The organism is Streptomyces sp. NPDC090032, from assembly GCF_044748025.1.
In the GTDB taxonomy this organism is placed as follows: Bacteria; Actinomycetota; Actinomycetes; order Streptomycetales; family Streptomycetaceae; genus Streptomyces.
In genome coordinates this window covers 338,635-394,481 of the sequence record NZ_JBIVFF010000004.1, presented here as the reverse complement: position 1 = coordinate 394,481, position 55,847 = coordinate 338,635, and the positions used below count along the sequence as shown (strand labels likewise).

At 71.6% G+C, this 55,847-nt stretch carries 52 protein-coding genes and 2 pseudogenes (2 of these 54 only partly in view); 26 read left to right on the top strand and 28 right to left on the bottom strand.

Annotation, left to right across the window (positions count from 1 at the left end):
* On the bottom strand, positions 1-215 hold the start of the coding sequence (locus tag ACIPWY_RS11710) for a hypothetical protein (RefSeq protein ID WP_393701823.1). 337 nt of this gene lie to the left of the window's left edge; the window shows 215 of its 552 coding nt (coding positions 1-215); the start codon lies at positions 213-215; its stop codon lies beyond the left edge, outside the window.
* Positions 216-517: 302 nt separating this feature from the next.
* Here ACIPWY_RS11710 and ACIPWY_RS11705 point away from each other — a divergent pair.
* Both ACIPWY_RS11705 and ACIPWY_RS11700 read left to right on the top strand, forming a co-directional pair.
* Positions 518-945: pseudogene (locus ACIPWY_RS11705) on the top strand (VOC family protein).
* Between the two features lie 214 nt (positions 946-1,159).
* Entirely contained in the window at positions 1,160-1,873 is a 714-nt protein-coding gene (locus tag ACIPWY_RS11700; protein WP_393701821.1) for a M24 family metallopeptidase, read from the top strand.
* 63 nt (positions 1,874-1,936) lie between these two features.
* Here the strand turns inward: ACIPWY_RS11700 and ACIPWY_RS11695 are convergent, their stop codons facing one another.
* Positions 1,937-3,112 (bottom strand): NAD-dependent formate dehydrogenase, encoded by a 1,176-nt coding sequence (locus tag ACIPWY_RS11695; RefSeq protein WP_362902366.1) that lies wholly within the window; start codon positions 3,110-3,112, stop codon positions 1,937-1,939.
* A 109-nt stretch (positions 3,113-3,221) separates the two neighbouring features.
* Complete coding sequence (locus ACIPWY_RS11690; RefSeq protein WP_362902364.1) at positions 3,222-4,145, bottom strand: LysR family transcriptional regulator; 924 nt, start codon at positions 4,143-4,145, stop codon at positions 3,222-3,224.
* A gap of 218 nt (positions 4,146-4,363) precedes the next feature.
* Between ACIPWY_RS11690 and ACIPWY_RS11685 the strand changes: the two genes are divergently transcribed.
* From ACIPWY_RS11685 to ACIPWY_RS11655, 7 genes are all read left to right on the top strand, one after another.
* Complete coding sequence (locus ACIPWY_RS11685) at positions 4,364-4,951, top strand: molybdopterin-dependent oxidoreductase (protein WP_362902362.1); 588 nt, start codon at positions 4,364-4,366, stop codon at positions 4,949-4,951.
* 389 nt (positions 4,952-5,340) lie between these two features.
* Entirely contained in the window at positions 5,341-6,057 is a 717-nt protein-coding gene (locus tag ACIPWY_RS11680) for a MerR family transcriptional regulator (protein ID WP_362902360.1), read from the top strand.
* A 347-nt stretch (positions 6,058-6,404) separates the two neighbouring features.
* Entirely contained in the window at positions 6,405-7,397 is a 993-nt protein-coding gene (locus tag ACIPWY_RS11675; protein ID WP_362902358.1) for an ATP-binding protein, read from the top strand.
* Positions 7,360-8,073: a response regulator gene (locus tag ACIPWY_RS11670; protein ID WP_393701815.1), complete on the top strand. Its 714-nt coding sequence runs from the start codon at positions 7,360-7,362 to the stop codon at positions 8,071-8,073. Before ACIPWY_RS11675 ends, ACIPWY_RS11670 begins: the two co-directional genes overlap by 38 nt.
* Positions 8,074-8,280: 207 nt before the next feature.
* On the top strand, positions 8,281-9,123 hold the full coding sequence (locus ACIPWY_RS11665; RefSeq protein ID WP_401532933.1) for a UbiA family prenyltransferase: 843 nt from the start codon (positions 8,281-8,283) through the stop codon (positions 9,121-9,123).
* Positions 9,124-9,152: 29 nt separating this feature from the next.
* Entirely contained in the window at positions 9,153-9,977 is an 825-nt protein-coding gene (locus ACIPWY_RS11660) for a BTAD domain-containing putative transcriptional regulator (RefSeq protein ID WP_389542467.1), read from the top strand.
* A gap of 94 nt (positions 9,978-10,071) precedes the next feature.
* On the top strand, positions 10,072-10,746 hold the full coding sequence (locus tag ACIPWY_RS11655; RefSeq protein ID WP_401532931.1) for a 4'-phosphopantetheinyl transferase family protein: 675 nt from the start codon (positions 10,072-10,074) through the stop codon (positions 10,744-10,746).
* A gap of 91 nt (positions 10,747-10,837) precedes the next feature.
* Here ACIPWY_RS11655 and ACIPWY_RS11650 read toward each other — a convergent pair whose 3' ends face one another.
* The 4 genes from ACIPWY_RS11650 to ACIPWY_RS11635 form a co-directional block, all read right to left on the bottom strand.
* On the bottom strand, positions 10,838-12,034 hold the full coding sequence (locus tag ACIPWY_RS11650) for a lactonase family protein (protein WP_401532929.1): 1,197 nt from the start codon (positions 12,032-12,034) through the stop codon (positions 10,838-10,840).
* Positions 12,035-12,420: 386 nt separating this feature from the next.
* Positions 12,421-13,317 carry a hypothetical protein gene (locus tag ACIPWY_RS11645; RefSeq protein WP_401532926.1) on the bottom strand — a complete coding sequence of 299 codons (897 nt, stop codon included), beginning with the start codon at positions 13,315-13,317 and terminating at the stop codon, positions 12,421-12,423.
* Positions 13,314-15,509 carry an MMPL family transporter gene (locus ACIPWY_RS11640; RefSeq protein ID WP_401532924.1) on the bottom strand — a complete coding sequence of 732 codons (2,196 nt, stop codon included), beginning with the start codon at positions 15,507-15,509 and terminating at the stop codon, positions 13,314-13,316. Before ACIPWY_RS11640 ends, ACIPWY_RS11645 begins: the two co-directional genes overlap by 4 nt.
* Before the next feature lie 148 nt (positions 15,510-15,657).
* A complete protein-coding gene (locus ACIPWY_RS11635) occupies positions 15,658-16,284 on the bottom strand; it encodes a DedA family protein (RefSeq protein WP_401532922.1) in 627 nt (208 codons plus the stop codon).
* 164 nt (positions 16,285-16,448) lie between these two features.
* Here ACIPWY_RS11635 and ACIPWY_RS11630 point away from each other — a divergent pair, with 164 nt between their 5' ends.
* The gene (locus ACIPWY_RS11630) at positions 16,449-17,096 is read left to right on the top strand and encodes a methyltransferase (protein WP_362902341.1); all 648 of its coding nucleotides are present in this window, start codon (positions 16,449-16,451) and stop codon (positions 17,094-17,096) included.
* An 11-nt stretch (positions 17,097-17,107) separates the two neighbouring features.
* On the opposite strand, the gene ACIPWY_RS11625 is transcribed toward ACIPWY_RS11630, so the two are convergent.
* On the bottom strand, positions 17,108-17,752 hold the full coding sequence (locus ACIPWY_RS11625) for a MerR family transcriptional regulator (protein WP_362902339.1): 645 nt from the start codon (positions 17,750-17,752) through the stop codon (positions 17,108-17,110).
* Between the two features lie 188 nt (positions 17,753-17,940).
* Between ACIPWY_RS11625 and ACIPWY_RS11620 the strand changes: the two genes are divergently transcribed.
* The 5 genes from ACIPWY_RS11620 (at position 17,941) to ACIPWY_RS11600 (ending at position 22,303) form a co-directional block, all read left to right on the top strand.
* Positions 17,941-18,933, top strand: a complete 993-nt coding sequence (locus ACIPWY_RS11620) for an AfsA-related hotdog domain-containing protein (RefSeq protein WP_362902337.1) — start codon at positions 17,941-17,943, stop codon at positions 18,931-18,933.
* Positions 18,930-19,619, top strand: coding sequence for an HAD family hydrolase (locus ACIPWY_RS11615; RefSeq protein ID WP_401532919.1), 690 nt, complete (start codon positions 18,930-18,932; stop codon positions 19,617-19,619). Before ACIPWY_RS11620 ends, ACIPWY_RS11615 begins: the two co-directional genes overlap by 4 nt.
* A 4-nt stretch (positions 19,620-19,623) precedes the next feature.
* On the top strand, positions 19,624-20,328 hold the full coding sequence (gene fabG, locus ACIPWY_RS11610) for a 3-oxoacyl-ACP reductase FabG (protein ID WP_362902333.1): 705 nt from the start codon (positions 19,624-19,626) through the stop codon (positions 20,326-20,328).
* Positions 20,329-20,363: 35 nt separating this feature from the next.
* Positions 20,364-20,807, top strand: a complete 444-nt coding sequence (locus ACIPWY_RS11605) for an ester cyclase (RefSeq protein WP_362902331.1) — start codon at positions 20,364-20,366, stop codon at positions 20,805-20,807.
* 89 nt (positions 20,808-20,896) lie between these two features.
* Positions 20,897-22,303, top strand: coding sequence for an MFS transporter (locus ACIPWY_RS11600; RefSeq protein WP_362902329.1), 1,407 nt, complete (start codon positions 20,897-20,899; stop codon positions 22,301-22,303).
* On the opposite strand, the gene ACIPWY_RS11595 is transcribed toward ACIPWY_RS11600, so the two are convergent.
* From ACIPWY_RS11595 to ACIPWY_RS11575, 5 genes are all read right to left on the bottom strand, one after another.
* Positions 22,206-22,622 (bottom strand): MaoC/PaaZ C-terminal domain-containing protein, encoded by a 417-nt coding sequence (locus tag ACIPWY_RS11595; protein WP_401532916.1) that lies wholly within the window; start codon positions 22,620-22,622, stop codon positions 22,206-22,208. The two genes, ACIPWY_RS11600 and ACIPWY_RS11595, sit on opposite strands and share 98 nt — an antisense overlap.
* Entirely contained in the window at positions 22,619-23,044 is a 426-nt protein-coding gene (locus ACIPWY_RS11590; RefSeq protein ID WP_401532914.1) for a MaoC family dehydratase N-terminal domain-containing protein, read from the bottom strand. Before ACIPWY_RS11590 ends, ACIPWY_RS11595 begins: the two co-directional genes overlap by 4 nt.
* A gap of 90 nt (positions 23,045-23,134) precedes the next feature.
* A complete protein-coding gene (locus ACIPWY_RS11585) occupies positions 23,135-24,256 on the bottom strand; it encodes a beta-ketoacyl synthase N-terminal-like domain-containing protein (RefSeq protein WP_401532912.1) in 1,122 nt (373 codons plus the stop codon).
* Positions 24,253-25,491, bottom strand: a complete 1,239-nt coding sequence (locus ACIPWY_RS11580; RefSeq protein WP_362902321.1) for a beta-ketoacyl-[acyl-carrier-protein] synthase family protein — start codon at positions 25,489-25,491, stop codon at positions 24,253-24,255. The genes ACIPWY_RS11585 and ACIPWY_RS11580 overlap by 4 nt, the downstream gene beginning before the upstream one ends.
* Positions 25,484-25,774, bottom strand: a complete 291-nt coding sequence (locus ACIPWY_RS11575; RefSeq protein WP_326712937.1) for an acyl carrier protein — start codon at positions 25,772-25,774, stop codon at positions 25,484-25,486. Before ACIPWY_RS11575 ends, ACIPWY_RS11580 begins: the two co-directional genes overlap by 8 nt.
* 231 nt (positions 25,775-26,005) lie before the next feature.
* On the opposite strand from ACIPWY_RS11575, the gene ACIPWY_RS11570 reads away from it, so the two are divergent.
* Positions 26,006-26,986 (top strand): ACP S-malonyltransferase, encoded by a 981-nt coding sequence (locus tag ACIPWY_RS11570; RefSeq protein ID WP_393701793.1) that lies wholly within the window; start codon positions 26,006-26,008, stop codon positions 26,984-26,986.
* The gene (locus tag ACIPWY_RS11565) at positions 26,983-28,641 is read left to right on the top strand and encodes a phytoene desaturase family protein (protein ID WP_393701791.1); all 1,659 of its coding nucleotides are present in this window, start codon (positions 26,983-26,985) and stop codon (positions 28,639-28,641) included. The genes ACIPWY_RS11570 and ACIPWY_RS11565 overlap by 4 nt, the downstream gene beginning before the upstream one ends.
* A 450-nt stretch (positions 28,642-29,091) precedes the next feature.
* On the opposite strand, the gene ACIPWY_RS11560 is transcribed toward ACIPWY_RS11565, so the two are convergent.
* Both ACIPWY_RS11560 and ACIPWY_RS11555 read right to left on the bottom strand, forming a co-directional pair.
* Positions 29,092-31,065, bottom strand: coding sequence for an AMP-dependent synthetase/ligase (locus ACIPWY_RS11560; RefSeq protein ID WP_401532908.1), 1,974 nt, complete (start codon positions 31,063-31,065; stop codon positions 29,092-29,094).
* Positions 31,066-31,263: 198 nt separating this feature from the next.
* The gene (locus tag ACIPWY_RS11555) at positions 31,264-31,944 is read right to left on the bottom strand and encodes a TetR/AcrR family transcriptional regulator (RefSeq protein ID WP_362902313.1); all 681 of its coding nucleotides are present in this window, start codon (positions 31,942-31,944) and stop codon (positions 31,264-31,266) included.
* Positions 31,945-32,075: 131 nt separating this feature from the next.
* Here ACIPWY_RS11555 and ACIPWY_RS11550 point away from each other — a divergent pair, with 131 nt between their 5' ends.
* Together ACIPWY_RS11550 and ACIPWY_RS11545 are read left to right on the top strand one after the other, a co-directional pair.
* Complete coding sequence (locus tag ACIPWY_RS11550; protein ID WP_362902311.1) at positions 32,076-32,573, top strand: SCP2 sterol-binding domain-containing protein; 498 nt, start codon at positions 32,076-32,078, stop codon at positions 32,571-32,573.
* Between the two features lie 22 nt (positions 32,574-32,595).
* Positions 32,596-33,570, top strand: coding sequence for an aldo/keto reductase family oxidoreductase (locus ACIPWY_RS11545; protein WP_393701785.1), 975 nt, complete (start codon positions 32,596-32,598; stop codon positions 33,568-33,570).
* A gap of 2 nt (positions 33,571-33,572) precedes the next feature.
* Here the strand turns inward: ACIPWY_RS11545 and ACIPWY_RS11540 are convergent, their stop codons facing one another.
* The 5 genes from ACIPWY_RS11540 to ACIPWY_RS11520 all read right to left on the bottom strand — a co-directional run bounded on the left by ACIPWY_RS11540 (position 33,573) and on the right by ACIPWY_RS11520 (position 41,275).
* A complete protein-coding gene (locus ACIPWY_RS11540; RefSeq protein WP_393701783.1) occupies positions 33,573-35,309 on the bottom strand; it encodes an ABC transporter ATP-binding protein in 1,737 nt (578 codons plus the stop codon).
* 115 nt (positions 35,310-35,424) lie between these two features.
* Positions 35,425-35,565, bottom strand: a complete 141-nt coding sequence (locus ACIPWY_RS11535) for a hypothetical protein (RefSeq protein WP_362902305.1) — start codon at positions 35,563-35,565, stop codon at positions 35,425-35,427.
* Between the two features lie 288 nt (positions 35,566-35,853).
* Complete coding sequence (locus tag ACIPWY_RS11530; protein ID WP_362902303.1) at positions 35,854-37,479, bottom strand: von Willebrand factor type A domain-containing protein; 1,626 nt, start codon at positions 37,477-37,479, stop codon at positions 35,854-35,856.
* A 149-nt stretch (positions 37,480-37,628) separates the two neighbouring features.
* On the bottom strand, positions 37,629-38,492 hold the full coding sequence (locus tag ACIPWY_RS11525) for an ABC transporter permease (RefSeq protein ID WP_401532903.1): 864 nt from the start codon (positions 38,490-38,492) through the stop codon (positions 37,629-37,631).
* Complete coding sequence (locus tag ACIPWY_RS11520; RefSeq protein WP_401532901.1) at positions 38,489-41,275, bottom strand: alpha/beta fold hydrolase; 2,787 nt, start codon at positions 41,273-41,275, stop codon at positions 38,489-38,491. Before ACIPWY_RS11520 ends, ACIPWY_RS11525 begins: the two co-directional genes overlap by 4 nt.
* A gap of 115 nt (positions 41,276-41,390) precedes the next feature.
* Between ACIPWY_RS11520 and ACIPWY_RS11515 the strand changes: the two genes are divergently transcribed.
* The gene (locus ACIPWY_RS11515) at positions 41,391-41,810 is read left to right on the top strand and encodes a GNAT family N-acetyltransferase (protein ID WP_362902297.1); all 420 of its coding nucleotides are present in this window, start codon (positions 41,391-41,393) and stop codon (positions 41,808-41,810) included.
* A 19-nt stretch (positions 41,811-41,829) separates the two neighbouring features.
* On the opposite strand, the gene ACIPWY_RS11510 is transcribed toward ACIPWY_RS11515, so the two are convergent.
* From ACIPWY_RS11510 to iolC, 6 genes are all read right to left on the bottom strand, one after another.
* Positions 41,830-43,248 carry an APC family permease gene (locus ACIPWY_RS11510; RefSeq protein WP_362902295.1) on the bottom strand — a complete coding sequence of 473 codons (1,419 nt, stop codon included), beginning with the start codon at positions 43,246-43,248 and terminating at the stop codon, positions 41,830-41,832.
* A 492-nt stretch (positions 43,249-43,740) separates the two neighbouring features.
* Positions 43,741-45,252, bottom strand: coding sequence for a CoA-acylating methylmalonate-semialdehyde dehydrogenase (gene mmsA / locus ACIPWY_RS11505; RefSeq protein ID WP_362902293.1), 1,512 nt, complete (start codon positions 45,250-45,252; stop codon positions 43,741-43,743).
* Positions 45,253-45,375: 123 nt separating this feature from the next.
* Entirely contained in the window at positions 45,376-47,241 is a 1,866-nt protein-coding gene (gene iolD, locus ACIPWY_RS11500) for a 3D-(3,5/4)-trihydroxycyclohexane-1,2-dione acylhydrolase (decyclizing) (RefSeq protein ID WP_362902291.1), read from the bottom strand.
* Positions 47,238-48,047: a 5-deoxy-glucuronate isomerase gene (iolB, locus tag ACIPWY_RS11495; protein WP_401533083.1), complete on the bottom strand. Its 810-nt coding sequence runs from the start codon at positions 48,045-48,047 to the stop codon at positions 47,238-47,240. Before iolB ends, iolD begins: the two co-directional genes overlap by 4 nt.
* Positions 48,048-48,077: 30 nt before the next feature.
* Positions 48,078-48,965, bottom strand: coding sequence for a deoxyribose-phosphate aldolase (locus ACIPWY_RS11490; RefSeq protein WP_362902692.1), 888 nt, complete (start codon positions 48,963-48,965; stop codon positions 48,078-48,080).
* Positions 48,966-49,036: 71 nt separating this feature from the next.
* Entirely contained in the window at positions 49,037-50,020 is a 984-nt protein-coding gene (gene iolC, locus ACIPWY_RS11485; protein WP_393701773.1) for a 5-dehydro-2-deoxygluconokinase, read from the bottom strand.
* Positions 50,021-50,163: 143 nt separating this feature from the next.
* Between iolC and ACIPWY_RS11480 the strand changes: the two genes are divergently transcribed.
* From ACIPWY_RS11480 to ACIPWY_RS11470, 3 genes are all read left to right on the top strand, one after another.
* Positions 50,164-51,066, top strand: a complete 903-nt coding sequence (locus ACIPWY_RS11480; protein ID WP_401532897.1) for a sugar phosphate isomerase/epimerase family protein — start codon at positions 50,164-50,166, stop codon at positions 51,064-51,066.
* Positions 51,067-51,329: 263 nt separating this feature from the next.
* A complete protein-coding gene (locus ACIPWY_RS11475; RefSeq protein WP_362902283.1) occupies positions 51,330-51,527 on the top strand; it encodes a MerR family transcriptional regulator in 198 nt (65 codons plus the stop codon).
* A 143-nt stretch (positions 51,528-51,670) separates the two neighbouring features.
* Entirely contained in the window at positions 51,671-52,282 is a 612-nt protein-coding gene (locus ACIPWY_RS11470) for a GNAT family N-acetyltransferase (RefSeq protein WP_393701769.1), read from the top strand.
* Here the strand turns inward: ACIPWY_RS11470 and ACIPWY_RS11465 are convergent.
* Both ACIPWY_RS11465 and ACIPWY_RS11460 read right to left on the bottom strand, forming a co-directional pair.
* On the bottom strand, positions 52,269-53,297 hold the full coding sequence (locus tag ACIPWY_RS11465) for a zinc-dependent alcohol dehydrogenase family protein (RefSeq protein ID WP_362902279.1): 1,029 nt from the start codon (positions 53,295-53,297) through the stop codon (positions 52,269-52,271). The genes ACIPWY_RS11470 and ACIPWY_RS11465 overlap by 14 nt on opposite strands.
* Positions 53,298-53,404: 107 nt before the next feature.
* Positions 53,405-53,610: pseudogene (locus ACIPWY_RS11460) on the bottom strand (cation:proton antiporter); the annotation flags it as partial.
* 234 nt (positions 53,611-53,844) lie between these two features.
* On the opposite strand from ACIPWY_RS11460, the gene ACIPWY_RS11455 reads away from it, so the two are divergent.
* The 3 genes from ACIPWY_RS11455 to ACIPWY_RS11445 all read left to right on the top strand — a co-directional run.
* A complete protein-coding gene (locus ACIPWY_RS11455) occupies positions 53,845-54,111 on the top strand; it encodes a hypothetical protein (protein WP_362902277.1) in 267 nt (88 codons plus the stop codon).
* 114 nt (positions 54,112-54,225) lie between these two features.
* Complete coding sequence (locus ACIPWY_RS11450) at positions 54,226-54,543, top strand: heavy-metal-associated domain-containing protein (RefSeq protein ID WP_362902275.1); 318 nt, start codon at positions 54,226-54,228, stop codon at positions 54,541-54,543.
* A gap of 115 nt (positions 54,544-54,658) precedes the next feature.
* Positions 54,659-55,847, top strand: the 5' portion of a protein-coding gene (locus ACIPWY_RS11445) for a heavy metal translocating P-type ATPase (protein ID WP_401532893.1). Its footprint extends 1,154 nt past the window's final position; 1,189 of the gene's 2,343 nt are visible here — the first part of the coding sequence; its start codon is at positions 54,659-54,661; the stop codon falls past the right edge of the window.

The window sequence follows — 55,847 nt, the reverse complement described above, 5'->3', positions numbered from 1 at the left end:
TTGAGCTGGTCCGTGCACTTCGTGTCGGTCCTGGCGGGCGTGCCCGACGACTTGCCGTCCCCAGTGCCGGACCGCGGGGCGCTCGTGGCCGCCGATGCCGATGAGCCGCTCGCGGAAGAGGACGCGTTGTCGGCGCCTTCGCTGTTGCATGCCGTCAGCGCCAGGCCGAGGGCCACTGCGGTCATGGTCAGTACCGAGATCTTCCGAGTGCGCATGCTGGTGCCTGTCCTCTGCGTGGGGCTGCCGCTCAGGGGAGCGGGAGGGTGGATGAGCTGGTGCGGGTGAGGGAGTTGCGGGCGATGTGACTGTTCGTCCGTGTGGCTTTCTGTCCTCCCAGACAGTCGTGTGGCTGCCCCAGTTTCGTCTTGATCGTTCTCAGGACACGTTCGTGACACGACAGTGGTCGCGTCGTGAAGTCCACGTCCGGCGTGCGGCCCGCTGAGAGATCACAACGGCAGCCCTGCCCCTTCAGTGGTCGGGGGTTTCGGTGAGGAGTACGCGCCCATACGGTGACCGGATGACGTCGATCAAGAAGTTCCAAGTCACCTTCGACTGCGCTGAACCCGAGCGCCTCGCTCGGTTCTGGTGCGAGGTGCTGGGGTACGTCGTGCCGCCGCCACCGGAGGGTTTGCCACTTGGGAGGATTTCAAGCGCTCCCAGCCACCTGAGCAGCGGGATTCGTGGTTCGCCTGCAGTGATCCCTCAGGTGTGGGCCCGCGCCTGTACTTCCAGCGCGTCCCCGAAGGGAAGGCCGTCAAGAACCGAGTGCATCTGGACGTGCGGGTCGGTACCGGCCTCGTGGGCGAAGAGCGCCTCGCCGCACTTGAGGCCGAATGCGCGCGACTGGTCCCGCTCGGCGCGGAGCACGTGCAAACGCTGTATGACGGCAATGACTCGTGCATCCCGATGCTGGACATCGAGGGCAACGAGTTCTGTATCGACTGAGGGCCCGCGAACGTCTTCTCGTTCTGCCCGGATCCGCTCGCTCCACAGCCGTACGCACCGCGACCTGGGCTCACCCGGGAGCACTTCAAGGTCGGTGTCGGCGTCACCAACCTATGGGAAACCGCCGAGAATCAGGCAGATGCGGGACTAATCGGCTCGATAACATGGCAGATGCGCACGCCGGAGGTCGGCGTGACGTAGGAGCTAGGGGGCCGTGTCAGTGGAAGCAAACCGTGTCCAGACGACGGAGACCGAGCGCGTGGCGGGGCTCGTGGCCGCGCAGGAGAAGGCGGTCGCTCTCTTCTCCGAGGTCGAGGCCCGTGGAATCGTCGTGCCGGGGGTCGGGGAACGCGAGGCCAGTGACCGCATCAGGGATCTGGCGAACGAGATGTTCGGCACGACCAAGCACTGGCACAAGCGCATCATTCGCTCCGGGGTCAACACCCTTGCCCCGTACCGGGAGAACCCGCCGGACCGCGTCATCGAGGCGGACGACGTCGCCTTCGCGGACTTTGGGCCGATCTTCGAGGAGTACGAGGCGGACTTCGGCCGGACGTATGTCTTCGGCGACGATCCGGACAAGCACCGACTGCTGAAGGATCTGCCGCGCATCTTCGATGCCGGGCGGGACGTCTTCGCCGCCGACCGGGACATCACCGGCGGGCAGTTGTACCGCGCGGTGGAGAAGCTCGCGGCGGATGCGGGCTGGGAGATCGGCATCTGGCACGCGGGCCATCTCGTGGGGGAGTTCCCGCACGAGATCATCGACGGCGTGAAGGCCGAGTCGTACATCACGCCGGACAACGACACCCCCTTGCGCCGTACGGACCGGCTCGGCCGGGTTTGTCACTGGATCCTGGAGCTGCATTTCGTGGACCGTCGCCGTGGATTCGGCGGGTTCTACGAGCAGTTGCTCGATCTGGCCTGAGGGAGGGGCGGCCGACCCCGGCGGCCCTGCGCGCCGGGGTCGGCTGGATGAGGGCCGGGTGGTTCAGCTGTTCGCGGCCGAGTCGTTGACCGCGTAGGAGTGGGCGCCGGTGCCCGCGAGGGCGCCACCGGAGACGATGAGGTATTCGTCGCGGATGGGCTTGCCGTCGAACCACGCCTCCAGGATCTCGCGGGTGCCCGCGGCGTAGCGGGCCTGCGCGGACAGGGAGGAGCCGGAGATGTGCGGGGTCATGCCGTGGTGCGGCATGGTGCGCCAGGGGTGGTCGGCGGGAGCCGGCTGCGGGTACCAGACGTCGCCCGCGTACCCCGCCAACTGCCCGCTCTCCAAGGCCTGCCGGACCGCATCGCGGTCGACGATGCGGGCGCGGGCGGTGTTGATGAGATAGGCGCCGCGCTTCATGGTGGCGAGGAGTTCACTGCCGAACAGGCCCTCGGTCTCGGGGTGCAGGGGTGCGTTGACGGTGACGACGTCGCAGTGCGGCACCATCGCGGCGGTCGACTCGTGGAAGACCAGGCCCAGTTCCTCCTCGACACCGGACGGCAGGCGGTGCCGGTCGGTGTAGTGCAGCTTGACGTCGAAGGGCGCGAGGCGGCGCAGCACGGCGAGGCCGATGCGGCCGGCGGCGACCGTGCCGACGTGCATGCCCTCCAGGTCGTAGGAGCGGGCCACGCAGTCGGCGATGTTCCAGCCGCCTTCCCGGGCCACCTGGTGCGAGGGCAGGTAATTGCGTACGAGCGCCAGGATGGACATCACCACGTGTTCGGCGACGCTGATGCTGTTGGAGAAGGTGACTTCGGTGACGGCCACACCGTGGGCGATGGCGGCGTCCAGGTCGACGTGGTCGGAGCCGATGCCGGCGGTGACGGCGAGTTTGAGGTTCTTGGCCGCGGCGATACGGTCGGCCGTGAGGTAGGCGGGCCAGAACGGCTGGGAGATCACCACGTCCGCGTCGGGCAGTTCGCGGTCGAAGACACTGCCCGGGCCTTCCTTGTCGGACGTGACGACGAGGGTGTGGCCGCGGCTTTCCAGGAACGTACGCAGACCGAGTTCGCCGGAGACACTGCCGAGCAGGTGACCGGGCGTGAAGTCGGCGCCCAGGGGCGTGGGCGCCGACTGGCCGTCGGGGTACCGGTCGATGCGGGGCAGATCGTCGCGGGCATAGGTATCGGGGTATCCGTCGGTGGGGTCGTCGTACAGGACGCAGAGCACCTTGGCCATGGTCACGGCTCCTCGTTGGGAGGGGGGCGGACGGGCGGGATGTCCCTCACGATCGGCGCCGGGTGCACCCACGGTCAAAGCGAACTGTCCTATGAGCATGAGGAGTTGACTATGACCGCAGGTGGTGGTGGAGCAGGGCGTCCAGGGACTCACGCACCCCCGCCTCGCGGGCGACGGCCAGCAGGGCGCGGACCGTGGGCGGCTGAGGATGCTGGTCCACGACGGCGAGTCCGACCCGGGGGCCGTGTGCCGGGCCGGTCAGGCGCACGACCTGCTTGCCCTCGGGCACACCGAACATGTGCAGCCAGGCGTGCGAGACGACGCTGGACCAGGAGCCGGCGGCGAGGTGGGCGTACAGGCCGGCGACGGTGTCGGACTCGACGGCGGGGCTCGCCATGGCGCCCTCGGCGGCGAAGTTCTCGTCGAGGATGCGGCGGTTACGCATGCGCGGTGCCAGCAGGCACAGCGGCAGGGACGCGGCCTGCGCCCAGCTCGCCTCGGTGTGGTCGGCGAGCGGCCCGTCGGCCGGCGTCAGCAGCACGTACCGCTCCTCGTAGAGCGGGAGGCGCTGGACGTCGCGCAGGGTGCTGTCGTCGAGATAGGTCAACGCGGCGTCGATCTCCAGGCCGGTGAGGCGACGGATGATGTCGCGCGAGGACAACGACTCCAGGCTCACCTTCGCCCCCGGGTACCGGGCGCAGAACGGAGTGGTGATCAACGAGGCGACGGTGAGTGCGGTGGGGATGGCTCCCAGGCGCAGCGTCCCGGTCAGCTCGCCTTGTCGAGCGGTGAGTTCCTGTCGCAGGGCGGCGTGTTCACCGAGCATGCGGTGCGCCCACACCAGCACGTGCTCGCCCTCGGGGGTCAGACCCTGGTAGCGGGCGCCCCGGCGGATGAGAGGGACGCCGAGCTCACCCTCGAGTTTGCGTATGCCGGCCGACAGGGAGGGCTGGGAGACGAAGCACGCCGCGGCGGCCCGGCCGAAGTGCTGTTCGCGCGCGAGGGCGACCAGGTATTCCAGTTGCCGCAGCACGCTTCCCCCAGGTGGTCGAGGCCGGGCCAGGTTCGGTGGCTGCACCTTATGGCGACCGCCATCGCATATTCCAGCCACTTCGCCCAGAAATGGTCGCGCTTATGGGTGTGACATAGGCTTGGGCCTTGCATTTGCGATCTACGGTTTGCGGTCTGCTGATCCGCGGTCTGCGGTCTGCGGTCTGCGGTCTGCGGTCTATAGAGACGATGGGGCTGGTCATGAAGGAAGGGATGCTGCCGCCGGGCCAACGACTGGCCAGGGGGTGGCCCGTCTCGCACTACGGGCCGGTGCCGCGTTTCCGCCAGGACCGGTGGAACCTGAAGGTCTTCGGCGCGACCGCGAGCGGACAGACCTACTCCTGGACCTTTGACGAGGTCGCCGCTCTGCCGAAGGTCACCGTGCGCGCGGACCTGCACTGCGCATCCGGCACCAGCACCACCGGCCACACCTTCTTCGGTGTACCCGCCCGCATCCTGCTCGACCTCGCCCCGCCCGCCACCGGCGTATCCCATGTCATGGCCTGGGCCGAGTACGGATACAGCGCCAACCTCCGCCTCGCCGACTTCACCGCCGAGACCACCGTCATGGCCAGCCACCACGACGACGAGCCGCTCACCGCCGAACACGGCTTCCCGCTCCGCCTCGTGGTCCCCCACCTGTACGGCTACAAAGGCCCCAAGTGGCTGCGCGGCATCGAATACATGACGCAGGACCGCCGCGGATTCTGGGAAGAGCGTGGCTACCACAAGGTCGCCGACCCCTGGGCAGGCCAGCGCTACTCCTACCAGGAAGACGACGAGCAGTAACGGGCCACCCCACGTCACGTCACTGCGCAGTGCAACGCCGCTCAGGGCGGACTCGCAGCACTCCACTCAAGGCAGACGCACAGCACGCCACTCAAGGCAGACGCACAGCACGCCACTCAGGGCGGACGCACAGCGCGCCGACCGGCCCGCCCGTCACCCCCGCCAGTGACACACCGGCGCGCCCGAGGGGGCCGCGCGGTCCGGCCTCAGGGCGCAGCGCGGCTACTCCCTTGGTTGTAGTGGTGAGCGCGTTCACTCGGAGCGTCTTGTGCCGGTGTTCCGAAGCTGCGTATGGTCCCGCTGATTCCCCTCGCGATTCCGCCCGGACCCGCCCGTACACCCCGAAGTACACGGTTTTTCGGCCGAGTTGGCCCGAAGGTGAGTGAGACGTGCCGCAGCTCTCCGATCTGAGCCGCCGGACCGGCGTCCCCGACCGCATGCTCAGGTTCTATCTGCGCATGAACCTCCTGCCGGCCCTGGACGAGTCCGAGGAGTACGACGAGTCCCATGTCCGCCGGGTGGCGCTCGTGCGGACCCTGCTCGACGTCGGCGGGCTCTCCCCCGCGGCGATCCGGCGGATCGTCGGACGGATCGACACCTCGCCGCCGCTGCACGAGCTGCTCGGCGAGGTCCAGTACGCGCTGCCCGCGCGCGGATCCATGTCGCAGGACCGCGAGTGGGAGCGGGCCAGGGAGCGGACCACGGCGCTCGCCGAGCAGCGCTCGTGGCAGGTCAGCCCGGACAATCCGGCCTGGCAGACGCTCACTCAGGTCCTGGTCACCTGTGAATGGCTGGAACAGCATGATCTGCCGAGGCTCCTCGAGACATACGCGGAAGCGCTCGAACGGGTCGTCGACATCGAGGTGCAGTTGCTGCGCCGGCAGCCCGACCCCGAGAGCGCCGCGGCCAGCATGGTGTCCGGCACCGTGCTCGGCGACGTCGCGCTTTCCGCGCTGCGTCGGTTGATTCACGAACATTTCTCGTGCTCGGCACAGAAGTTGGCCGAAACAGGCGATACGTCCCGTGGCGGGAGCGCGGACGCGACAGGTCGGAAACCTGCGCGTTCCGCTCGTGACGAAGCCGTGGACGGCGCCCGGGAAAGCTGACGACAACGCGTGTATTGAGTTGTTAGCAGGCCCGTAAATAACCACAGTTGGAGGTGGCTCCCCTACGGGGAAGTAACCCCGATGTCGCTTGACACCCCGTCACGGAACGAGGCATGCTCAAACCGATCTTCGAACCGTCTTCCCTCTTGACAACGTAGTCGGGACCTGGAAGCGGCGACGGGTATCGACGGGGGGAAAGACAGGTGCACGACGCATCGCCGCAGGAAATCCGGGGGAGGACTCCGGATCCTGAAGGCGCGACGCTCGCTGCGGAATTACAGGCGCTGGAATCGGAACTGATCGACGCCTACCGGCGTGCTCTGCTCGAGCAGAAGAATCCGCTCGGCATGGATCAAGAAGCCTGGACATCGTGCCGCGAGCAGGCCCAGCACATTCTCGGGGAATGCGTGCACGCCTTGCGGTACGGCACCGAGGCGCCGCTCAACCCCCAGCTCACGAAGAAGACCCGGCGTCTCGGCGGCGCCCGGATCTCACAGGGAATTCCGCCGGTCTACTCGGTCCGCGCGGGATCCATGTTCTTCCAGGTCACCATGGAGTTCCTGGGACGGATCTTCGCGGACCGGCCCGGCTCCGAGCATTCCCTGATGAAGGTGCCGCCGATTCTGCAGTCCGCGATCACGCGGCGCCTGGAGGAAGGGTCGAGCGGATACGACCTCTTCCTGCTCGACGTCGTGCGTGACGCCGCCCAGCAGGGCCGGCACGGCATGGCCCGCGAGATCCACGACCGGATCGGCAGCACCGCCAGCCTCGCCCTGCGCCAGCTCGAACTCTACGAACTCACGCAGCACTCCGCCTCGTCGGACGCCCGGCTCGGCAGCCTCAAGCGGGCGATCCTGGAGACGCTCTACACCACCCGGGACATCGTCTCCGAGCTGCGCACCAGGTCGGACACCTGCCGCTCGCTCCAGCTGGCCCTGTCCGCGTTCGTCAGCGCCATGGCGATCGACGAGCCCGTGGTGGAGATCCACGTCGAAGACCCGGACGACCTGCTGCCCCGCGCCGTCAGCGACGACCTGTTCATCATGCTCCGCGAGTGCCTGCGCAACGCGCTGGCCCACGCCTCGGCCTCCCGCGTCACCATCGACGTGAAGGTCGACGCGCGTCGCGTCCAGGCGTCCGTGCACGACGACGGCATCGGCTTCGTGCCGGGGCAGCGGGAGGGGAACGGGCTCGCGTCGCTGACCGAGCGCGCCCAGCTCCTGGCCGGCCGGCTCACCATCAACAGTGCTCCCGGGCACGGCACGGCCATCGAGCTGTCCGTCCCCCTGGACGAGGAGGAACATGCAGACGACGGACGAGGGACGGCCCGGCGCGGCTGAGCCGATCCGCATCATCGCCGTCGACGACCACTCCCTGCTGCGCACCGCCCTGTGCCAGCTGCTCGACGCGGAGGACGACCTGCGGGTCGTGGCGGACGTCGACACCTCGCAGGGCCTCGGCGACCTGGTCGAGCGCACGGGCGCGCAGGTCGTGCTGCTCGACGTCGAGATGCCCGACCACCACGCGCCCAGCGTCGTCGGTGAGTTGACGGAGCGCTTCCCGGAACTGCACGTGCTGATGCTGACGATGTACAACGACGCGCAGCTGGTGCAGGAGCTGCTCGCCCGCGGCGCTCGCGGCTATCTGCACAAGAGCGTGCCGCGCGAGTCGCTCCTGTCGGCGATCCGGAATACGGCGGCGCGCGATCCGCATGTGACGATCGCCGTACCCCGCAGCGGAATTCCGGAATCCGGATTCAGCGAGCCGCAGCAGACCCTTTCTCCCCGGGAACGAGAAGTGCTCACGCAGGCGGCCGCGGCCCTGAGTAATCGTCAGATCGCCACCAGGCTGCGTATTACCGAGGGCACCGTGAAGCGACATCTGCGCAACATCTTCGAGAAACTCAACGCCGTATCACGTATCGATGCTGTTAACAAAGCGGTGGACGCGCAACTGATCAGAAGACCGCAGGGCCGGGCGCGTGACGTGAATTCACCCCAACCACAGAAAGGTTGAGTCCCGGGGATACACCTTAGGGAGTATCCCCGTGGCCCATGGAGAGTCTGTCACCTCTCCCCCACTCGGATTAGATTCGCAGGTATGTCGATAGCGACGCCTGCGAAAATCCTGAAACCCACCACGACTCCGCTACCCGGACAATCGGCCGGTGCCCGGGGGAAGTTCCGCCTCCTGGTCCTGTGCGCTCAGGAATCCAGGTATGCCGTGCAGGTCATCTTTCTGCTGCGCTTCCTGGTGGCCGGTACGGCTGGTACAGCCGGAACCGATTCTTACGTTTCTCCCCTGACAAGTCGGCCGTCACTGATTCTCGGCGCGGCCGTCTGGTTCTGTTCCGTCGCATGCACCTATCTCTACAACGGTGTCACGGATATCCACGAGGACCGGGCCAACGCCTCCGTGCGGCCCGTCGCACGTGGCGCCCTGCCCGTACGCTTCGCCCGCACCACCGCCTGGGCGCTCGCCGCCCTCGCCCTCACCGGCGGCGCCTTCCTCGGCCCGCTGATGTTCCTGGTCACCGCCGGCATGCTGCTGCTCGGGTACGCGTACTCCGCGCCCGGCCTCGCCCTCAAGAGCCGCACCCCCGGCACCATCGCCGTGGTCGTGGCCAGCGGCGCCCTCACCTACGCCGCGGGCGCCCTGAGCGGCGCCGCGCCCCTGTCCCCCGCACTGCTCGCCTTCTCGGCCGCCATGTGCCTGTGGATGGGCATGGTCGGCGCGGTGGCCAAGGACTTCTCGGACGCCGAGGGCGACGCGAAGCACGGCCGGCGCAACTGGACCGTCGTCTGGGGCCGCGCCGTCACCGCACTCATCGTGTCGGTGAGCGCCGTGGGGATCGGCGCCGCGCTCCTGGTGTGCGCCGTGGCCACCGCCACGTACGGCCTGCTCGCGCCCGCCGGCGTGGTCCTGTGCGGGGCGCTCGCGCTGAGCACCGCCGCGCTCACGGCCCGCCGCGACGACTCGCGGGGGCGGCGCCGGCTGCCGTACCGGATCTTCATGGTCACCCAGTACGCGGCGCATCTGGTCACCTTCGCCCAGCCCATCGCATGAGCAGTTCCGACAGAAACGGGGGACCCACGATGAGCGACACCCAGGCCCGCTTCCGAATACCGGGCGTCACCGCCGCAGAACCCGACGGGAGCGTCGGCTTCCGTATCCTCGGCCCGCTGGAGGCCGTCGGCGGCGGCGTGACGCACCGGCCGCGCGGGCCCAAGGTGCGCAAGCTGCTCGCCCTGCTGGCCGTGCGCGCCCACGACATCGTCGAAGTGGACACGCTCGTCGAGGAGCTCTGGGACGGGGCGCCGCCGCCCACCGCCGTCAGCACCGTGCGCACGCACGTCTACCACCTGCGGCAGGAACTGGAGCGCGAGCTCGGCGCCGGCGCCGTACGCGACGTCATCACCACCGAGGCCACCGGATACTCCCTCCGCACCGCGCCGGGCCGGCTCGACCTGGAGAACTTCACCCGCCTGTACGGGCAGGGGCGCGCCGAACTGCGTGCCGGGCGCCGCGAGAAGGCGCTGGAACGCCTGGACACCGCGCTCGGGCTGTGGCGCGGGCGGACCCTGTCGGATGTCGGCCACGGCCGCGTACTCGCCGGGCACGCCGCACGCATCGAGGAACTGCGCGTGCGCGCCCAGGAGTTGCGGATAGAGGCCGCGATGGGGCTCGGCCGCCACCGCGAGCTGGTGCCCGAGCTGCGCCGCCTCGTCGCCGTGGACCCGCTCAACGAGTGGCTGCACGCCCGCCTCATCGACGCGCTGCACCGGTGCGGGCGGCGCGGGGACGCGCTGCGCGCCTTCCACGACGTACGGGCCGTGCTGGCCGAGGAGCTGGGCCTGGAGCCCTCCGAGGACCTGCGGCAGCTTCAGCATCACATCCTGGCGGGCGGGTCTGCGGCGTGAGCGGCGTCATTCCGGTGGGGGATCGGTTGGGGTTCGGTTCGGGGTCGGTTCGGGTTCGGTGGGCGGTTTCGTGAGGGGGGCGGTGGGCGGTCCGGTGAGTGCCGGGCTGATCCGGATCTGGAGCGTCCCCATCGCCGCGGCTGCCTCCGCCGTTCCCCATGAAGAGGCTTACGGCGTTCTCGGCCCCGCCGAGCGTGAGCGCTTCGCGCGGCTCCGGCGAGGTGGTGACCGGATGCGGTACCTGGCTGTCCACCACGTGTTCCGGACCGTGCTCGGGCAGGCTCTCGGGGTCGGCCCCGCCGAAGTCGGCTTCCGCCGGTACTGCGCGCGCTGCGGTGACGACGGGCACGGCAAGCCCGTGCCGTTCGCGCCCGACGGGACGACGCTGTCGGCGAGCCTGTCCCACTCGGCGGCGTACGCGCTGATCGCCGTCGGCGACTCGGCCGACGTGCCCGTCGGCGTCGACATCGAGCGGGTCAGGGCCGACATGGACTGGAGCCGGATCCCGTGCGTCCAGGGCGGCCGCAACACCCATGGCTTCGAGCAGTGGACGCGCGCGGAGGCGCTGGTGAAGGCCGCGGGTACGGGGCTGAGCCGGACGCCGCCGCGTTACACCGGGCACGTCTTCGGTACCTGGCGGGCGGCGCGTGTGCCCGGGTCGGGGCACGAGTGGTTCGTACGGAGCGTGCGCTCGCCCGACGGCTATGCGGCGTCTGTGGCCAGTGGCCGGGCTGACGCCGCAGTGGCTGTGGTGCAGTGGCGGCCGTGAGTCGGCTGCGGTGAGTGGTGAATGCGCGTGGGGGCGGTTCCCGGGTCTGGGAGCCGCCCCTTGCTCGTGTCGTGTCGTGTCGTGTTGCGGTCTATGCCAGAAGTACGCAGCTGGGGCTGGCCACTTGGAGCGGCGGCGCCGCCGGGGCCAGGCGGCCTGTGCCCGGGTCCAGGCGGAATGCGCTCACGGACTGGCCCGCCTGGTTCGCTGTGTAGACGAACCGGTCCGACGCGTCGAGGGCCACGTCCCTGGGCCAGCGGGTGCCCGGCGCCTTCGCGGTGACGGGCTGCGAGGCCAGGAGCGTGAGGGTGCGGCCCGCGTTCTCCACCCGGAACGACTCGACCGTGTCCAGGCCCCGGTCTGCGGTGACCAGCATGTCCCCGTCGTGCGTGAGGTGGACTGCGGAGGGCGCGTTGCGGGGGTCGATGCCGGGCGGGGCCACGGAGGCGTGCGAGACGGGCATGAGCCGGGCGGTGGCCGCGTCGTACGCGTGGACGGTCACGGAGTGGCCGAGTTCGTTGGTGACGTAGGCCAGCTTGCCGCCGGGGTGGAAGACGAGGTGGCGCGGGCCGATGCCTTGGCCTACGTGGGTCCGGGTGGCGAGCCGGAGGTGGCCCGTGCCGGCGGCGAAGTCGTAGACGTAGATGTGGTCGTTGCCCTTGTCCGGGACCAGGACGCGGCGGCCCGCGGGGTCGAAGGCGATCATGTGCGGGTGGGGGCCGCGCTGTTCCCGCGGGTGCGGGCCGTGGCCGTGGTGGCGCAGCACCTGGACGGCCTCGCCGAGGGAGCCGTCGGGGCGTACGGGCAGGACCGCCAGGTGACCCGAGTCGTAGTTGACGGTGAGCAGGAAGCGGCCCGCGGGGTGCACGGCGAGGTGGACGGGGGCGGCGCCGTGGCTGGAGCGGGGGCGGCCCAGGGGGCGCAGCTGGTCGCCGTCCACGCGGTAGGCGTGAAGTGATCCGGTGGCGCCTTCGGGGCGCTGGCTCACGGCGTAGAGGTGGCGGCGGTCCGGGGAGAGGGTGAGGTAGGAGGGGTTCACGATGTCCCGCTGCCAGCCGGTGAGTTCGAGCCGGCCGGCCGCGGTGACCCGGGCGATGCCGATGCCGGGGAGGCCCGGCAGGCCGTACTCGCCGAGGGTGAAACCGCCGATGTACGCGCGCCGGGCGCGGGGGCGCGGGGCGTCACCCGCGGCGGCGGTGGCCCCGGTCCAGGCGAGCGCGGCGACGGCTCCGGCCGCGGATGCTGCGAGCAGCGTTCGGCGGGTTGGGCGGGGCGGCGTCGCGTTCATGGTTCGAGGTCTCCGTTTCTCCGTTGTCGTGGCGGGGTGGGGTGGGGCGGTGTGAGGTCGGAATGGTGGGCGCAGCGTGAGGGGAGACGAGTGGTGGGGTGCTGGCTTCGGCATCGTGAGCTGCGGCGGGCTGTCTTCGGCCGGTGTGTTGTCGGGTGCGGGGCCGTGGGGGCATGTACGTGCTCGCTGTTCTACGGGTCCCCGCTGCCGAGCCGAATTGCCTGTACGTGGTGCTGGTGGCTCCGCGCGCACATGCCCCCACGCCCCTCCCGTCTCATCGGCGCCTGACCGTCCGGTGGAACTTCGCTGTCCCCGGCCATGTCCCGTGCGCGGCACGACGGTCCGTGGGGTTCTCCGGTTTGTCCCGCCGGTCGGTGGGGCGGTCCTCAGATCTTGGCTCCCAGGAGCAGGCCCGGTGCCAGTAGGACCGTCAGGGCCGCCGCTGCCAGGGTCAGGAGGATCTGCCAGGTCGGGCGCAGGGCGCGGAAGCGGGGGGCTCGGCGGGCCGCCGCCAGCGCGGCGATCGCCGCCGCCCAGGCCGGCAGCGCCAGGCGCAGCGTGACCTCTCCGGTGAAAAGGAGGCCCGCTCGGGGGCTGATGCACTCGGTCGCCGTGCACACGGCCGCGTGGTCCGGGCTGCTCCAGACCGTTCCGGCGACGAGGAGGATCAGGGGCGCCATTGCCGTGAGGGCCGTGACCCAGACGTACGGGGTGAGTCCCGTACGTCCGGCAGCTCGCCGTCGGGTGACCGCGAGAGCGGCCAGTGCCGGCGCCCAGCCCGCGAGTACGCCGAACAGCCCCGCGTGCGAGGCCTCGGCGAGCGCCGCCCAGGTGGTGTCGGGGCCTACGGGCAGCCGGAGCAGGGCCAGGAGTCCGGTGGCCGTGGCCAGTCCCGCGGCGGTGTGGGCCCACGTACGCGCGAAGGACGGCGCGCCCGCCCAGGCGACGAACACGCCTGCCAGGGCGACGAGTACGACGGGCGGTCCTGCCGTCACCCCCCACGCGAGGGGGAAGCCGGGCAGGCCGTCGCCGAGGGGCGCGGACCAGGTTCCCCAGTCGCCGAAGAGCGCGGCGAGTACGGCGGTGACGCCGGCCGCCACGACTGCGGCGAGCGTGAGCCGGTCGTCGGTGTGGGGGGACGCCGCGCCCCGGGGTGCCGCCGACGGGGGAGTGACGGGGCCGGGGCGCGGCGCGGGTGAGGGGACGGCCGGACCGGGGTTGCCGGCCGTCCCGGTTCGGGGGGCGGGCGCCTCACGCGCCCGCCCTGTGGAGGGCAACGTCACCGCAGCGCCTCGGTACGCGGCGCCGGGGCGGGCGCCGGAGGGGGCGGCGGGGCCGAGGACTCGCGGAAGCCGTACTTCGACCACCAGCGGGCCAGCGGGGCCGGTGCCCACCAGGCCCACTTGCCGAGCAGCGCCATCGTCGCGGGTACGAGCAGGCCTCGTACGATCGTCGCGTCCACGAGGACCGCGATGACCAGGCCGACCCCGATCATCTTCATGAAGAGGATCGAGGAGGCCATGAAGCCGCCCACCACCACGACCAGGAGCAGCGCCGCACTGGTGATGATCTTGGCGCTGCGCTGGACGCCGAGGGCCACCGATTCGATCGGGTCGCCGCTCACCTCCCACTCCTCGCGGACGCGGGAGAGCAGGAACACCTCGTAGTCCATCGCGAGGCCGAACGCGATCGCGACCACCAGGACGGGGAAGTTCGCGTCCACCGCTCCGATCGGCTCGAAGCCGAGGAGGCCCGAGAGGTGGCCGTCCTGGAAGATCCACTTGATCGCTCCGAACGCCGCGAGGAGCGAGAGGAGGTTGAGGATCACCGACTTGAGCGGGAGGAGCAGGGAGCCGAAGGCGAGGAAGAGGACGAAGAAGGACACTACTGCGACGAACAGGGCCATCCACGGGAGGCGTTCACCGATCATGCCGACGATGTCCACCCGGGACGCCGGCATGCCGGTCAGGAGCGTGTCCGCGCCGGACGGGGGCGCCGTGGCGCGCAGGTCGTGGACCATGCTCTGTGCGGCGTCGGACATGGCGTCCGGCGTGTAGCGGAGTGTGATGCGCGCGTCGTTGCCCTCGAAGGCTGTCGGCGTCGCGGAGGCTACGCCGTCGGCCTTGGCCAACTCGGCTGCGTAGGCCGTCACTTCGGCGCGGTCCACGGGGCCGGTGGCGCCCTGGACGACCGACGTCATGATCTGTGCGGGATTTGTCTCGAAGTCCGAGGCAAGGGTCTTGCTGACCACCTTCGCGTCGGCGTCGGAGGGGAGCACCCATTCGCCGGGGCGTGCCCAGTTGACGCCCAGGAGCGGTGCGCCGAGGCCCACCAGGACGGCGACGATGGCGAGCGAGGAGATGAGCGGCTTGCGCATGACCGCGTGGGCCGTGCGGTACCAGCGGCCTTCCTTCTCCGGCTTGGGGGCGCGGTTCCCGCCGCCGAGCGGGATGCGCCACTTGTCGATGCTGTGCCCGGTGTAGCGCAGGAGGGCGGGCAGGAGGGTGAGGGAGCCGACCACCGCGAACGCGACTACGGCGACGGCCGCGTACCCCATCGAGGACAGGAAGCGGGAGGGGAAGAACGCGAGGCCCGCGAAGGAGATCGCTACGGCGACGCCGGAGAACGCGACCGTGCGGCCCGCCGTCGCGGTGGCTCGCTCGACTGCCGTGTCGACGTCGGCGCCCGCGTGGAGTTCTTCGCGGAAGCGGTTGACGAGGAAGAGCGCGTAGTCGATCGCGAGGCCGAGGCCGAGGATCGTGATGACGTTGATGACCGTGCTGGAGATCTCCGTGAACATCGTCAGGACGCGGAGCACGACGAAGGAGCCCAGGGCCACGAACGAGCCTACGGCCAGCGGCAGGAGCGCCGCGATGGCGCTGCGGAAGATCAGGACCAGGAGGATCAGGAGGAGCGGGACCGAGAGCATCTCGGCGCGCGCGATGTCCGAGCCGGTGAGGGTGTTGACCTGCTCCGTCATCGCGGCGACGCCGCCGTAGCGGACGGTGACCCCGTCGGCCGCGAAGTCGTCCTTGATCTTCCCCAGCGCCTCGACCTGGTCCTGGTCGTTGTCGCTGGTGAACTGGACGGTGGCGTACGTCTGTTGGTTGTTCTTTGACACGTACGCACTCGGGTCCTGGCTGCCCGGGTGCCAGAACGAGTCGAGGCGGGCGATGCCGGCGCGCGGGACGTCGTCGAGCGCGGCGCGGACCGCCGTGCCGAAGGAGTCGACCGTGGCGCCCTTGTCCTTCGACTCGTACAGGACGATGAGGTCGTTGGACTCGCGGCCGAGCGGGCCGTCGAGGACCTTGTCGGCCTGGACGGACTCACTGGCCGGGTCGTCGAAGCCGGCGCCGCCGGTGAACGAGCCGAAGACCCCGGTACCCCACACGCCGGCGAACAGCGTGAAGACGACTGCCGCGATGACGACCCATTTCCGGCGCCGCGCGGTGAACTTTCCGATAGCGGCAAACACTTCTGTCTCCCTGAATCAATCAAATGGCGTGTGGCGAACTTCTATGTCTTGTGGCGTCGACGGCGGGTGTGAATTCCAGGCCGCGGTACACGATTTCCGAGGCTTTCAGGAAACATGCGCGTCCGATATCCGCGTTTCGGGGAATGCGCTATGCCCCCTTCGACGCAGACGCGGCGGTCGCTCTGCGCTGGGCGAGCGCCGCTACGGCGCCGACGGCGACGGACAGGCCGAGGCCTATCGCGACGGAGTACACGGGGTCGTCGCTGACCGCCCCGCCGACGTAGCCCACGCCCACCGAGTAGGCGGCCCAGACGACTTCGGCGAGCGCTGCGCCGATCGCGAACTTGCCGGCCGGATAGCGTGCCGCGCCGGCCGCGAGACCGCCGAGGAGGCGGCCGCTGGGCAGGAAGCGGACGCCGACGACGAACGGGATCCCGCCGCGCTGCACCCGCCCGGCGGCCCAGTCGAACATCTCGCCCCTGCGCCCGCGCCCCGCCGCCCCTCCACGCACCCTGCGGCCGGCGAACCAGCCGAAGCGGTGGATGAGGACGTCACCGGCGAGCGCGCTGCCGGCCACCGAGAGCAGGACCAGGACGAGGGACATCTCGCCGCGCGCGGCGAGCATCCCGCCGGTGACCAGGACCACCGCGTTGGGCAGCAGGGGCGGCAGCGTGGTGACCGCGAGGATCACGTACGCCCAGCAGGCGGCGCCCGACATCCGGGTGGACAGGCCGGACGTGAAGTCGACCCACGAGACGAGTGAGGCGAAGTCCATCGGTCTCCCTTTCCCTGGGCCCGATGCCTCTTTGGAGGCATGCGCCGGGTCTTTGGTGAGGCGTGTTCCCAGGTCAGAGGCCTACTAGCGTCGCTGTGGGCAGCGGTTGGGCGTGTCCTGCGCTTCAACAGTAACCTACGCTATCGATAGTTTCACTATCACTAATGACGCAGGTGGCCATGACCGATGTGACGCTGTTCCTCCGAGAGTTCGCCCGCACCCGCCGGGACACCGGGGCCATCGCGCCCAGCAGTCCCCTGCTGGCGCGGGCCCTGACCCGCTATGTGATCCCCTCCCCCGGCCGCGCCCGCGCGGTACTGGAGGTCGGCCCCGGCACGGGCGCCGTGACCCGGCACATCAGGGCCTCGCTCGGCGCCCTGGACACCCTCGACCTGGTCGAGGCCAACCCCCGCTTCGCCGCCCTCCTGCACCGCGACTACGGCGGCGACGAGCGGGTGCGGCTGCTCACCGGGCTCGTACAGGAGCACGAGCTGGGCAGCTACGACACCATCGTGTGCGGCCTGCCGTTCGCCAACTTCGACGCGGGCACGGTCGAGGACATCTTCGGCAGGCTCCTCGCGGCGCTGCGCCCCGGCGGCACCCTGTCGTTCTTCGCGTACGCGGGGATGCCACCGCTGCGCCGGGTGCTCACGACGGGCGAGGCGCGCGAGCGGACCCTCGCGGTGCAGGCCGTCGTCGGGCGGACCCTGGACCGGCACCGGTTCCGCACGGAGACGGTGCTCGGGAATCTGCCGCCCGCCCATGTGCACCATCTGGCGCCGGTGGCGCCGCTGCTGGCGTACGCCGGGTGAGCCGGCGGGTGTTACGCGCTGCGCTTGCGCCCGCCGCGGATGCGGCCGGAGGCATCCTCCTGCGCGATCCGGCGCAGCGCCGCCATGGCCGCGTCGCCGAGGACGGTGCCGAGGACCACGCCCTCGACCTTGCCGTCGGCGCTCGGCACATCCGCGAGCGCGCCGAGCTCGGCGAGCGCCAACTCCCCTGCCGCGGCGGCGTACTTGTCGAGCAGGGTGAGCAGGTCGCCCCGGTCGAGGTCGCGGTAGGTCAGCACGATCTGGACGAGCGCCTGCCAGCCCGGGTTCTCCGGCTTCGCCGCCCAGCCGTGCCGGAGCACCAGCTCACGGACCTCGCCCTCGGCCCGCTCCCGGTCCTCGTCGGTGCCCCGCTCGACGGCGGCCCTGGTCACCGCGGACTGGGCGACGCCGAGCATGCCGTGGACCGTGCGGGTCGGGGAGTCGACCTCGGACAGGACGTCGCGTACGGCCGCGACGGACAGGCCGCCGACCTCCAGCATGGCGCGGATCAGCTTGAGCCTGCGGACATGGGACTCGTCGTACGCGACCTGGTTCGGGCTGGTGCGCTCGCCCGGGAGCAACAGGCCCTCGCGCGAGTAGTACTTGATGGTGGCGACCGGAACTCCCGTACGCCGCGCCAGCTCTCCGATACGCATTCCATGAGGATACTGCGCTTTCCCCGTGTCGTGTTCCCCACCCGGTCGGCCGGAATGCGGAGAAGCTTTTATCGGCGTTGAATTCCCGCGCCATCGCGCTTCCATCCGCCGCTGCGACGCTCATTTCGCAGCGCACCCCTCCGCTCAGCCCAGAAGTCTTCGAGGGACCCCAGCCAAAGGAAACAGGTATGACCACACACGTGGCTCCGGAGATTCCTTCGGCGCCCGCCGAACTCAGTTACGGGCGCACCGTCGACCGCTCCCTGGTCCACCGGGCCGCGGTCTCCGAGGTCTTCGTCACGGACATCAGGGCGCTGGCCGCCAAGAAGGTCCGCTCCGCGGTCCAACTCCCCCTCACCCACGGCTACTACAGCGACCATGTGCAGCGGCCCGCGGTCTACGACGCCCTGTTGCTCCTGGAGTCGGGCCGGCAGGCGGCCATCGCCGGATCGCACGCGCACATCGGGCTCTCCAAGGGCACGACGATGATCGTCGACACGTTCCGGCTCGATCTGTACGGCCTCAAGGACCTGGTCGTCGGCCCGGAGCCCGGCCGGCTGCGCATCGACACCGAGTACATCGGGCAGCCGACGCGGCGCGGCCGCTACCGCAAGGGCAAGGTCGCCCAGCGCTACTTCGTCGAGGACACCGAGGTCGGCGAGCACGAGATGGACGTGCTGTTCCTCAACCGGCACGAGAACGAGGTCCTGCGGCACGCCCAGCGCGGCACGCCCGCCCCGCTCACCTCCGACTTCTGCGACCACGGGCCGGCCGTGGACGACACCTGGCAGGCCGAGCCCGCCCGGGTGGGCCGAGGCAACCCGCTGAACGTCGTCCTGTCCCGCCCCCGGACCTCCCCCGCCGCGGTCTCCGCCGAGGTCACCCCGCGCTTCGACAACCGCGCGCTGTTCGACCACGTCTACGACCACCTGCCCGCGATGACGCTCGTCGAGGCGGCGCGGCAGCTGGCCCTGCTGTCCACGGGCGAGCCGCAGACCACGTACGCCGTCGGCTTCGAGGCGCGCTTCTCGCGGTTCGCCGAGCTCGACGAGCCGGTGCACGCCGAGGCGCCCCGGATGCGCGCGGACGGCGGCCGGACGCAGACCCCCGTGCGCTTCCTCCAGGGCGACGCCGAGATCGCGCACGTCACCGTCACCGTCGCACCCGGGAGTGAGCTGTGAGCAGCACGCAGGACGCGCGGGTGCCCCGGCGCCTCGCCGTCTGGACCGACTTCGGCGGGGTCCTCACCCCGCCGATCGCCCACACGATGGGCGCCTTCTGCAAGGCGCAGGGCATCGACCCGCAGGCCCTTCAGCAGGCGCTCGGCAAGGTGACCGCCCGCTACGGCACCAGCGACATCATGGAGCCGATCGACACCCCCCTCGTCTCCGAGGAGGAGTGGCTCGCGCAGGTCTCCGAGGTGCTCGCCGCCGACCACGGCGTAAGCGGCGTACGCCTGACGACGCTGGCCGACGCCTGGTTCGACGGGCGGGAGACCAACCACGCGTGGGTGGCGACGCTGCGTAAGTCGCGCGAGCGCGGAGCGTTCGTCGGGATGCTCTCCAACATGGTGCCGACCTGGGACGCGCACTGGCGCCGCATGGTCGACCCGGCGGAGCTCTTCGACGATGTGCTGCTTTCTTTCGAGGTCGGCCGTCGCAAGCCCTCGCCCGGCATGTTCGTGCTCGCCGCCGAGCGGGCCGGGGTACCGGCCGAGCAGTGCGTGCTCGTCGACGACCTGGCGCACAACTGCGCGGGCGCGGAGGCGGCCGGCTGGCAGGCGATCCACTTCACCGACACGGCCGAGGCGGCGGAGCGGCTCGACGCCCTCCTGTCGGCGGCCCTGTCCCCCACTCCGAGGAGCTGAGTCCGTGAGCCGTTCCGTGCTCGTCACCGGCGGGAACCGGGGCATCGGCCTCGCCACCGCCCGCGCCCTGGCCGAACAGGGCGACAAGGTCGCCGTCACGTACCGCACCGGTGAGCCGCCCGAGGGCCTGTTCGGGGTGCGCTGCGACGTGACGGACCCCGAGTCCGTGCGCCGCGCGGTCGACGAGGCCCGCATCCAGCACGGGCCGATCCAGGTGCTCGTCTCCAACGCCGGGATCACCCGCGACGAGCTGCTCGTCGGCATGGCGGACGACGACTTCCGCGCCGTCATCGAGACGAACCTGATGTCGGCGGTGACCGTCGCCAAGGAGGTCGTCCCGGACATGCTCAAGGCCCGCTGGGGCCGCGTCGTCTTCATGTCCTCGATGAGCGCGATGGCGGGCGCGCCCGGCCAGACCAACTACGCCGCGTCCAAGGCCGGGTTGATCGGCTTCGGCCGCTCGCTCGCCCGTGAGGTGGGCCGGCGCAACATCACCGTCAACATCGTCTCGCCCGGCCTGATCGAGACCGACATGGTCAAGGACGTCACCGACGCGCGGCGCCGGCACGTCCTCGGCCAGACGTCCCTGTTCCGGGCCGGCCGCCCGGACGAGGTCGCGGCCGCCGTCCGCTTCCTGGCGAGCGAGGAGGCCTCGTACGTCACGGCGGCGATCCTCCCGGTCACGGGCGGCCTCGGCGTCGGCCACTGAACCGCACCCGACTCCCCACAGAGGAAAGGAACTCCATGTCCAACGCCACTGTTCTGGAGATCGCCCAGCAGATGGGCAAGATCTTCAACGACCTCGACGAGAAGGTCGCCAACGAGCTGGTCGCCCCCGGCTTCGTCGACTACGAGGCCCCGCCCGGCACCCCCGGCGGCCCCTCCGGCTACCTCGGCACCGCCCGCTGGATGAACTCCGTGTTCTCCGAGGCGAGCTGGGACCACATCGACTCGTTCGCGGACGGCGACAAGGCCGTCATCCGGGTGCGCTTCACCGGCATCCACACCGGCAACTTCCTCGGCTTCGAGGGCACCGGCAACAAGGTCGACGTCGAGCACATCCACATCTACCGCGTCGGTGACGACGGTCTGGTGCACGAGCACTGGGCCTGCCGCCAGGACCTCTTCCTGCTGGCCCAGATAGGCGCCGTCGAGCTGAAGCTGCCGCCGGCGGGCACGCAGGCGTAACGCCGTTCGTATGTGCGGGCCAGGCCGCCGGACCTCTTGAGGGCCGGCGGCCTCCTCGCGTCCCCGAGCCGTTAGGAAGGAAAGACATCGTGCGAGCAAAGGGGGCGGCGTGGGCGCTGATCGCGACCTCGCTGCCCATGTTCATGGTGGCCGTCGACAACCTCGTCGTGACCAACGCGCTGACCGTCATCTCCCGTGACCTGGGGGTACGCCAGTCCGGCCTCCAGTGGGTCGTCAACGGATACATCCTGGCGTTCGCGGGGCTGCTGCTCGCGGGCGCCGCGCTCGGCGACCGGATCGGGCGGCGGCGCGTCTTCGTGTGGGGCATCGGGCTCTTCACCGTCGCGTCCGCGGCATGCGCGCTCTCCGACTCGGCGGGCCTCCTGGTCGCCGCCCGGGTCGTGCAGGGCGCGGGCGCGGCGGCCGTCCTGCCGGTCTCGCTGACCCTGGCCGTCGCGGCCGTCGCGCCGGAGCGCAGACCGCTCGCGGTCGGCGTGTGGGGCGGGGTCAACGGCCTGGGCATCGCGCTCGGCCCGATGGCCGGCGGCCTCGTCACGCAGGGCCTCGACTGGCACTGGATCTTCTGGATCAACGTGCCGGTGGGGGTGATCGCGCTCCCCCTCGCCCTGTGGGCGATCCGCGAGTCCAAGGGCGCGCCGCGCCGCCTCGACCTGCCGGGGATCGCGTTCGTCACGGGCGCGGTGGTGGCGGCCGTGTGGGGCATCGTGCAGGCGGCCGACAGCGGCTGGGCCTCGGTGCGTGCGCCGGCCGGACTCGCGGTGGCGGCCGTCCTGTTCGCGGGCTTCGCGTGGTGGCAGCGGCGCACGCCGACGCCCCTCGCGCCGCTGCACCTCTACCGCGTGCGCCCCTTCATGCTGAGCAACGCTCTGGCGCTGACCATGTACTTCGGGGTGTTCGGCGCGATCTTCTTCCTGGCGCAGTTCATGCAGGGGCCGATGGGCTACTCACCGTTCGAGGCGGGTCTGCGTACGCTGCCGTGGACCGCGGCGCCGATGGTGGTCGTGCCGCTGGCCAGCGCGCTGGTCGGCCGCGTGGGCGGCGGGCCGCTCCAGGCGGCGGGGTGTCTGCTCCAGGCGGTCGCCCTGGTGTGGCTCGCGCTGATCTCCGAGCCCGGTCTGGCGTACGGCCAGATGGTCGGCGCGATGGTCCTCGCGGGCGTCGGCATGGGGCTCGTCTTCGCGGCGAACCCGGCGACGGTCATCGGCTCGGTCGCGGAGCACGAGCACAACCTCGCGTCCGGCGTGAACAACACGATCCGTGAGTTCGGCGGCGCCCTCGGCATCGCCGTACTGACCGCCGTGTACGCGCACGGCGGCCTCCGCAGCGCGGTGCTGACGGGGGCCGCCGTGGTGTTCGCGGGGGCGTTCGCGGGGCTCGCTATCGGTCGTACGCCAGCACCGCGCGAGTCCGTGCCAGCACCTTCTGCGCCCCGCAGCGCACCGTCAGATCGACCCGAACCGTCCCGTCTTCCCTGACGTCGCCCACGGTGCCGTCGACGGTGAGTTCCACGCCGTCGGCGGTGTCGGGGACGAGGACGGGGCGGGTGAAGCGGGTGCCGTACTCGGTGACGGTGGCCCGCTCGCCCGTCCACTCGGTGACGGCGGTCGCCGCGACGCCCATGCCGAGCATGCCGTGCGCGATGACCCCGGGGAGGCCTACGGCCGCGGCGCGGGTGTCGGACCAGTGGATGGGGTTGTGGTCCCCGGACGCGGCGGCGTAGGCCACGAGGCGTTCACGGGTGAGGCGGAAGGTGCGGGTGGGCAGCCGGTCGCCGGACCGCGGTGCCTGGCTCATGCGGCTTCCTCCTTACGGGAGACGAGAGTCGAGGTCGTCGTGCACACGGGCGCGCCACCGTCCGCCTCGCGCAGGTGTCCGCGCAGGGTGACGATGTCGTTCCCGTCGACCGACTCGGCGGAGACGATCTCGATGGTGACGGTGAGCCGGTCCCCGGCACGCACCGGGCGGACCGACTCGAAGCGCTGGTCACGGTGGACGGCCCGCGCGAAGTCGAAGCCGAGGTCCGGGTCGTCGAGCACGTGCTTCATGACGTGCAGGGACAGCACGATGGGGAAGGTGGGCGGTGCGGTGTCGCCGTCACCGGCCTGCGCCCCGAGGGCGGCGGCGAACTCCCTGATCTTCTCGCGCCCCACCTCGTACGGCTCGGTGGGCGGGTAAGTGCGGCCGGTCAAGGCCGTGTTGGCGGTCGCGGTCGGCATACGGGCTCCTTCATGAGGGGCGGCGAACGGAAAAGGCAGCGGCGCCCGCGGGGAGACTCGCGGGCGCCGCTGCCGTCATCGGGGCAGGGCTCAGCGGGGGCTGCGCACCACCAGGGCCGCGGCGTTGCCGTCCCGGCCCACGGAGGTGACGAGCGCCGTCACCGGGGCGGCCGGCGGCTCGGCCTGCCACAGGGCGAGGAGGGCGGCGAGCTGCAGCGCGCCACTGGCGCTGTACGTCTCGCCGAGCACGTCGGCGACCCGTACGGCGCCCGGCAGTCCGCCGCCGAGCGCGGCCCGCACGCCGCGCTCCTCGACCCGGTCCAGGCCGCGGTGGTGGACGGCGCCGAGGGAGACGGCCGACACCTCCTCGGGGCGGACTCCGCTGCGGTCGAGCGCGCGCGAGACGGCGTTCGCGAGGCCGTCGGCGTACTGCCGCGGGTCCGGCGTGAACCGCACCTCGCACGCGAGGAGTTCGGCCAGGGCCCCCTCCGCAGGGTCCTGCTGAACGGTGAAGACGGCCGCGCCCTCACCGAGCGCCGCGCCCTCGCGGAGCACCCCGGTGCGGTGCCACGCCCACGCCGCCGGGGCGCTCAGTTCCTCCACGCCGCCGACGAGGAGCCGCTCGGCGCGGCCGAGGCCGAGCGCGAGGCGTGCGTGCCGGAACGCGAGCAGCGAGGCGGTCTGGCCGCCGGCGACGGTCGCGTTCAGGCCACGCAGCCCGTTGCGGATGGCGATCTGCCCGGAGGTGCTGTTCATGACCGTGTTCGGGAACTGGCCCGGGTTGACCAGGTACGGCTTCTCCAGGGTCAGCGTGTCGTATAGGAGGGAGCTGTGGGTCGACACGGAGCCGGTGTTGGTGGCGAGCACCACGCCGGTGCGGCCGCCGCTCACCTCCGCCCCTTCGAGGACCTCCTTGCAGGCCACCAGACCGAAGGAGGTGAGCCGGTCGAGGTACTTGGTGCCCTTGCGGCCCAGGTGCGCCTTGACGTCGAAGCCGCGGACGGCGCGGACGGGGCGCGGCGGGTACGCGTCCGCGTCCCCGCCCACCGGTCTCTTGTCCAACTCGCCCTGCTGGAGCAGGAGTTCGCCGAGCGGGGCGAGTCCGTACCCGGCCGCGGAGACGACTCCGGCGCCGGTGACGTAGAGCGGCGCGGCGGCCGTGACGCCATTCGCGGTCGCGGTCTCGGTCGTGGTCGCAGTCGCGGTCGTCACGAGACCCTCCCCAGGATGGTGATGACGTTGTTCCCGCCGAAGGCGAACCCGTGGTTCTGCACGATGTCCAGGCGGGCCTCGCGGCCGACGCCGGGCACGCAGTCCACACCCTCGCCGAGCGCCGGGTCGGGCTCGGTGACATTGGCCGTGGGCGGCAGGAAGTCCTGCTCGAAGGCCTTGCAGCAGGCGATCGCGCCGAAGCCGGAGGCGGCGCCCATGGTGTGGCCGAGCATCGACTTGATGGAGCTGATCGGCGGGATGCGGTCGCCGAACACCTCGCGTGCGGCGGCGACCTCGGTGGAGTCGTTCGTCGGCGTGCCGGTGCCGTGCGCGCAGATGTAGTCGATCTGCGCGGGCTCGACCCCGGCCGCCTCGTGCGCGGCCCTGATGCCCGCGGCGATGCTGGTCGCGTCGGGGTGCACCATGTGGGCGGCGTCGCAGTTGGCCGCGTAGCCGAGGATCTCCGCGTACATGCGGGCGCCGCGCGCTACGGCGTGCTCGTACGTCTCCAGGACGAGGACGGCGCCGCCCTCGCCGGTGACGATGCCGGAGCGGTCGGCGGCGAAGGGCCGCGGCACGTCCTCGGCCATCGCGCCGAGCGCGTAGAACCCGGCGTGGGTGAGGCGGTTGACGGCGTCGGCGCCGCCCGCGAGCATCACCTCGGCCTCGCCGCTGCGCACCAGGTCGTAGGCGTAGCCGAGCGCGTAGTTGGAGGCGGAGCAGGCCGTCGGGATGGTCTGCGTCTCGCCGGTGAGGCGCAGTTCGGCGCTGACCGCGTTGGCGATCCTGGACGCCGGGGTCTGGCCCGCGAGTTCGCCGTCGATCGAGGAGAGACCACCCGCGATCCACTGCTCGGCGAGCGCCTGGACGACCGCGGACTCGCCGCTGGTGGTGCCCATGACGGCGCCCGCGCGGGCCGTGTCGAGCTGCTCCTCGTCGATGCCCGCGTCGGCCACGGCGAGCCGGGCGGCGGCTGCCGCGAGCAGTCCGCTGCGACCCCAGCGCGGCGGGTCCAGCCGCTTGAGGTGGTCGGCGGGCTCGAAGTCGAGGACCTCGCCGGCCTTGCGGCGCGGGAAGGCGCTCGCGTCGAAGGACTCGATGGGGGCGGTGCCGTTGACGCCCGCCCGGACGGCGGCGGCGAACACGTCGGCGCCGATGCCGACGGGCGACACCGCGCCGAGTCCGGTGATGACGACGCGGCGCGACGCGCGCGCCGCGCCGGCGGTGTCAGCCATTCGCGCTCTCCCCCGCCTGCTGGTCCGCGGCGTGCTGCACGACGGCGTCGACGAGGAGGCGAAGGTTCACCAGATCGCCGAGGGTGTCCTTCGGAATGGCCACTCCCAATTCCTTCTCTATTCGGGAGACCACGGTGATGAGGGAGAGCGAGTCACTGTCGTAGTCGTCGATGAAGTGACCGCTGTCCGTCAGCTCTCCCTCTTCCAGTTCGAGTTCCTCGATGACGATCCGGCTCACCTGCTCGTGGTAGCCGGCCGCCGACGCCACGGTCTGCTGAGTCATGTGTGTTCCTCTCATCGCCTTCTGCCTTGACGAAGGGAACGTAAGCGGGCCGGAGCAGGCCGGACAAGGGGCGCCCAACGAAAGAGACAGCGCATTCCCCGAAAGTGACAGCAAAGGCTTCTCCCCCGCTCCGCGCGGGTATTCGGAGACCTTTTATCTGCCCTCTACGGCGGTTCCAAATCCCTCTGGAAGCATCGCCGTCGCCGTAATTCCGGGAGACAGAAGAAGGCGATGGACGAGATGACAGGTCCGCGATTGGCTCTGGTATTTCCGGGGCAGGGCGCGCAGCAGGCGGGAATGGGCCGGCCGTGGGCGTCGAGCCCCGGCTGGTTCCTGGCCGAGCGGGCGAGCGAGGTGTCCGGGCGGGACGTGGTGGAGCTGCTGCTGCGCGCCGACGACACGTATCTGCGGCGCACCGACAACGCGCAGCTCGCCACGTTCGTCCTGGAGATGGTGATCCTCAGCGAGCTGCGGCAGGTCCTGCCCGCCGCGGGCCGTCCCACGGTGTGCGCGGGCCACAGCCTGGGCGAGTACGCGGCGCTCGTGGCGGCCGGTGTCATCGGTTTCGAGGACGGCGTACGGCTCGTCGCGGCGCGCGGCGAGGCGATGCGCAAGGCCTGCGCGGACGCCCCCGGCACGATGGCTGTGGTCCTCGGCCTGTCGTCCGGCGAGCTGGAGAAGGCCGCCGCGTCGGTGCGCGAGGACGGCGGCCCGGTCTGGGTGGCGAACCTCAACTCCCCGCAGCAGAGCGTCCTTTCGGGCGAGCCCGGCGCTGTCGAGCGGTGCTCCGCGATGGCCGTGGAGCTGGGGGCGGCGCGCGTCGTGTCGATCCCGGTGGGCGGCGCCTTCCACACGCCGCTGATGGCCCCCGCGGCCGAGCCGTTCGAGCGGACCCTGGCGCAGACCGAGTTCCTGCACGGCTTCGCGCCGGTCGTGGCGAACGTCGACGCCCGCCCCTACCACGGCCCCGACGGCTGGCCCGCGCTCCTGGAGCGGCAGCTGACCTCGCCGGTGCGCTGGGCGGACTCGGTGCGCACGATGGCCGACGAGCTGCACTGCGACATGTTCGTGGAGATCGGCCCCGGCCGCACCCTCACGGGTCTGGCCCGCAAGACCGCGCCGCGCGTCTCCCGGCTCACGGTCGGCGAGCCGGGGCAGCTGCCCGCGGTGCCGACCCCGCTCCCGTCGACGCCGACCCGGAGCGTGGCATGAACTCCGCGAACAACCCTGGCAGTTGGGACGCGGTCGTCGTCGGCTCCGGCATCGGCGGTCTCGTCTGCGCCGCGTATCTGGCGGTCTCCGGCAAGCGGGTCCTGGTCGCCGAACAGGGCGGTGTCGCGGGCGGCAACAGCCATGTGTTCCGCAGGCGCCGCGCCTACGAGTTCGACGTCGGCGTGCACTATCTCGGCGACTGCGGGCCCGACGGCCTGCTACCCGCGGTCCTGGACGGGCTCGGCCTGCGTGAGCGCCTCACGTACCGCGAGATGAACCCGGACGGCTTCGACCGCATCGTGATCCCCGGTGCCACGCTCGACATGCCGGCGGACTGGGTGGCGTACCGCAAGCGGCTCCAGGAGGCGTGCCCGGCCGACGCGGCGGGGATCGACACGTTCCTCGACGTCGTGGCGGGGCTCGGCACCGAGCGGCGGGACGCGATCGTCGCCGCCGAGGACCTCCCGATGTCCGAACTCCCCCTGCACGCACCGCAGTCGGTGGCCTGGGGGCGCCGCACCCTGACCGAGTTGTTCGACCACTGCGGCCTGTCACCGCGGGCCCGTACGCTGCTCGCCGCCCAGTCTCCGAACTACGGCATGGCACCGGACGAGGCGACCGTCGCCCTGCACGCCACGGTCACCGACCACTACATCCGAGGCGCCTACTACCCGCAGGGCGGCGGCCAGATGCTCGCGGCGGGGCTCCTCGAAGTGATCCGCGCGCACGGCGGCGCGCTGCGCACGTACAGCAGGGTGACGCGGATCGCCGTCGAGGAGGGCCGCGCGCGCGGCGTCGAGTTCGCCGACGGCAGCCGCGCGCTCGCCCCGGTCGTCGTCTCGAACGCCGACTACCGGCGCACGATGCTGGACCTCGTCGGCGCGCAGAACCTGCCGCGCCGCCTCGCCGCCAAGACGCGGGACGCCCGGATGGCGCTCCCCTGGGCGGCGGTCTACGTGGCCCTGGACCGGGACATCGAGCAGCACGCCAACCTGTGGTGGTACCGCGGCGACGACATCGAGAGGTTCTACGCGGGGCTGCGCTCCGGCACCGTGGAGGGCGGCTCGGACTTCCTCTTCGCGTCGTTCGCCTCCGGCAAGGACGACGTCACGCCCCGCATCTGCCCGCCGGGCCACTCCAACTTCCAGCTGATGACGCTGTGCCCGCCCGGCTTCGAGCAGTGGGGCGTGAGTACGGGCCCGGCGGACGGCGAGAAGTACCGGCGCAACGCCGCGTACCAGAAGGAGAAGGCCCGCCTCACGGACGCGGTCCTGGACGCGGCGGAGGAGCTGCTCGGCCCGCTGCGCGGTCACATCACGCACCTGGAGACCGCGACGCCCCTCACCCACGAGCGCTACACGCTCTCCAGCGGCGGCACGCCCTTCGGCATGGCGCACTGGGGCGCGGCCGGGGCCCGCCCGGACTCGGCGACGTTCGTCGAGGGCCTCTTCATCGCCGGCGCGGACACCCGCTACGGCAACGGAATCACGGGCTCGGCGGTCAGCGGCATCGCCTGCGCGGGCCGGATCCTGGACCGCCGTCTGATGCACGAGGTCCACACCGGCTCGGTCCTGTCGGCCCCGGACCTGCTCCCGGAACGGGGCGAGGACTGGGACCCGCTGGACGAGTCCAAGGGGGACGACGTCCTGCTCTGAACGCCCACCAGCCACCACGATGCCGTGCCCACGGGACCTCGAGACCTCGAGGCCTCCATCAGGAGACCCCGATGCACTCCGCCCTCATCGCCGCCCGGATCGCTCCGGGCGCCGACGCCGAAGTGGCCCAGCCTTCGGCGACTTCGACCGGGTCCGCACAGGGCGCCGCGGCCGTCCGGCGGGGGCGGTAGGCCGGCGAGGCGGGCGCCGAGGGGCGATCACGCCGATTCCGGTGATGACGGCTCTTCGGTTCACCGCGCGCTCCAGTCGTAGAAGCGCGTCGCCATGGCGTCGGCGGCAGATCGCCTCGGAGCAGCTGTGAGCGCGCGGTGCGGCTGAGTGCCGGCGAGCGCCGGGAGGGCGTCGTGCGGGCCGCGCTCTTCGCCCACGGCCTCTCGCCGCGGCGCACCCGGCCCCGGTCCCGCACCCGGTCTCGGCGGCAGCGGGCGGTCAGCCCCGGTAGAGGTCCTCGATCTCCCGCTCGTACGCGGCCGCGACCGCATGCCGCTTGATCTTCAGCGAGGGCGTGAGCAGTCCGTTGTCCTCGGTGAACTCGCCCTCCACCAAGGCGAATTTACGTATGGACTCGGCCCGCGAGACGGCCTCGTTCGCGTAGTCCACGGCCTCCTGCACCGCCGCGGTCATCCGTGGGTCGCGGACGACCTCGGCCATCGGGGTGTCGGCGGGCATCTTCCGTACGGACAGCCAGTGCTCGACCGCCTCCGGCTCCAGCGTGATCAGCGCGCCGACGTAGGAGCGGTTGTCGCCCACGACGATGCACTGGCCGACCGGCGGGCGGCTGCGCAGCCGGTCCTCCAGGACGGCCGGCGAGACGTTCTTGCCGCCGGAGGTGACGAGGATGTCCTTCTTGCGGCCGGTAATGGTGAGATAGCCGTCCTCGTCGAGAGCCCCCAGGTCACCGGTGGAGAACCAGCCGCCGTCGAGCACCTCCGCCGTCGCCTCGGGGTTGTTGCGGTACGCGCCGAAGACGATGCCGCCCTTGATGAGCACCTCCCCGTCGTCGGCGATGCGGACGGCCGTGCCCGGCACCGGGAGGCCGACCGTGCCGGGGCGCGGGGCGAGCGGCGGCGTGATCGTGGCGGCGGCGCTGGTCTCCGTCAGCCCGTACCCCTCGTAGATGAGGATTCCGGCGGCGTAGAAGAAGAGGCTGAGGCGCCGGTCGAGGGGGGAGCCGCCGCTGATCGCGTAGCGCAGGCGCCCGCCGAGCTCCTTGCGCACGCGGCGGAACACCAGCAGGTCGTAGAGGCCGCGGGCGAGACGGAGTCCGAGAGACGGGCCGCCCTTGCCGTCGGAGCCCGTGCCGTCGGGACCCTTGCCGTCGGGCCCCTTGTCGCGGCTGAGGAAGCGGGCCATGTGTGCCTCGCCGTAGTTCACCGCGATCCGGTCGGCCCGCTCGAACGACGAGCCGCGGCCGAGCTTCTCCGCGGTGGCCCGGCCCGTGTCGTGGATCTTCTCGAAGAGGTACGGGACCCCGACCACGAACGTCGGCCGGAAGGAACGGAGCTGGGGCCGCAGCTCGTCGGGTTTGATCCCGGGGCAGTGACCCAGCTCGATGCGGGCGAGCAGGCACGAGATCTGGAGGGTTCGGCCGAGGATGTGCGCCAGGGGCAGGAACAGCAGCGTCGAGGCGGTCTGGCCGGTCACCTCCTTGAAGATGGGGTGCATCAGCTCCACCGTGTTCGCGGCCTCGGCGTGCAGATTCCCGTGGGTCAGGACGCAGCCCTTCGGCTTCCCGGTGGTCCCGGAGGTGTAGCAGACGGTCGCGACGGTGTCGGGGGTGAGGGCGGCGCGCCGCCTGGTCACCTCGTCGTCGTCCACCTCCCTTCCGAGGGTGGCGAGTTCGAGTACGGCGCCCGCGTCCAGTTCCCAGCAGCGCGGCCGCTCCTCCTCGGCCAGCGCGGCGAGCGCGCTCCGCGCCGTGACCGTGTTCTCCGGCGTCTCGGTGATCAGATGGCTCGCGCCCGAGTCGCGCACGATCCACTCGATCTGCTCGGCCGACGAGGTGGCGTAGACGGGCACGGTCTGCCCGCCGGCCGCCCAGATGGCGAAGTCGAGGACCGTCCACTCGTAGCGCGTACGGGACATCAGGGCGACGCGCCCGCCGGGTTCGAGGCCCCCCGCGATCAGGCCCTTGGCCGTCGCGGTCACCTCGCGCGCGAAGGCCGCCGCCGTGACGGGACGCCAGTGCTCACCCTCCCTGCGCCGCAGGACCACGGCGTCGGGCGCCTCGACGGCGTTCGTGAAGGGGATGTCCGCGGGCGTGCTCCCGCCGGGGTCCGCGGCGAGGGCGGCCGTACGCACCTCGCGCACGGTTCCGTGCTCGTCCTTGACGGTCTCGACGGCCACGCGGTCCGTCAAGTCGCTGCGCTGCTGCGCCCGTTGAAGATCCTTGCGTACGCCCATGACGGCTCCAGGTCGCGGCTGACGTGATCCCTGCGTCTCGCTCGTCCCACGCAGACTTGCAGACTTGCTCGGCCCTGCAGACTTGCTCGGCCTTGGAGACTTGTCCGGCCTCAGGCCCTTACTCGGCAGTCAACTTACCGACGCGTAACAGAATTTCAATGGGGCGGACGCGATCAGCCGGCGCGGGCCGGTCGCGGGTCAGGCGTCGCGCGGGGTCCAGACCTCGCCGTCGAGGACGTGCCGCATCCCCACCCACACCATGTTCATCAGCCGCAGCGCCATCCCGTCGGGCGACTGGCCGGGGTGGCGCTCCATCCAGTCGGTGAGCGAGTCCGCGGCGCCGACGAGCGCGTGCGCCACGAAGTCGGCGTCCCCGCCGTCGAGCAGGGCTCCCCGGCCGCTGTCCGCGATGCCGTCCCTGACCAGGCCCGCGACCTCGGCCATGACGGCGCGGCGGGCCTCGGCGACCGCGGCGGCGATGGCTGCGCTGAGCTCGGAGGCCTGGCGGTGCAGGACGACCCAGCTGTCACGGTGTCCCGCGACGAACGCGAAGAACGCGGCGAGACCCGCGTACAGCCGCTCCTCGGGCCTTCCGCCCGCCCGCGCCGCCCCCTGGAACGCGGCGACGAGCCGGTCCGACTCCCGGCGCAGGCACGCCAGGAAGAGACCCTCCTTGGAGTCGAGGTAGAGATAGACCATCGGCTTCGACACGCCCGCGAGTTCGGCGATCTCGTCGACGGACGCGGCGTGGTAGCCGCGCTTGGCGAAGACCCGTACGGCGACGTCGATCATCTGCTGCTCGCGCTCGCGGCGCGGCACGCGGCGCCGGCGCCCGGCGGGAGCGCGTACGCCGTCACCTTTCACCCCGGGACCCGCCACGGACCCCCCGTGGCCTTCTGCCGGATCGCCCGTTGTACCCGTCACACTTGTCAGCCCATCTGCCCCGGCCGTAACCTTACCGGTTGGTAAGTTTACTGAATGGTAAGCAGTTTCGGCACACGGAGGGTTCCATGAGCGAGGACATCAGCACGCGTGAGGGGATTGCCGGCCTCGACTTCTCGGCGGTCACTCCCGAGCAGTTCGCGAAGATCGTGAAGGGCCTGACGCCCAAGGAGATCGACGGGATCGCGCGGGACACCGAGCTGCGGGCGCGCATCCTCAAGGAGGTCTTCGCGCGCATGGAGCGGCAGTTCAAGCCGGAGCCGGCGGGCTCGCTCCAGGCGCTGATCCGCTGGAAGGTCACGAGCGCCAAGGGCACCAAGGACACCAAGGACCGCGAAGCGACCGTGTACGAGGCGGCGATCGCGGACGGGACCTGCACGGTCACCGAGGGCCGCTCCGACGCCACGCCCCGCGTCACGCTCGCCATGGGCGACGCGGACTTCCTGAAACTGGTGTCGGGCAACCAGAGTCCCGTCACGATGTTCATGCTGCGCAAGGTCAGGATCACCGGCGATGTCGCCCTCGCCGCGGGCCTCAACCGCTACTTCGACATCCCGAAGCCGTGAGAGCGGGGCCTACGCTGCCCGCGTGACTACACCACCGCACACGCACACGCAATCGCACACCGACCAGGACCGGCTGATCTACGGGTGTATGGGACTGGGCGGGAGCTGGGACTCCGCGCCCTACCGGTCCGCCGACATCGACGCCGCCGAGGCCGCCGTGCAGGCGGCCCTCGACAGCGGCATCACCGCGTTCGACCACGCCGACATCTACCGCAACGGCAAGGCCGAGGCCGTGTTCGGCGAGGTGCTCGCCAGGACACCCGGGCTGCGCGAGCGCATCACCGTGCAGACCAAGTGCGGGATCCGCCTCGCCGACGGCGACCGCCCGGGGGTGTACGACCTGCGCGGCGCCCGCATCGTGCGGTGCCTCGAGGAGAGCCTGACCCGGCTGCGGACCGACCACGTCGACGTCCTGCTGCTGCACCGCCCCGACCCGCTGGCCGACCCGGGCGACGTCGCCAAGGCCCTCAGCTCGCTCCAGGAACAGGGCCTCGTACGGAGCTTCGGCGTCTCCAACATGAGCGCCCACCAGATCGCCCACCTCCAGTCCCACCTGGACTTCCCGCTGGTCGCCAACCAGCTGGAGATGAGCCTGAAGAGCCGGGACTGGGTGGAGGCCGGGGTGCTGGTGAACACACCCGAGGCCGCCAGGAACGGCTTCCCGCTCGGCACCCTGGAGCACTGCGTCGACCGTGGGATCCGCCTCCAGGCGTGGGGCCCGCTCGCCCAGGGCAGCTACACGGGCCGGGAGGCGACCCCCGCCGAGGACGCCACGGCACGGCTGGTCGCCGAACTCGCCGAGAAGAAGCACACCACCCCGGAGACGATCATCCTGTGGTGGCTCCAGCGCCACCCGGCCCGCATCGCCCCGGTCATCGGCACCGCGAACCCGGCCCGCATCCACGCCTGCGCCGACGCCGCCCGCCGCGACCCCGAACTCACCCACGAGGAGTGGTACGAGCTGTGGGTGACGGCCCGGGGGGCGGCGCTCCCCTAGGGCTAGGCGCTGCGCAGCCGCGCGTACGCCCCGCCCCGGGCGAGGAGTTCGCTGTGCGTACCGCACTCCACGAGTCGGCCGCGGTCCACGACGAGAATGCGGTCCGCGTCCGGCGCCAGCGCCAGATCGTGGGTGATCACGACGGTCGTACGGCCCGCCATCAGCCGGCGCAGCGGCTGCACCACGCGTCGTGCGGACAGCGCGTCGAGTCCGGCGGTCGGCTCGTCGAGAACGAGGACGGGGGCGCCGCGCAGCATGGCACGGGCGATCGCGATGCGCTGGAGCTGGCCGCCGGAGAGGGCGGCGGTGCCCGGGGCGATCCGGGTGTCGTAGCCCTCGGGCAGGCCGGTGATGAACTCGTGGGCGGCCGCGTCCAGTGCGGCCTGCCGGATCTCCCGTTCGCCGGCGCCCGGGAGGCCGCAGGCGATGTTCTCGCGGATGGTGCCGTGCAGGATCAGGGTCTTCTGGGGCAGCAGGGCCACGTTCTCGCGGAGGAACTCCAGCGGTACGTCGGTGAGCGGCACCCCGTCGAGGCGTACGGTCCCCGCCGTCGGGTCGTAGAAGCGCAGCAGCAGCTTGGAGAGGGTCGACTTGCCTGCTCCGCTCTCCCCTGTGATCAGGACGAGTTCGCCGGGCTCCGCGGTCAGGGACACGTCCGTCAGCGATTCCGCGGGGGCGTCCGGGTAGCGGAAGGTGACGCCCTCGAGGCTGACGCGGCCGCGCACGGGCCAGGCCGGCCGGGGTGAGACGGGGTCGGTCACGGCGGGCTCGGCGTCGAGGACCTCCTGGATCCGTTCCGCTCCGGCCGTGGCGGCGGTGAGCGTGAGGCCCAGCTGCCCGAGGTTGCGGATCGGCGGATAGAGGTAGCCGATGAAGGCCGCGAAGGCCAGCAGATCGCCGAGCGTCATACGGCCCGCGGCGATCTCCCAGGCGCCGAATCCGATGACGGCCAGCACGCACAGCGTCTCGACGACCTCGACGAACTGCTCGTACAGCTCGCTCGCGCGGGCGCCGCGCACGGAGGCGCGCAGCCACGCACGGGCCTCCCGGTCGAGTCGGCGTTCCTCGTCCCGGCGCAGGTTGTAGGCCTGGGTGAGGACGACGTTGCCGAGGGACTCCTCGACGACCGAGGTGATGGCGCCGTCGGCGGTGCGCTCGTCACGGGCCGCGGACTTGATGCGGCCGGCGAAGCGGCGGGCGGCGATGAGGAAGAGAGGGGCGAGCAGGAAGGTGACGAGGGCGAGGTCCCAGCGAAGCCAGAGGGCGGCGGCCGCGTAGAAGACGGTGGAGAACAGCGCGGAAGCGGTGCCGACCACGCCGGACACCACCATCTGTTCGATGGCCTCGACATCACCGGTGAGCCGCTCGACGAGATCGCCCTGCCGGTGCTTCTGGAAGAAGTGCGGGGGCATCCCCTGCACATGACGGAACACCCCGGCGCGCAGCCGCAGGACGAACCGCTCCGCGGTCCATACCGCGAGCGAGTTTCCGGCATATCCGACCGCGGCGCCGATCACGGCGACACCGAGCCACTGCGCGGCGGGCACCCAGAATGCGGAGAGCGATCCCGCGGCCAGCGCATGGTCGGTGAGATTCGCGAAAATCAGGATCGAGGCTGTCTCGGCAAGCGCGGCGACCACGACGCAGACAATGATCAGGACCAGCCATCTGCGGTCACCGCGCGTCAACGGCCAGAAACGCCGGAACGCCTGACGGGCACCCGTGCTTCTACGCTCCACCAAATCCCCCAACCCATCCGACTCCTCCGGCTTTCTCAACTCTCTGTGTTCCAACCGGGAACACGGCCGAGGCGGGCCCCCGGCACACTCCGGGGGCCCGCCTCGACGGCACGGTTCAGCAGTCCTTGCCGGCCTTGTTGCCGACCGGACGGCGGCGGGGCTGCCGCTTCGGCTTGGGCGCGGCCTGGTGTGCAGCGGCCGGCTTCGCGCCGGGCTTGCGGGTCTTCCTGACGGGGGCGACCTTGTGGAAGCTCATGAGGGTTGTCCCTTTCTCGGTGATGCTTTTCCGTTTGCCGTAAGCCCTGTTCGGCTTCGACACGGAAAACACTACGCGCGCTCCAGCCCCCGGAACCACCAAATTGGATGAGAACTCGATCAGTTGCGTCTGAGTTCAATTCTCATCAGCCTTCAGGAATTGATCGGCCACTCACACAGAATTTACGCCGGGCCATTCGGCGGCCAATTACTCTGCCTCGATATTCACCCAGAACTTACAGGGAGAAATGACAGCTTCTCGCATTCGCACGAAACCCGGGCACGCGACTCAGGTCTGGAGTTCGTCGGCCCTGCGTATCGCTTCCGCGAGCTGCCGTACGTCCTTGTCCTCCGTCGAATGGGCCAACTTGTCGGCGCGTGAGGCAAGTTGGGGCAGCGTGGGGGCTCCTGGCAGTGCGCCCTGACGCAGGGAGTCGGCGAAATAGGCTGCCGTGGCTGTGAGTTGGAGGCCGGGGCTGGAGCGCCAGACGTCCGTGTCCAGCGCGGAGGCCTCGATCTGGGTTGTCTCCTCGTGCGGGGCGCGCGTGGTGGGGTCCAGCCAGCGCACGCCCGCCGTGGCGACGTGGCCGCTCGCGCCCGGGCGCAGCCGCACCGCGTACAGCGCCGTCACGGTGTGACCGGGGCCGACCTCGCCGCCGTCCACACGGTCGTCGCGGTAGTCGTCGTCGGCGACCTGGCGGTCGTCGTAGCCGATGAGCCGGAACCGCTGCACGGTCCCCGGGTCGAAGGCGACCTGTGCCTTGGCCTCGCGGGCGCGCAGTTCGATGTTCTGCGGCAGCTCGTCGCAGAAGACCTTCCGGGCCTCCTCGGGCGTGGAGACGTACGTCGTGTGGCCGTCGCCCTTGTCGGCGAGGCGCTCCATCAGGGCATCGCCGTACTCGCTGCCGACGCCTACGCCGAACAGCGTGATGCCGTGCTCGCGGCGGGCGTCGGAGATGCGGTCGAGGATCGCGTCGGCGTCGGTCTCACCGGTGTTGGCAAGCGCGTCGGAGAGCAGGACGACGCGGTTGGTGGCGCCGGGCCGCGCGCCCTCGACCGCGGTGTCGTACCCGGTGCGCACGCCCGCGTCGAGGTTCGTGGAGGACATCGGCTCCAGGCTGTCGATCGCGTCGTGGACCCGTCCCCGGGCGCCGCCGACGCGCGTCATCGGCAGCACGGTCTCGGCCGTGTCGCTGAAGGTGACCAGTGCGAGGGAGTCGTCGGAGCGCAGCTGGTCGGTCATGACGCCGAGGGACTGCTTGACCAGGTCGAGCCTTCCGGGTTCGGCCATGGAGCCGGAGACGTCGATGACGAAGGTGAGCGCGGCGGGCGGGCGTTCGGACGCCGGGGCCGCCGGACCGGTGGCCAGGCCGACCCGGAGGAAGGACCAGCCCTCGTCGCCGGCGCGGGCTCCGTCGGCCGTCACCGAGAAGCCGTTGCCCTCCGGGCGCGGGTAGTTCTGACGGAAGCTGTTGATGAACTCCTCGGGCCGCACGGTCTTCGGGTCGGGCAGGCGCCCGTCGGCGAGAGTGCGGCGGGCATAGCCGTACGACGCGGTGTCGACGTCGAGGGCGAACGTGGAGAGGTAGTCCGCGGGCGTCGGGGACGGGCTCGGCGCGATGTCGCGCTGCTCGCCGTCGGCCTCGGTGCCCGGCGCGGGTGTCGCCGGTGCGGACGGGCGGGCCGGGGCGGGCGCGGGCAGCGGGCCCGTGCGCCGCGCCTTGCCGTGGTCCGCCGAGGAGCCGTCGCTCCCGCCGCCGCACCCGGAGACGAGGAGCCCGCCCACGAGCGCCGCCGCGAGCAGCCCGGCCGCCCGCGCCCGCCCCCGGCCCCGCGGCCATGGCCGCCTTCGCGCCCGCGCCGATGCCCGCGTACGGTCGCGGTCCTCTGCCCGGTGCTCGCTGTCAGGCCTCATCCGTGCCCCCTCGGTTCGCCGATCGTGCGTCACCACTTGTGAATGTGACGTCCGAGACGGCCGGAACGAGCAGTCGGAGGCGTTGCGGATGAATCTCGATGCGGCTACGGAGGGCGCCCGCCGAGGCCGGAAGGTGATCGTCCGGAGACCTACGAGACGATGTCCTTGCGCCGGAAACCCCGGACGGCCAGGGCGAACAGGATGACGGCGTACGTTACCGAGACCGCCGTCCCCTGGATCATCCCGCCCCACTCCGGGCGCGGCTGGATGGCGTCCGCCCACGCGAACTGCCAGTGCGCGGGCAGGAAGTCGCGCCAGTCGCCGAGCGCCGTCACCGCGTCGAGGACATTGCCCACGATCGTGAGCCCGACCGCGCCGCCGACCGCGCCGAGCGGCGCGTCGGTCTTCGTCGACAGCCAGAACGCGAGTCCCGCGGTGACCAGTTGGGACACGAAGACGTACGCGACCACGATGAGCAGCCGCTGTGCCGCGGTGCCCGCGGAGAGTGCGCCGCCGGTCGGGATCTCCAGCGGGCCCCAGCCGTACGCGGCCGTGCCGACCGCGAGGGCGACGACGGGGAGCAGGACCATCGCGGCGAGGCTGAGGGCGAGCGCCACGGTGAGCTTGCTCCACAGGAGGCGGGCGCGGGGCACGGGCGCCGCGAGGAGGTAGCGCAGGCTGGACCAGCCGGCCTCGGAGGCGACCGTGTCACCGCAGAACAGGGCCACGGGGATCACGAGCAGGAACCCGGCCGAGACGAACAGGCACGTCGCGGCGAAGTTGGCGCCGGACGCGGTGGCCGTGTCCATCAGCGTCACCTGGCCGTTGCGCCCGGCCGGGTCCCCGCCGATGGCGAACGCGACGACCAGGACGAACGGCAGCAGGCCGAGGACGGCGCCCATGACGAGTGTGCGGCGGCGCTTCAGCTGGCGTACGGCCTCGACCCGCAGGGGCAGGGTGTGGCGCGCGCGGTATCCGGGCGCCACCTCGGTGGGCTCGACGAGCGCGGTCATCCGGCTTCGCCTCCGATCAGGGTCAGGAACGCGTCTTCGAGGCGGCGGTGCGGGCCGAGCGATGCGACCGGCACATCGAGCCGGACCAGCTCGGCGAGGAGCCTGGCGGCGGCCGTCGCCCGGTCGGGTGCGGGCGGCATGAGGGCCGGGGACGACGCCAGGTCCTCCGGTCCGGCCGGGGCACTCTCCGTGGCGACCGCCGCGGGAACCGCCGGAACCCTCGCCGGGACACCCGCGTGCGCGGGGGCGGCGAGACGGACCAGGAGTCCGCCGTCAGCGCGGGCCGCCGACTCCACGTCGGGCAGCGCCGCCACCTTCTCCACCAGTGCGTCGGAGATGTCCGCGGCGAGGCCGACCAGGAGTGTGTCGCCGGAGCCGATGATGTCGGCGACCGGACCCGTCTGCACCAGCCGGCCGCGGTCCATGACCACCAGGTGCGTGCAGGTCTGCTCGACCTCGGCGAGGAGATGGCTGGAGACGATGACGGTGCGGCCCGCTGCCGCGTACCGGATCATGACCTCGCGCATCTCGCGGATCTGGGGCGGGTCCAGGCCGTTCGTCGGCTCGTCGAGGATGAGGAGGTCGGGCAGGCCCAGCATGGCCTGCGCGATGGCGAGGCGCTGGCGCATGCCCTGCGAGTAGGTGCGCACGGCGCGGGCGAGGGCGTCGCCGAGCCCGGCGATCTCCAGCGCCTCGTCCAGGTGCGCGTCCTCGGCGGGGCGGCCCGTGGCCGCCCAGTACAGCTCCAGGTTCTCGCGCCCCGACAGGTGCGGAAGGAAGCCCGCGCCCTCGACGAACGCGCCGACCCGCGACAGGACGGGCGCGCCCGGCCTGATGGCGTGCCCGAAGACGCGGATCTCGCCGCCGTCGGGCCTGATGAGGCCCATCAGCATGCGCAGGGTCGTGGTCTTGCCCGCGCCGTTCGGCCCGAGGAGGCCGAGGACCTGGCCCTTCTCCACGCGGAAGGACAGGTCACGGACGGCGTACCGGTCGGCGGACCTCGCGTACTTCTTGCTCAGGTCGGTGATCTGGAGCGGGACGTCGGCGAGGGCCTGGTCGGGGGCTCCCGCGCTCGCGCGGCGGCGGCCGGTGAGCAGCAGGGCGAGCGCCGCCAGGACGCCCGCGAGGGGCAGCCACCACACCCAGGCGGGCAGCGGCGCCGCGGCCGTCCGCACGGCGGGTGCGGTGGGCACGGACAGCGGGCTCTTGACGGAGACGGTGTACGTGGCGGGGTGCGCCGGGGACGCGTAGCCGAGGTCCGTGGAGGACAGGACGAGGCGCAGCCGGTGCCCCTTCTGCACGTCGTGGTCGACGGCGGGGAGGGTGAGGGTGACGTCCTTGCCGCCATCGGATCCGGAGCCCACCACCCTGATGGGTGAGACGAGTTGGGAAGGGAGCACCGGCTGGGACCCGCCGCCCGGCGCGACGTCGTACACCTTGCCGAACAGGACGGCGTCGTCGCTGTCGGACGCGACGTGCACCGTCACCGTCGGGGACCCGGTGACGCGCAGGTCGTCGCGCAGGGGCGCCGAGTCGAAGCGGGCGAACTGCCCGGGGAAGTCGAGGGACAGGCCGACGCCGAGGGAGGACAGCCGGCCGAGTCCGCCGCCGCCACCGCCTCCGAGCCCCGGCAGGTTCGAGATGGCGGGCGGGCTGGCCCCGGCGGGGTTGTCGACGCGCTGCTCGCGCCCGGTCAGGGGCACGCGCCGCGGGTCGTTCGCGAGGCCCGGGTACGTGTCGCCGCTCGCGCCGCGCAACTGGGCGGCGCCGTCGGTGGAGTCGATGCCTCCGGTGCGGGTGACGCGGAAGGCGGGGCCGGTGTCGGCGGTCTTGTCGTCCTTCAGATAGCGGTCGAACCAGGAGTCGACGCGCGCCTCGACGCGCCCGGTCTCGCGGTCGCCGCCGTCGTGCCCGCCGGCGATCCAGTCGACGTCGACCGGCGCGCCGTTGGCCCGGATCGCCTTGGCGGCCGCGTCGGACTGGCCGAGCGGGAACAGGGAGTCGGTCTGGCCCTGCATCAGGAGCGTGGGCACCTTGATGCGCTTGCCGACGGCGACGGGCGAGCGCTCTTCGAGGAGTGCGCGGGCCGCGGCGTCGGGCTTGCCGGCTTCGGCGACCCGCTCGTACATGCGGCACAGCTGCGGCTCGAACCGGTCACAGCCGCCGCCCGTGTTGATGAACAGGCCGGCCCAGAGCTTCTTGTAGACGCCCTGAGGGAACAGCGCGTCGGCGAGGTTCCAGTACGTGATCTGCGGGGCGATGGCGTCGACCCGGTCGTCGTACCCGGCGGCGAGCAGCGAGACCGCGCCGCCGTACGAGGCGCCGGTCACGCCGACGCGCGGGTCACCCTTCTTGTCGAGCTGGACCTCCGGGCGCTTCGCCAGCCAGTCGATGAGCTTGGAGGCGTCGGCGACCTCGCCCTTCGGGTCGTTGAGCCCGATCTTGCCGGTGGAGTGGCCGAAGCCGCGCGCCGACCAGGTCAGCACGGCGTATCCGTCGCGGGCGAGGCCCTCGGCCTGGGCGCGCAGGTCGTCCTTGCTGGCGCCGAAGCCGTGGGCGAGCAGGACGGCTGGGCGGCGCTCGGATCCGGGCGTCGTGAAGTAGGACGTGTCGATCCTGGCTCCGCCCGTATCCATCACCGCGTCGCGGCGCTGCACGGAGGGCGCGTCGTCCGAGGCGGCCGCGGCCGTCCACGTACCGGCGCCCGCGAGCACCACAACGGCAGCGGCGGCGGCAGCCCACCGCCGCGGCCTGGCCCGCGGACCGGTCAGTCGTAGATCCATGCGTCAACGGTACGGGCGACCACCGACAGCGGGGGCAGCCCCCGGGCTGAACCGCCGGACCTCCTTGGGGAGTAGGGTCCCGCCCCCGCGTACACCGCTCGTGGTACGAAGCACCATGCAGAAATCCGACATCCGCCGCGCGCGCACCGTCGACGAACTGACCGCTGCCGGGCCCCTGTTCGACGGGCCCGCACTCCCCGAGGCCTCGGCCCGCTTCCTGCGGACCCCGGGCCACCATCTCTTCCTGGCCTACGAGGGCGACGAGCCGGTGGGCTTCGTCAGCGGGGTCGAGACGGTCCACCCGGACAAGGGGGTGGAGATGTTCCTGTACGAGCTGTCGGTGGCCGAGGCGTTCCGGCGCCGCGGCATCGGCCGCTCCCTGGTCGAGACGCTGGCCGCGCTGGCCCGCGAGCGGGGCTGTTACGGGATGTGGGTCGGGGTGGACACCGACAACGCGCCCGCGCTCGCGACGTATCGCGGCGCGGGCGGCAAGGACGGCGGGGTGTGCGCCGTCGTCGAGTGGTCGTTCGTCTGAGCCGGGCCCCTGGGGATGCTCAGGCCTGCGCGTCCTCGGGGATCGACACCAGCCAGCGGGTGTCCTTGCGCGGTCGCAGGTACAGCACCCAGTAGAGGGTGGCGACGGCGGTGATGCCGCCGGTCCACAGCAGGTAGGAGACCTCCTGCTGGCTGAGGATGTAGGCGAGTACGGCGATCAGGACCACCGGGACCGCGGGCCACAGCGGCATGCGCCAGGCCGGCTGGTCGCGGTGGGAGCCGCGGCGGGCGAGCAGCGCGGCGACGGCGACCAGGAGGTACATGCCGGTGACGGAGACGCCGGTCACGCCGTACAGGGTGTCGAGGTTGACGAAGCACAGGGCCGCGCCGGGCACGCCCACGACGAGGGTCGCGACCCAGGGGGAGCCGAAGCGGCCGAGCTTGGAGAGGGCGTTGTTGACCGGCTCGGGCCAGGACTTGTCGCGGGCCGAGGCGAACAGGACGCGGGAGTTCTGGATGACCATGACGATGCCCGCGTTGATGATCGCGAGGGCCACGCAGAGGCTGACGAAGGTGCCGACGGCGGAGTTGGACCAGGCCTCGACCATGCCGCTGATGTTGCCGCTGGTGAGGGCGGCGAGGTCGGGGGCGCCCATGGTGATGGCGATGACCGGGACCAGGATGATCACGGTGGAGATGGCCAGGGTCGCGAGCACCGTGCGCGCCACGTTGCGGCGCGGGTTCTCCAGCTCCTCGGAGAGGTAGACCGCGGTCGAGAAGCCCTGTGTGATGAAGAGGGCGATGGCGAGCCCGGAGATGATCAGCATCGCGGTGACGGTGTCGGTGTGGCCGCCCGCCCCGGTGACGTGCAGGTCGACGAGGGAGCCGGCGCCGCGCTCGGAGTGCGAGAAGCCGAGGACGGCGACGACTCCGGCGGCGATGACCTCGAGGACGAGGAAGATGCCGGTGATCCAGGCGTTGGCGCGCAGGTCGAGCAGGCCCGCGAGGGTGGCGAGGAGCATGACGCCCGCTCCGGCGCCGGAGGCGGGCAGGTGCACGATCGGGGCGAGGTAGTCCGCGGTGCCCATCGCGATGACGGGCGGCACGATCACGACGACGAGCAGCGAGAGCACGAAGACGAGCCAGCCGGCGAGGCGGCCCGCGAGCGTCGACACCATGGCGTACTCGCCGCCCGCGCTGGGGATGAGGGTGCCCAGCTCCGAGTAGCAGAACGCGACGGCTATGCAGAGCAGCGAGCCGATCCCGATGGTGAGGGCGGTGGCGGTGCCGAGCGAGGAGAACAGGTCGGGGACGACCACGAAGAGCGTGGAGGCGGGCGTCACGCACGAGAGCGTGAGCAGGGTGCCGCCGACGACGCCGATGGAACGCTTGAGCTTCTGGGGACTGGCCGTGTTGCCGAGGGGCGCGAGGAGCTCCTCGGTGACGGTCGTGGGGCTGGTGCGAAGCGTGTCGGACATGGAGAGCGGTTCCGATCGACTCGTGCGGCAGATGTTGCTGATACTCGGGCGGGGAGCGCTATCGCCTCCGAAGGGCTGTCGCGATGGGGGTTGTCCGTCCGCTCCCGGCGCGTCATTGCACCGTGCGAAATCCGGAACGTCAACGGCCGTTTAGCTGCGGATTCCGCACCGGACTCTTGATCCAACTAGGGCCACTTCCAAGCCGGTTCGCCGCGCCAGATGGATTCCATCAGGTGGCTCGGATCGATGACCTTGCTTTCCCAGGTGAACAGACGATGTCGACTGGGACACCCGATACATCCCCTACGTACGGGAACCGCAGCCCCGGCTCCGAAGTCCGCTGGAATTCGTCCGCACTCCGGACACTTTCCCGGCGCCATGGGCGGCACAGAGGCACATGCAGAGGTGCATACAAAGGTGCATACAGAGGTGCATACAGAGGTGCCCCGGCCGCGCTGCACAGCGGCCGGGGCACCTGGTGCTGCCGGGACCTCAGTGGTTGCGCGGGAAGCCCAGGTCCACGCCCGCGGGGGCGTCGGACGGGTCGGGCCAGCGCGTGGTGACGACCTTGCCGCGGGTGTAGAAGTGCGTGCCGTCGTTGCCGTAGATGTGGTGGTCGCCGAAGAGCGAGTCCTTCCAGCCACCGAAGGAGTGGTAGCCCACCGGCACCGGGATCGGCACGTTCACGCCGACCATGCCCGCCTCGATCTCCAGCTGGAAGCGGCGGGCGGCGCCGCCGTCCCGGGTGAAGATCGCGGTGCCGTTGCCGAACGGCGAGGCGTTCATGAGCGCCACGCCCTCCTCGTACGTGTCGACGCGCAGCACGCACAGGACCGGGCCGAAGATCTCGTCCCGGTAGGCCTTGGCCGTCGTGGGGACGCGGTCGAGCAGGGAGAGGCCGATCCAGTGGCCGTCCTCGTGGCCCTCGACCGTGTAGCCGGTGCCGTCGAGGACGACCTCGCAGCCCTCGGCCGCGGCGCCGGTGACGTAGGACGCCACCTTGTCGCGGTGCGCTGCGGTGATGAGCGGGCCCATCTCCGAGGTCGGGTCGTTGCCCGGGCCGATCTTGATCTTCTCGGCGCGGTCCTTGATCTTCGCGACGAGCTCGTCGGCGACGGAGCCCACGGCCACGACGGCCGAGATGGCCATGCAGCGCTCGCCCGCGGAGCCGTACGCGGCGGAGACCGCGGCGTCGGCGGCGGCGTCCAGGTCGGCGTCGGGCAGGACCAGCATGTGGTTCTTGGCGCCGCCGAGCGCCTGCACGCGCTTGCCGTTGGCGGAGGCGGTGGTGTGGATGTGGCGGGCGATCGGGGTCGAGCCCACGAAGGACACGGCCGAGACGTCCGGGTGCTCCAGAAGGCGGTCCACGGCGACCTTGTCACCGTGCAGGACGTTGAAGACACCGTCGGGCAGACCGGCCTCGGAGAGCAGTTCGGCGATCTTCATCGACGCCGACGGGTCCTTCTCCGACGGCTTCAGCACGAAGGTGTTGCCGCACGCGATGGCGAGCGGGAACATCCACATCGGCACCATGGCCGGGAAGTTGAACGGCGTGATGCCGGCGACGACACCGAGCGGCTGGCGGATCGAGGAGACGTCGACGCGCGAGGCGACCTCGGTGGACAGCTCGCCCTTCAGCTGCACGGTGATGCCGCAGGCCAGGTCCACGATCTCCAGGCCGCGGGCGACCTCGCCGAGCGCGTCCGAGTGGACCTTGCCGTGCTCGGCGGTGATCAGCTCGGCGATCGCGTCGCGGTTGGCGTCGAGCAGCGCGCGGAACTTGAAGAGGATCGCGGTGCGCTTGGCGAGGGACGAGGTGCCCCACGTCGCGTACGCGGCCTTGGCCGAGGCGACCGCGGCATCGACGTCGTCGACGCCGGCGTAGGCGACCTGCGTCGTGACGGCGCCGGTCGCGGGGTCGGTCACCGGGCCGTAATTGCCCGAGACACCCTCGACGGTCTTCCCGCCGATCCAGTGGTTGACGGTCTTGACGTCGGTCGTCATGAGGGCAAGCTCCTTAGGGGTCCCACGGGTGTTTCGGGTCTTACGGGTCTTACGGGTGTTGCGGGTCTTACGGGTCTTGCAGGTCTTGCAGGTGATTCAGGCACTTCGGGCCGTTCACGTTCTTCACAGCCGGCGGCGTCGAGCGGTGACGTGCCGGTCGTACTCCTCGCGGGCCTTGACCGCCGACGGTCTGGTCGCTGTCTCGGCCACGGGCACATCCCACCACGCCTGCGCGGGGGGCGCGCCCGACACTGTGTCTGCCGTTTCGGTCTCCACGTAGACACATGTGGGACCGTCCGCCGCGCGCGCCGCCGCGAGGGCTTCCCGCAGATCACGGACGGTTTTCGCGCGCAGCACGGTCATGCCGAGGCTGGCCGCGTTGGCCGCGAGGTCGACGGGCAGCGGGGCACCCGTGTACGTGCCGTCGGCGGCCGGGAAGCGGTAGCCGGTGCCGAACCCCTCGCCACCCACCGAGGCCGAGAGCCCGCCGATGGACGCGTACCCGTGGTTCTGGAGAAGGACCACTTTGAGCGGGATGTTCTCCTGGACGGCGGTGACGATCTCGGTCGGCATCATCAGATATGTGCCGTCGCCGACGAGCGCCCACACGGGCCGCCCCGGCGCGGCGAGCGCGACGCCGATCGCGGCCGGGATCTCGTAGCCCATGCAGGAGTAGCCGTACTCGACGTGGTACTGGTCGCGGGACCGGGCCCGCCACAGTTTGTGCAGGTCGCCGGGGAGCGAACCGGCCGCGTTGATCAGGATGTCGTCCTCGGTGACGAGGCCGTCGAGCGCGCCGAGCACCTGCGGCTGGGTGGGGTGCACCAGGTCGTCCTCGGCCGTGAAACAGGCGTCGACGCGGTACTCCCAGCGCTCCTTGTCGTCGGTGTACTCCATGACGTACGAGGGCTCCGCGCGGTGGCCGCGCAGCCCGGCCGTGAGCTCCTCCAGGCCGGTGCGGGCATCGGCGACCAGCGGCAGGCCCGCCATCTTGTGGCTGTCGGAGGCCGCGATGTTGAGGTTGAGGAAGCGCACGCGGGCGCCGAAGAGGGTGCCGGAGGCGGTCGTGAAGTCGGTGTAGCGGGTGCCGACGCCGATGACGAGGTCGGCGGTGCGGGCGAGTTCGTTCGCGGGCGCGGTGCCGGTGTGGCCGATGCCGCCGACGTCCGACGGGTGGTCCCAGCGCAGGGAGCCCTTGCCGGCCTGGGTGGAGGCGACGGGGATCCCGGTCGCGTCGGCGAACTCCGCCAGCGCCTCCTCGGCCCGGCTGTGGTGGACGCCGCCGCCCACGACGAGCAGCGGCCTGCGCGCGGCACGCACCGCGCGGACGGCCTCGGCCAGCTCGCTCGGGTCGGGCGCGGGCCTGCGCACGCCCCACACCCGCTCCTCGAAGAAGGCGTCGGGCCAGTCGTACGCCTCGGCCTGCACGTCCTGCGGCAGCGCGAGCGTGACCGCGCCCGTGTCGACCGGGTCGGCGAGGACGCGCATCGCGGCGAGGGCCGCGGGGATCAGGGCCTCGGGCCGGGTGATCCGGTCGAAGTAACGGGAGACGGGGCGCAGGCAGTCGTTGACGGACACGTCGCCCGCGTAAGGGACCTCGAGCTGCTGGAGCACGGGGTCGGCGGGCCGGGTCGCGAAGGTGTCGCCGGGCAGCAGCAGGACGGGCAGGTGGTTGATCGTGGCGAGCGCGGCGCCGGTGACGAGGTTGGTCGCGCCGGGGCCGATGGACGTGGTCACGGCCTGCGCCGAGAGCCGGCCGCTCTGCCGGGCGAAGCCGACGGCCGCGTGCACCATGGCCTGTTCGTTGCGGCCCTGGTGAAAGGGCATGTCGTCGGCGTACTCCAGGAGGGCCTGGCCGATCCCGGCGACGTTCCCGTGCCCGAAGATGCCCCAGGTCGCGTCGATCAGGCGGCGCCGCTCGCCGTCGCGCTCGGTGTACTGCCGGGACAGGAACCGCACGAGGGCCTGTGCTGTGGTGAGCCGCGTCATCGGTATCCCTCCGTCAGGTGGTCCGGGTGGAAGCAGATCCGCCACTCCCGCTCCGCGCCCGGTCCCGCCATCACGTTCAGGTAGTACATCGTGTGTCCCGGCTGCGCGATCGACGGGCCGTGCCACCCGTCGGGGACGAGGACCGCGTCGCCCGTACGGACCTCGGCGAGCAGGTCGGTGCCGCCGGGCCGGGACGGCGAGACGCGCTGGTAGCCGTACCCGCCGGGCCCCTCGATCTCGAAGTAGTAGATCTCCTCCAGCTCGGTCTCGACGCCCGGCCGGTGCTCGTCGTGCTTGTGGGGCGGGTACGAGGACCAGTTGCCGCCGGGCGTGATCACCTCGACGGCGATGAGCTGGTCGCACTCGAAGGCGTCGGCGGACGCGAAGTTGCGCACCTGGCGGGCGCTGGTGCCGGTGCCTCGGTGCTCGACGGGAACCTCCGGCGCGGGGCCGTAGCGGGCGGGGAGCTTACGCTCGCACTTCGCTCCTGCCAGGGCGAAGCGGCCTCCCGCGCCGGAGGCGATCTGCGCATGGGCGTCGCGGGGCACGTACGCGAAGTCGCTGACCCCGCCGAACACGCTCTCCCGGCCCAGCAGTTCGATGATCCGGCCTTCCGTGTGGACCGTGCAACCACCTGTCAGGGGCAGCACGATCCATTCACTCGCGCCGGTGTCCAGATCGTGCGTTTGTCCGGGCTCCAGTTCGATCACTCGCAGCCCCGCGCGGGACCAGCCGGCCCGCTCCGGGCCGACGGCCAGGGCATACGGCCCCTCGGCGGCACTTCCCCGGGGCAGGTACGGGTTCAGAGGATCCGTCACGTTCGTCACCGTCCCCTCCTACAGCAGCGACGCGGCGGTGTCGACCGCGCCCGCCACATCCCCGTCGGCCGGGTACAGCAGCGAGCGCCCCACCACCAGACCCTGCACGGTGGGCAGTTGGAGGGCGTGCCGCCACTTCTCGTACGCCGCGTCCTGGTCGTCGCCCACATCGCCGCCGAGCAGCACCGCGGGCAGCGTCGAGGTCTCCATGACGCGCGCCATGTCGTCGGGGTTGTCCGTGACGGGCACCTTGAGCCAGGTGTACGCGGAGCTGCCGCCGAGGCCGGAGGCGATGGCGATGGACGTGGTGACGGCGTCGGCGCTCAGGTCGCTGTGCAGGGTCCCGCGCGCCGGGTCCCTGCGGCACAGGAACGGCTCGACGAACACCGGCAGGCGGAGCTCCGCCATCTCGTCGACGGCGCGGGCCGCGGACTCCATGGTGCGCAGCGAGCCCGGGTCGTCGTAGTCGATGCGGAGGAGCAGCTTGCCGGCGTCGAACCGCAGCCGGTGCAGGTCGGCGGGCCGGTGTCCGGTGAAGCGGTCGTCGAGTTCGAAGGAGGCCCCGGCGAGGCCGCCGCGGTTCATCGAGCCGAGGACGATCTTGTTCTCCAGCGCGCCGAGCAGGAGCAGGTCGTCGAGGATGTCGGCGGTGGCGAGCACCCCGTCGACGCCGGGCCGCGCCAGGGCGAGGCACAGGCGTCCGAGGAGGTCGGCGCGGTCGGCCATGGCGAAGGGCCGCTCCCCCACGGCGAGGGCGCCGCGCGCGGGGTGGTCGGCGGCGACGATCAGCAGGCGCCCGGTCTCCTGCGCGAGCAGCGGCCTGCGCGCCCGCCGCGCCGCGGCCTCGGCGACGGCCTCGGGGTGGTGGGCCCGCAGCCGCACCAGCTTCAGGGGATCGACGCTCATGTCCCGGCCGTCGCGGCCGTCGCGCGCGGGAACATGTCCCGGGCTGCTCCGGCCGACCTTGCCTGCCCGGCTCATCGGACCTCTCCCGCCGTGAGTGCGGACTCGACCTCGTCGCGGGTGGGCATCGCCGACGAGCACTCCAGACGGGAGGCGACGATCGCGCCCGCCGCGTTCGCGTACCGCATGATCTTCTCCAACTCCCAGCCGGCGAGCAGTCCATGGCACAGGGCGCCGCCGAACGCGTCCCCCGCGCCGAGTCCGTTGAGGACGTCGACGGGCAGCGGCGGCACCTCCGCGTAACTGCCGTCCTCACTCATCGCGAGGACGCCCTTGGGTCCTTGTTTGACGACGGCGAGGCGGACCCCGGCGTCGAGCAACGCCCGTGCCGCCGCGGACGGTTCGCGCTCGCCGGTGGCGATCTCGACCTCGTCGACGTTGCCGACGGCGACGGTGGCGTGGCGCAGGGCCTCGGCGTAGAAGGGACGGGCCGCGCCCGGATCGGCCAAGGCCTCCTCCCCCCAGAGCACCGGGCGCCAGTCGAGGTCGAAGACGGTGATGCCCGCCTTCGCCCGGTGCGCCAGCGCGGCCAGGGTGGCCGAGCGGCTCGGCTCCTGGCTCAGCCCGGTCCCGGTCATCCAGAACACGCGGGCCGCCCTGATGGCGTCCAGGTCGAGTTCGGCGGTGCGGATCTCCAGGTCGGGCGCCTTGGGCAGGCGGTAGAAGTAGATCGGGAAGTCGTCCGGCGGGAAGACCTCGCAGAACGTGACGGGCGTCGGCAGGCCCGGGACGGGCGTGACCCAGCGGTCGTCGACGCCGAACTCCCGCAGCTGCCGGTGCAGATACTCCCCGAAGGGGTCGGCTCCGGTGCGGGTGACGGTCGCGGTGCGGCGCCCGAGCCGGGCCGCGGCGACCGCGACGTTCGACGACGAACCGCCCAGGAACTTCCCGAACGTGTCCACGTCGGCCAGCGGCACGCCGGCCTGCAACGGATAGAGGTCCACGCCGATCCGGCCCATCGTGATCACGTCGTACGGCTCGCCGGGACTGGGCTGCATACGGATTCCCTTCGGCGGGGCGCGCGCCCCCTTCGGCGGTCTCAGGCTCAGGTCTAGCCCTGCCACAAGACCCTGTCAACATTTTGTCCGGACATTCGGACCACGTCTTGACACTCGTCTCCGGCGCCCTGAAGGCTGGCTCCATGACGACGATGTCACCCCGCATCCGCATCGGCTCGGCACCCGACTCCTGGGGCGTGTGGTTCCCCGACGACCCCCGCCAAGTCCCCTGGCGGCGCTTCCTCGACGAGGTCGCCGAGGCGGGCTACGAGTGGATCGAGCTCGGCCCGTACGGCTATCTGCCCACGGACCCGGCCGCGCTCGCCGAGGAGACGGGACGGCGCGGCCTGAAGGTATCGGCGGGCACCGTCTTCACGGGCCTGCACCGCGGCCCCGGCGTCTGGGACGCGACCTGGGAACACGTCTCGGCGATCGCCGACCTCACGCGCGCGACCGGCGCCGGGCATCTCGTCGTCATCCCCGCGTTCTGGCGCGACGACAAGACGGGCGAGGTCATCGAGGACTCCTCGCTCACGGCGGCGCAGTGGCGCGACCTGACCACGCAGACCGAGCGGCTCGCCCACGAGGTCCGCGAGAGGTACGGCCTGCGGATCGTCGTCCACCCGCACGCCGACACCCACATCGACAGCGAGGAGAACGTCGCCCGTTTCCTCGACTCCACCGACCAGGACCTCGTGTCCCTCTGCCTGGACACGGGCCACTACGCGTACTGCGGGGGTGACAGCGTCAAGCTCATCGAGACGTACGGCGAACGCATCGGCTACCTCCACCTCAAGCAGGTCGACCCGGCCGTGCTCGCCGAGGTCCGCGCGGGCGGTATCCCGTTCGGGCCGGCCGTGGCGCGCGGCGTGATGTGCGAACCCCCGGCCGGGGAGCCCGCGTTGGAGCCCGTCATCGCGGCGGCGCGGCGCCTGGACGTCGATCTCTTCGCGATCGTCGAGCAGGACATGTACCCGTGCGAGCCGGACCGTCCGCTGCCCGTCGCCCGCCGCACCCGGGGCTATCTGAGGTCGTGCGGGGTGTAGGGATTCCTCAGGGGCCGATCACCCCTGCGTACACGCCGTCCACGCGCCGCCAATGCGTCACTCGCGTCACAAACACCCCTTTCCTGTCACACATGTCCCGTGTACGCGGGTCTTGCGTCACACCCCGTCGACAGCCCCTCGCCTCGGCTCCGGGTGGGTCGTTGTCCGGGCACAGGCTGACTGATCGCCAGCGTTCGCGCCGCAGCTCCCCCGACGGCCACCCACGGGCCGGCAGCTGCGGCACCCGCAGCAAGGAGCCACTCATGACCGACCGAAGGCTCTGGTCGTACAAGGACATCGCCGCGCACATCCGGGTCCAGCCGGACACCGTGCGCTCGTACCGCAAGCACGGTCTGCTGCCCCCGCCGGACCACGTGGAGTCGGGAAAGCCGTACTGGTACGCGGACACCGTCCGCGCCTGGGTCGCCTCCCGCCCCCGTAACCGCGGACTCCGGGAGTGACCGGAAAGCCGCCACCCGGACGGCGCCGCCCCGCACGCATGTCGGTGCGCGGGGCGGCGCCGTCACGCGGCGCACCGCCAACCTCGTGCGCCCGCCCGCATATTCGATTGCCCCGCGAGGCCGACCCTCCGGACAATCCCCGGATGACCCAAGAACCCCAGGCCACCGGATTCTCCGTCAAACCCGTCCTGACCGGCGAGAAAACTGTCCTGCGGCCGTTCACCGCCGCGGACGCGGACACGATGGCCGAGATCATCGACGACCCGGAGGTCCGCCGCTTCACCGGCGACTCACCGAGCGACCTCACGCTCGAGTCCCTGCGCGCCTGGTACGGCTCACGCTCCGCGCAGCCCGACCGCCTCGACCTCGCGGTGACCGACCGCGCCACCGGCGAACTCCTCGGCGAGGTCGTGCTCCACGAATGGTCTCCGGCGCACCGCAGCTGCACCTTCCGCACCCTCGTCGGCCCCGCGGGACGCGGCCGGGGCATCGGCACGGAGGCGGTGCGCCTCATCGTCGGCCACGGCTTCGAGCGCCTCGGCCTGCACCGCGTCGCCCTGGACCTGTTCAGCCACAACCACCGGGCGCGCCACGTCTACGAGAAGGTGGGCTTCGTCGAGGAGGGCGTGGTCCGGCAGTCGGTCCTGCGGGACGGGCAGTGGTACGACGAGACGCTGATGTCGGTCCTCGCCCCGGAGTGGGCCGAGCACCGGGGCCGGCCGAACGGCGATGCGACGCCTTCTAGGGCTCGATGACGGTGACTCCGGCGCCCGGCGTACGGCCCATCTCCTCCAGGGCGCCGGGTGCGGCGGTCAGGGGGACGGTCCGGGTCACCAGGAGGTCGGGGCGCAGGGTGCCGGAGGCGACCATCTCCAGCATCGCCGGGTAGGCGTGCGCGGCCATCCCGTGGCTGCCGAGGAGTTCGAGTTCGAGGCCGATCACCCGGCTCATCGGCACGACCGGGTCCTGCGGCAGCAGGCCGACCTGCACATGGCGGCCGCGGCGCCGCAGGCCGCCCACCGAGGCGGCGCAGGTGGCCGGGGAGCCGAGGGCGTCGAGCGACAGATGCGCGCCGCCGCCGGTCAACTCCCTTACGGCAGCGGCCACATCGGGCACTTCGGAGGCGTTCAGGCAGTGGGCGGCGCCGAAGGTGCGGGCGAGATCCAGCGCGGCGGGCGAGATGTCGACCGCGACGACCCGCGCCCCGCTCGCCGCCGCGATCATCACGGCGGACAGGCCCACGCCGCCGCACCCGTGCACGGCGACCCACTCCCCCGCGGCCACCCGGCCCTGCGCGACCACGGCCCGGAACGCGGTGGCGAAACGGCAGCCGAGCCCCGCCGCCGTCGCGGCGGACAGCCCGTCCGGGACGGCGACCAGGTTCACGTCGGCGTGGTCGAGGGCGACGTACTCGGCGAAGGACCCCCAGTGCGTGAACCCGGGCTGGGTCTGGCGTTCGCACACCTGCTGGTCACCGGCCGCACAGGACGGGCAGGTGCCGCAGGCGCACACGAAGGGGACGGTGACCCGGTCGCCGGGGCGCCAGCCGGTCACGAGGCCGCCGGCCGCCTCGACGACGCCGGCGAGTTCGTGGCCGGGCACGTGCGGCAGCCGGATGTCGGGGTCGTGGCCCATCCAGCCGTGCCAGTCGCTGCGGCACAGACCCGTCGCCTCGACCCGCACCACCACACCGTGCGGCGCGGCCACCGGATCGGGCACGTCCCGCACCTCGGCCCGCTCCCCGAACCTCTCGAACACCACAGCCCGCATCGCCCACACCCCTCGCTCGATCGCCCGCTGAGGCCCTACGGCCTACGGCCTACGGCCCCGAACGTAAGCCCCTTCGTACGGTCACCACGACTCCGCCCCCTCCCGCCGATCAGCATGGCGAGGCCGAGTTCCGAGAGGGTGCCGCTGACCTGCTCCTCGCCCGCCCAGCCGAGGACGTCGGGTCCGATCAGGATGCCGAGGAGGATCCGAAGATCACCAGGGGCACCGGGAGCCAGCGGCCGATTCCGTAGGCCAGCAGCGGCGCGAGGACCGCGATGGTCATGATCGGAATGAGCGTCCCAGGCTGCGACATATCGGGTCTTTACCATAAACTCCCAACAAATCTCCCCCACCCAGAGGGAATTGCCGTGACGCACACACAGCCGCCCGGCGCGCCCCGAGCCCGCGTCCCCGGCCCCGAACGGCCCCCGTCGCCCGTGCCGCAGATCCGCTCGCGCCGCTCGGGCGCGGACCGTGGACCGCGATCTCCGGCGCCGTCCTGCCGGCCTTCCGCAAGCCGAACGGGCGCTATCGCTTCGCGGCACCGGTGGTGCTCACGTATCCGGGCGTCTCGTTGCTGCACGCTCTGTGGGACTCCATGCACGGCATCGCGATCTGGATCGTCACCCGGCTCACCGCCGCGGACCTGCCCCTCCCGCTCCTCGCGGAGGGCTGCATCCCGCAGCCGACCGGCGCCCAGGAGCACCTCTTCACGCTCTTCCCGGTGGGCGGTCTCGTGATCATCTCGCTCGCGGGGATCGCCTGGGTACGTTCACTCACCCGCCGCGATCCCTCTTGGAGAAATACCCCCTAGGGGTATACAGTCCGAGTGTCAGGAGGTCCCGGGAGCGCCCCGGCACCTGACTCGCACGCTACGCCGCACGCCTGCACCGACCGGGAGCACCCGGCCTTCGACAAGGAGAACGACATGAGCGCCCAGACCGAGCTCCCCCAGATCGACGCCGAGTCGACCGGTTCCTGCTGCTCGCCCAGCGGTTCGTGCCACTCGGACGCCGCCGGGAGCACCGAGGGGGCCGTCACCACCGTGTACCAGGTGACCGGGATGACCTGCGGCCACTGCGAAGGCGCGGTGTCGGACGAGGTCTCGGGCCTGGCGGGCGTCATGTCGGTGAAGGCCGTGGCCTCCACGGGACAGGTGACCGTCGTCTCCGCGGCGCCCCTCGACGAGGAGGAAGTCCGGGCCGCCGTCGACGAGGCGGGCTACGAGCTGACCGGCAGGGCCTGAGCCTTCCTGGCCGGCCGGGCCTGAGCCTTCAGGGAGCGCCGGGCCGCCCACCACGGCCCGGCGCCCGTGGTCGTACGCTCGGCCGTAGTTACGTACGCCCCTGGAAAGAACCGCGATGACCACGCCCACGGACACCACGGCCGGGCCGCTCTCCGAAGTGGAGCTCGCCGTCGGCGGGATGACCTGCGCCTCCTGCTCGGCCCGCATCGAGAAGAAGCTCAACCGCCTCGACGGCGTGACGGCGACGGTCAATCTCGCGACCGAGAAGGCGAAGGTCGCGTACGCGCCCGGGGTCGAGGTCGCCGACCTGGTCGCCACGGTGCAGAAGCTCGGGTACACGGCGGAGCCGGTCGCCCGGGAGGCGGTGGTCGTCCGCGAGGAGGCGGTCGAAGCCACTGCGGACAGCCACCCGGGCGGGGCCGGCGATGTGGCCCCGGTCGAGGTCCGCACGGAAACCAGGAGCGCAAGCGGCGCCGAACCCGACCCCACCGCCCCGCTGCGCCGGCGGCTCGTCGTCTGCGCGCTGCTCTCCCTGCCCGTCGTCCTGCTGGCGATGGTGCCCGCCCTGCAGTTCGACAACTGGCAGTGGCTCTCCCTCACCCTCGCCGCACCCGTCGCCGTCTGGGGCGGGCTCCCCTTCCACCAGGCCGCCTGGACCAACGCGCGGCACGGCGCGGCCACCATGGACACACTCGTCTCCGTCGGGACGCTCGCCGCGTTCGGCTGGTCGCTGTGGGCCCTGTTCCTCGGCGACGCCGGGATGACCGGGATGCGGCACGGATTCACGTTCGCCGCCGACCGCACCGACGCCGCCTCCACCATCTACCTCGAAGTCGCCGCGGGCGTCGTCACCCTGATCCTGCTCGGCCGCTATCTGGAGGCCCGCTCCAAGCGCCGCGCCGGCACCGCCCTGCGCGCCCTGCTCGAACTCGGCGCCAAGGACGTCTGCGTACTGGACGCCTCGGGTGCGGAAGTGCGCCTGCCCGTCGGGCGGCTGAAGCCGGGCGACCGGTTCGTCGTGCGGCCCGGCGAGAAGATCGCGACCGACGGCACCGTCGTCGAGGGCACCTCAGCCGTCGACGCCGCCCTGCTCACCGGCGAGTCCGTGCCCGTGGACGTGACCGTCGGAGACGCCGTCACCGGCGCGACCCTGAACGCGGGCGGGCGGCTCGTCGTCGAGGCGACCCGCGTCGGCGCCGACACCCAGCTCGCCCGCATGGCACGCCTCGTCGAGGACGCGCAGACCGGCAAGGCCGAGGTGCAGCGCCTCGCCGACCGGATCGCCGGTGTGTTCGTGCCGGTGG

Excerpts from the sequence above, each read along its gene's own strand:
- ACIPWY_RS11695 (WP_362902366.1), bottom strand. The coding sequence starts at position 3,112 with ATGGCCAAGGTGCTCTGCGTCCTGTACGACGACCCCACCGACGGATAC.
- ACIPWY_RS11685 (WP_362902362.1), top strand. The coding sequence starts at position 4,364 with ATGAAGGAAGGGATGCTGCCGCCGGGCCAACGACTGGCCAGGGGGTGG.
- ACIPWY_RS11675 (WP_362902358.1), top strand. The coding sequence starts at position 6,405 with ATGGATCAAGAAGCCTGGACATCGTGCCGCGAGCAGGCCCAGCACATT.
- ACIPWY_RS11670 (WP_393701815.1), top strand. The coding sequence starts at position 7,360 with ATGCAGACGACGGACGAGGGACGGCCCGGCGCGGCTGAGCCGATCCGC.
- ACIPWY_RS11660 (WP_389542467.1), top strand. The coding sequence starts at position 9,153 with ATGAGCGACACCCAGGCCCGCTTCCGAATACCGGGCGTCACCGCCGCA.
- ACIPWY_RS11650 (WP_401532929.1), bottom strand. The coding sequence starts at position 12,034 with ATGAACGCGACGCCGCCCCGCCCAACCCGCCGAACGCTGCTCGCAGCA.
- ACIPWY_RS11635 (WP_401532922.1), bottom strand. The coding sequence starts at position 16,284 with ATGGACTTCGCCTCACTCGTCTCGTGGGTCGACTTCACGTCCGGCCTG.
- ACIPWY_RS11630 (WP_362902341.1), top strand. The coding sequence starts at position 16,449 with ATGACGCAGGTGGCCATGACCGATGTGACGCTGTTCCTCCGAGAGTTC.
- ACIPWY_RS11625 (WP_362902339.1), bottom strand. The coding sequence starts at position 17,752 with ATGCGTATCGGAGAGCTGGCGCGGCGTACGGGAGTTCCGGTCGCCACC.
- ACIPWY_RS11620 (WP_362902337.1), top strand. The coding sequence starts at position 17,941 with ATGACCACACACGTGGCTCCGGAGATTCCTTCGGCGCCCGCCGAACTC.
- ACIPWY_RS11605 (WP_362902331.1), top strand. The coding sequence starts at position 20,364 with ATGTCCAACGCCACTGTTCTGGAGATCGCCCAGCAGATGGGCAAGATC.
- ACIPWY_RS11595 (WP_401532916.1), bottom strand. The coding sequence starts at position 22,622 with ATGAGCCAGGCACCGCGGTCCGGCGACCGGCTGCCCACCCGCACCTTC.
- ACIPWY_RS11590 (WP_401532914.1), bottom strand. The coding sequence starts at position 23,044 with ATGCCGACCGCGACCGCCAACACGGCCTTGACCGGCCGCACTTACCCG.
- ACIPWY_RS11580 (WP_362902321.1), bottom strand. The coding sequence starts at position 25,491 with ATGGCTGACACCGCCGGCGCGGCGCGCGCGTCGCGCCGCGTCGTCATC.
- ACIPWY_RS11575 (WP_326712937.1), bottom strand. The coding sequence starts at position 25,774 with ATGACTCAGCAGACCGTGGCGTCGGCGGCCGGCTACCACGAGCAGGTG.
- ACIPWY_RS11570 (WP_393701793.1), top strand. The coding sequence starts at position 26,006 with ATGGACGAGATGACAGGTCCGCGATTGGCTCTGGTATTTCCGGGGCAG.
- ACIPWY_RS11565 (WP_393701791.1), top strand. The coding sequence starts at position 26,983 with ATGAACTCCGCGAACAACCCTGGCAGTTGGGACGCGGTCGTCGTCGGC.
- ACIPWY_RS11560 (WP_401532908.1), bottom strand. The coding sequence starts at position 31,065 with ATGGGCGTACGCAAGGATCTTCAACGGGCGCAGCAGCGCAGCGACTTG.
- ACIPWY_RS11550 (WP_362902311.1), top strand. The coding sequence starts at position 32,076 with ATGAGCGAGGACATCAGCACGCGTGAGGGGATTGCCGGCCTCGACTTC.
- ACIPWY_RS11535 (WP_362902305.1), bottom strand. The coding sequence starts at position 35,565 with ATGAGCTTCCACAAGGTCGCCCCCGTCAGGAAGACCCGCAAGCCCGGC.
- ACIPWY_RS11530 (WP_362902303.1), bottom strand. The coding sequence starts at position 37,479 with ATGAGGCCTGACAGCGAGCACCGGGCAGAGGACCGCGACCGTACGCGG.
- ACIPWY_RS11525 (WP_401532903.1), bottom strand. The coding sequence starts at position 38,492 with ATGACCGCGCTCGTCGAGCCCACCGAGGTGGCGCCCGGATACCGCGCG.
- ACIPWY_RS11520 (WP_401532901.1), bottom strand. The coding sequence starts at position 41,275 with ATGGATCTACGACTGACCGGTCCGCGGGCCAGGCCGCGGCGGTGGGCT.
- ACIPWY_RS11515 (WP_362902297.1), top strand. The coding sequence starts at position 41,391 with ATGCAGAAATCCGACATCCGCCGCGCGCGCACCGTCGACGAACTGACC.
- ACIPWY_RS11510 (WP_362902295.1), bottom strand. The coding sequence starts at position 43,248 with ATGTCCGACACGCTTCGCACCAGCCCCACGACCGTCACCGAGGAGCTC.
- mmsA (WP_362902293.1), bottom strand. The coding sequence starts at position 45,252 with ATGACGACCGACGTCAAGACCGTCAACCACTGGATCGGCGGGAAGACC.
- iolD (WP_362902291.1), bottom strand. The coding sequence starts at position 47,241 with ATGACGCGGCTCACCACAGCACAGGCCCTCGTGCGGTTCCTGTCCCGG.
- ACIPWY_RS11490 (WP_362902692.1), bottom strand. The coding sequence starts at position 48,965 with ATGAGCGTCGATCCCCTGAAGCTGGTGCGGCTGCGGGCCCACCACCCC.
- iolC (WP_393701773.1), bottom strand. The coding sequence starts at position 50,020 with ATGCAGCCCAGTCCCGGCGAGCCGTACGACGTGATCACGATGGGCCGG.
- ACIPWY_RS11480 (WP_401532897.1), top strand. The coding sequence starts at position 50,164 with ATGACGACGATGTCACCCCGCATCCGCATCGGCTCGGCACCCGACTCC.
- ACIPWY_RS11475 (WP_362902283.1), top strand. The coding sequence starts at position 51,330 with ATGACCGACCGAAGGCTCTGGTCGTACAAGGACATCGCCGCGCACATC.
- ACIPWY_RS11470 (WP_393701769.1), top strand. The coding sequence starts at position 51,671 with ATGACCCAAGAACCCCAGGCCACCGGATTCTCCGTCAAACCCGTCCTG.
- ACIPWY_RS11465 (WP_362902279.1), bottom strand. The coding sequence starts at position 53,297 with ATGCGGGCTGTGGTGTTCGAGAGGTTCGGGGAGCGGGCCGAGGTGCGG.
- ACIPWY_RS11450 (WP_362902275.1), top strand. The coding sequence starts at position 54,226 with ATGAGCGCCCAGACCGAGCTCCCCCAGATCGACGCCGAGTCGACCGGT.